The organism is Nostoc sp. (assembly GCF_036916735.1).
Taxonomy (GTDB): Bacteria; Cyanobacteriota; Cyanobacteriia; order Cyanobacteriales; family Nostocaceae; genus Nostoc.
The window spans coordinates 1-57,671 of sequence record NZ_JBALFV010000101.1 but is presented as its reverse complement, the minus strand read 5'-3'; the positions used below and the strand labels follow the sequence as shown (position 1 = coordinate 57,671).

Sequence of the window (57,671 nt, the reverse complement as noted above, 5' to 3'; positions counted from 1 at the left end):
CGGTTACAAAGCGCAGCTACACAGAGAACAGTCAAAGTGTCGTGCTGACTGACATCCCGCCAAGAACTTAAGTTCTGTGGTTCATAGTTCAAGTCCACTTAAGTGGACTGAAATTTTCGCTTTGATCTAGGATAATCATATACATCGTTTAAAATTCTGTATTTAGTCCTCTTGAGAGGACTTTCGCTATTATCCTTAGAATAAATTCCAAGGCAGAATAGCAACGAAGCAGAAGATTTACAAGTATGTTAGTAATTACAAGGAATTTGACCCCTTGTTAAAAGTAAATAAACTTTCCTTACAGTATACTCGTGTATTTTTAGATATGCGTTGACGGCTCGCACCAAAGGTATCGTTCATGCTTTTAATTACTATAAAGAAAGCTGATAATAATGTCTAATAGTACACAAACTTGCTAACCATAATTTGTTAGTAATATAAAATCTACTTAATAACGAGCTATCTTTTGATATTCAATTAGTAAGTAAATAATTATTAATGAGTAAATTTCTTCAGTCTCTAATTTTACTGGGATGGAATATTATAGTTATAAAATCAGGACTTCTACAAAATTATTCAGTTGACAAAATTCGATTTTTCTGCCATTGTTAATAACAAGTTCATCTGAAATTTTAGTTCATTTTCATAAGCGCTTCGTTGTTATTGAAAGCTAAGTTTCCCGGTTAGCGCTATTGTATTTGACGCTACTGGATTAGATGCAAAATTAGGATATAACTTAGGAAGCTTTGAAGTAACACCACCATTAATTTCCACGCCACAATAGTGAGTTTGGGCGGCAAAAGCGTACAACAATTCATATAAAACCAATTTAGAGCCATCCACTTGATTAAGGTAGAACTTTAGAGGAAAAGCCCCTTGATAATTTGCGGATGAGTCAATATCTAATCGACTAAATATAACCAGGCTATCCCCTAGAAAACAGAATAGGAATGAAAATATGGCAGTAAATAAAGAAAGCCGATTATTCACAAAACCCGTAGGGCGATCGCAAGTAATTTTAGCAGCTTCTCTGACTTTGGCGGCGGGATTAATAGCTTTTTATAGTTTGGTACCGTTTTGGTCTAAACCTAAAGTTGTGACACCACAAGCAAATCCTCCAAAAGCTGCTACTCCTGTGAAAGTTGCTGTGACAGCCTTGGGACGTTTAGAACCAGAAGGCGAAGTTACTTCTTTAACTGCTCCCGCTTCCAGTAACGGGGTGCGAGTAGAAAGACTGTTGGTAAAAGAAGGCGATACGGTTAAAGCAGGGCAAGTACTGGCATATCTAGAAAATTATGGTCGTTCTAGAACCGCATTGCAACAAGCTTTAGACCAACTGCAAGTTGCCAAAGCTAAACTAGCGCAGGTTAAATCTGGAGCGAAAACCGGAGATATCGATGCTCAAAAGGCAGCGATCGCAGGTTTAGAGCCAAAATATAAAGGAGACGTTGCTACCCAAGAGGCAACAATCGACCGTATCCAGGCTGAAGTAGACAATGCTCAAGCCGAGAATAATCGTTATCAGCAATTATATAAACAAGGTGCGATCGCGGCTTCTGTAGCAGATACCAAAGCTTTGCAACTAAAGACTACACAACAGCAGCTAACAGAAGCACAAGCTACTCTCAAGCGGACTCAAGACACATACCAAGAACAACGCAAGCAAGCACAAGCGCAACTCACCAGTATTAGCGAAGTGCGTAGTGTAGATGTTCAGGTAGCACAAACCGAAGTCAACAGTGCAACAACTTCTGTTCAACAAGCAAAAGCCGACTTGGATTTAAGTTATATTAAATCTCCCATAAATGGCAAAATTTTGAAAATTCACGCCAAAACCGGAGAAGTCATCAGCACCAGCCGAGGATTTGCTGAAATAGGTAAGACATCTCAAATGTATGTGATTGCAGAGGTGTATCAAACCGATGTTCAAAAAGTGCGTGTAGGACAAAAAACCACAATTACCAGCACTGCATTTACTGGAACAATCAAAGGAACTGTAAAAGAAATTGGTTGGCAAGTTGACAAGCAAAACATCTTCAGCCTAAACCCTGGCTCAGATACAGACCGCAGAATAATTGAAGTGAAAATATCGATCGATAGTCCCGCAGATAGTGAGCGGGTAGCTCGTTTAACCAACTTACAAGTGGATGTCGCCATTCATATTTAGTCATAGGGCATGGGGCATAGAGCATTGGTCATTCACAAATGACAAATGACAAATGACAAATGACAAATAAATCCATGATTTTCAAAATTCCTTTAGGATGGCTACAGCTAGCCCAGCAAAAAGTTCGTTTACTAGTAGCTGTAGCTGGGATTGGTTTTATTGTGCTGTTAATGTTTGTGCAACTTGGTTTTCAAGATGCTCTTTATTCAAGTGCGACCGCAGTACATCAGAATCTCAAAGGAGATTTATTTTTAGTTAGTTCTCAATATAAATCTTTGACCTCAAATCAAAGTTTTTCGCGGACTCGTTTGTACGAATCTCTGGGGTTTAATGGCGTAGAGTCAGTTAGCCCGATGTATTTGCAATTTGCCAAACTGAAGAATCCAGCAACTGGTGAGAAATATTCAATATACGTTATTGGTTTCGATCCAGGTAGACCTGTGATAAACATCCCAGAAGTTGAGAAAAATTTAGATAAACTGAAAATTCCTGATGTCGTGCTTTTTGACCGGAGTTCTCGCCCAGAGTTTGGCCCAATAGCTAAAAAATTTGATGCGGGAGATACTGCACAGACAATTGAAATATTTCCCTTCAATTCATTAATTGGCTATAGAGTTAGAATTGCTGGCTTATTCAGCTTAGGGCCTTCCTTTGGGGTAGACGGTAATTTACTTGTCAGTGACTCAACTTTCTTGAGGATAAATCCCAATAGTCGTCCAGCAGATATGATAGATGTCGGTTTGATTTCCCTCAAACCTGGTACTAATGCAGAAACAGTACTGAAAAATTTGCAAGCAACTTTGCCTAATGATGTCCAAGTTTTTACACGCCAAGGCTTCATTGATTTTGAGAAAAAATATTGGGCTGTTAGAACACCTATTGGTTTTATACTTAACTTGATGTTGACAATGGCTGCGATTGTTGGTGTGGTTATTGTTTATCAAATTCTTTACAGCAATATTGCTACGCAGTTCGTTGCTTACGCTACTTTAAGAGCCATAGGTTATGCCAATAGATATTTATTAAATATGGTATTTCAGCAAGCTTTAATTTTGGCAATATTAGGTTATATTCCCGGATTTATAACTTCTGTTTTGGTATATAGTTTTGCAGCAGAAGCAACTAAATTACCAATATTGATGACCATTAATAATGCACTTCTTGTCTTAACTTCAACAGTTTTGATGTGTATAGCATCAGGAGCACTTGCTATCAACAAACTCCGCTCCGCAGATCCAGCAGATATTTTCTAGCTATTGTTAGCAGCAAAATAATTTAATGATTTTGTTCTGATATAGGTTTATCAATAAGCTTTGGTGCAGACTATCTATAGAAAAATTACTCTTTATACCTATTTTAAATTTTAGGTTAAAAGTCTTTACTTAAATAAAAATTAGGTATAAAGTTGAAATTTTTTATCTAACAACTCAAATTCATCTGTTTAACAATCATCCCGAATTTATGAACCTCAAAAACAAAACTCTCCTAATCACTGGGATTAATCAACTTGTCGGTTTGCGTACAGCCGAATTAGCTATAGCGCAAGGAATAAATGTTCGTGGACTGCAAAGTTCTACAGAACAAAACAAACAATTACAGAACTTAGGGATTGAAGTAATTATTGGTAGTATCACCGATTCTACCATAGCTCAAAAAGCTTGTCAGGGAGTAGATATCGTTTTACATACAGAGCAAATTGCCGAAGAAGCTGGCGCAATTAACCATTTTCGTGATGTGAATGTTGGCGGTACTGTCAATATAGCTAAAGCTGCTAAACAAGCTGGTGTCAAAACATTTGTGCATCTATCCAGTGTGATGGTTTACGGTTTCAACTATCCTAATGGTATTACAGAATCTGGGCCACTCTCTGGTGAAAATAATCCATACTGTCAAACGAAAATAGAAGCTGAAGAAGCACTCTTAGAACTCAATAATCCTTCAGATTTTGGTATCATCATTATTCGAGCCGGAGATGTTTACGGGCCAGGAAGTATTCCCTGGATAGTCAGACCAATTCTGATGATGCGTCAAAAATTATTTGCTTATGCCAACGATGGTAAAGGAGTAATCAATCATGTATATATAGATAACTTGATTGATGGTATCTTTCTTGCAATAGAAAAAGAAAGCTTTGGTGAAATATTTAATATCACCGATGGACAAGAAACTTCGTGGAAAGAGTATTTTATGCGTTTAGCAGCAATCGAAGGTTTATCAGCACCCCTTGCATTACCAAAAGATGAAATAAAGTTGTTTCTTAAGCTACGCGTTCAAGGACAAAAACTTTTCCGCAAAAAAGTTGATATTTTACCAGAGTCTATAGATTTTATGACTCGTCCCTATGCTTGTTCTATTGTCAAAGCACAAAATCTGTTAAATTATAAACCAACAATTGACTTAGAATCAGGAATGCAGCGAACACATGAATGGTTGCAAAAAACAGATATTCAAAGCTTGATTAAATAGTCTTTTGGGAGTAGGGAGAATAGAAGAATTAGAAGAGTAGGTTGGGTTAAGCATAAGTGAAACCCCACAAAGCCTTGATAATTAATGTTGGGTTTTGTTCCTCAACCCAACCTACTAAATTCTGACTTCTGGATTATTACGTTGCATCTGCCTAACAATTATCTGCAATTAAGCAATAATCCACAGGTTTTTAGAATCTTTGTTTTATATGAGTAGCAATCAGCCACGATTGAGCATCGGATTACCTGTATACAATGGTGAGAAATTTATCAAAGAAGCCATAGATTCACTCTTGGCTCAGACCTTTGAAGATTTTGAGCTAATTATTTCAGATAATGCATCTACAGATAAAACTGAAGAAATCTGTAGAGCTTATGCCGAGCAAGACCAACGTATTTGTTACTACCGCAATGATAGTAATATCGGTTGCGCTCGTAACTTCAATCAAGTTTTTAAATTGTCTTCGGGTGAGTACTTTAAGTGGGCAGCCTATGATGATCTACATGCTCCAGATTTTATCAAGAAGTGTATTGATGTGCTTGACCAAGATCCTACTATAATCTTGTGTCACTCCCAGACATATTTCATTGATGAAAAGGGCAGTTTTCTCCAAAATTACGATATCAAACTCAAGGCAGATGCATTAAAACCACATAAGCGTTTTCACGAATTGCTGACCAAGCATTTATGTTATCAATGTTACGGTGTAATTCGCGCCAGTGCCTTGAGAAGGATACCGCCTATGGGTGGTTACGGTAATGCAGATGGAATTCTCTTGTTAAGACTTGGTATTCTCGGTAGGTTTTATGAAATTCCTGAATACCTATTTTTTGCCAGAAGCCATCCACAACAATCAATGAGTATGTATTTCCCTAATTATTTGTCGTTTACTAACAACACTAAAAAACACTCATTGAGTATGCTGCCTGATTTCTATGCGTATGCAGTATGGTTTGATTCAGCAAAAAAAGGACAAATTTTATTGCCACATTGGAGAATACTTTGGGAGTATATACTCTCTATATGGCGTAGTCCCTTGAGTTTGTATGAGCGGCTGTGTTGTCATAGAAGTTTACATCAGCAGTTAAAAGGGGCAGAATATCTTCTGCTGAAAGATTTGCTAATGGTGGTGCAAAAACTTTGGAAAGGTTGGCAAGCAGCATCAATTAAAAAACAGCAAGTCACACTTTGAACAAATAAGTTAAAAAATAAAAGCTGGTAAATACAGCTTTTATCAACCCACAAATCACCTATTATTCGCTACAAAATTATGTTGAAACTATCTCAAGTTTGTCATGTTTTGCTTGCTACATTAGTAAGCTTCAGCTTTGCTAAAACAGTGAATGCAGAGCCAACTGCAACACTAAATGTTGTAGTAAATGGAATACATCACCAGAAAGGTGAGATTTGCTTGAGAGTTTACGCAAGTGAAAAAGGATTCCCAATGAGTAATTCTAGTGGCTCTCAAAGTGGCTGCGCTAAGATTACTGGCAATTCTGTAAAAAAACAATTTTTCGGTTTGAAGCCTGGAACTTATGCTGTCGCTGTAGTTGATGATCAAAATGGCGATCGCAAACTCAATAAAGACTTTTTCGGTATTCCCAAAGAAGGTTTTGGGATTTCCAAAAATCCAACTGTGTCCATACAAACAGGTACACCAAAGTTTCGTGATGCTAGTTTTGTTGTAAACAAAAATACAACTATCAATATCATCATGAAATATTCGCTGGATTCATAAAGGAGTGGGGACTGGGGACACTTCTCTTCTCTACGAGAGGCTGCGCCAACGAGACGCTTTGGGTAGCTTGCTTCCCCAAAGGGGTACCACAAGCGCTAGTTGAATCTCGACTTGGCTCGATTACCGCGTAGCCGAAACTCGATTTTTGCAAAGTCGAAACTCAGTGCATCGCTGGGGACTGGCTCTCTACAAGAAAGATATTTCTGATTTCCAATCCCTAATCCCCAGTCCCTAATCCCCAATCCCTTATTCTGTCGGAGACTAAAAACTTAATGGAAGATTTGGCTATATTTCTATCTAAGTCTTTAATGGGTTGGTTGGTTATTCAGGTATGTTTAACGCTTGTCTTTATATGGTATCTGCGCTCATCTAAAAAAAAATTATTACCAGATGATCAGTTACCCAAAACAGCAGTGATTCTTTGCTTACGCGGAGCCGATCCGTTTTTGCCTAGATGTTTGCGATCGCTCCTAAATCAAAACTATCCACAATATGATTTAAAATTGATCGTTGATAGTCAGGAAGACCCCGCTTGGAAAATTGCCAGTGAAACCATCACAGAGCAAGAAGCGACCAATGTTCAAATCAGCCCTTTGAGAATAGTACGCAATAATTGTAGTCTCAAATGCAGTTCTTTAATCCAAGCTGTGCGTGAGTTGGATGATTCTTACAAAGTGGTTGCTTTAGTAGATGCTGATACCATAGTCCATGTGAATTGGCTGCGAGAATTAGTCAGTCCTTTGGGGGATGCGAAAATAGGAGCAACAACAGGTAATCGTTGGTATGTACCTACAGGCAAATATTGGGGATCTTTAGTACGGTACGCTGGCAATGTATCCACAGTCGTGCAAATGTTTCTCTTCCAAATCCCTTGGGGTGGGACTTTGGCTGTGAAAACAGAAGTACTTCGCCAAACAGAACTGCTAGATAAGTGGGGACAAGCTTTAGGCGAAGATTTTATGATGCACAACATCCTTAAAAAACAGGGGTTGCAGGTAAAGTTTGTGCCTTCGCTGCTGATTGTAAATCGTGAAGAGACTAATTTATTCAACTTAATAGATTATCTCAAGCGCCTCATTCTTTGTTCTCGACTGTATCACCCACGTTGGTTAGCTTTAGTTAGTGAAGCTGTTTCTAGCATTTTGTTTCCTACTGCACTGATCATTTTAGTTCTTGAGTCGTTATTAGAGGCAAAATGGGAAGCTGCGGCTCTCTTGTTAGACTGCTATGGTGTCTATACTGTTGGGTTACTCTTGATAATGCTCGTGTTGGAATTAGAGATACAGCGAGTAGTTCGCTCTAATGACCAGGCGATGCCTATCAGCAAGCCCTTGCACGTCTATGCAAAATTATCAGTTGTTACAATCATCAAAATGTTGATTGCGATTCCCTTAACACAGTGGGTTTATGGGTTAGCGATGCTATCATCTCTCTGGGTTTCAACAATTACTTGGCGCGGTGTTTCCTATCGGGTTCAAGGGCCTTGGAATGTCCGGCTAATCGAATATCGCCCTTATCAATGGTTGGATCAGCCTATTGATAGTAAGGTTTCTCTTTAAACTAAATCGTTAAATACGAACTAGGGCATGAAAGTTATTACACTAAACATTCCCTAGTCTTAAAATTATATAATCTTATATTTAGTAGAACTATTTTAACTATAACTATTGTAAAAATACACGTTCTACTTGTTAATTATCAGGATGCATTTAGATTAATGGTAAGAATTTAGACAAATATATTAAGGGGTATTATGACTTAGTATTTTGGAGGTTTTGATAGTTTATAATTCAGGTTTATAAACATCCTCTTCACAATCAAAAACTTCAGCTAGTTGAAAATGTGTAAATACTTAGTCTAACTGTATTTGTGAGAATTTCTGAGCCAAATAATTAGGATTTTCATGAAACTTTTACTGCGTAAATCCTAAATTCAAAACCAGCATTCTCGTAAAATATTTCCCTTTTTATGACTAAAAAACCACTTCGCATTGCACTGTTTACAGGATTGTATGCTCCTTTCCTAACTGGAGTTTCCGTCGCAGTACACCAACGGGTTCGTTGGTTGCTAGAGCAGGGACATGAGGTTTTTTTAATCCATCCGCAAATCAACGATCGCTACCCCAAAAATGTTGGCGATCGCCCCATGCCAAGTTTAAATGAAATTCAGTCTTTTCCCAACTTCTCTGCTTACGCATTCCCCACACAACCACTAGTATTTTACAAGTCTCTTCCTCAACCGTTGAACTATCGACATTGGAGCGATACCAAGTTGCTGGAGAAATTCCAGCCCGATATTATCATAGTTGAAGAAGCCGCGCAAATGAGAGGATTATACTCATTTTTCTTGCAAGGTTATGGTCGCCCTATCGGTACGGAATACGCAAGACGAACAGGCACACCAACAATATCACTCTTCCATACAGATATCGTTGCATATATCAAATATTACTTTGGGAATAAATTCTTTAACTTGGTTCGTCCCATAATTCCCATTTTAGTCAAGCAATTTAGTGAGTCTTATGACTTCAATTACTTTTCTTCTAAAGAACAACTCACTAAATACGAACAACTGAAGTGCCAACGCGCCGAATACGTCCCTTATCAAGGCATCGATTGCGAAAAATTTCACCCGCGAAACATTTGTTATAACCCAATTCCTAACGACAACCGACCAACTCTTTTATTTGTCGGACGCATCACCCCGGAAAAGAATGTCAACCAACTGCTTGACATATTTCCGCTCATCGCTGCCAAAATCCCTGATGTTCATCTGGTGATTGTTGGTAGTGGCCCACTAGATGAGGAAATTCGTCAGCGTGCCGAAAAATTTGGATCGGGTATTACTATATGGGGCGAGTCTCACGGTACAGAACTTTTAGGTTGGTTTGCTAGAGCGGATGTTTTTGTCAATCCCTCCATTACGGAAAACTTCTGCACTACAAATAACGAAGCCCTAGCGTCTGGAACCCCTCTAGTTGCAGTTATTGCACCCTCAACCTCAGAACAGGTATTTCCTGGCCGTAACGGCTTTCTTGCCCAACCTAACAACCCCATTGACTTCGCCCAAAGGGTGATTGAGATTTTAGAAAATCCTAATTTGAAAGCAGAGATGACTCGGCAGGCTCGCCCCTCTATACTTGACTTTGATTGGTCGGCATGTATGCAAAAACTTGAAGATAAAATCTACCAAATCGTTGAAGAAGACAGGAGGAGCAAATCATCCAGTCAGGGAGAGGTTCATCGAACTCAGGTTAATTAGCGATCGCTTGAGTTTGACAAAGCCTCTTAGTTCAAGGGTGCGATCGTAGACTGCGTAGCATAGCCTTAGCGAGGCGGGGTTGTTCAAATTTAATAAGCTAATCAAGCGGACATGATATAAGTCCAGCCACCTAAAATTCAAACAAAGCCTGCATAAGCAGGCTTTGTTTATAACCCTAGACTAAATCTCTATGGGCGCTTTCATATTTTTACAGGTGATTGAACAACTAATTTCAATCAACTGCCCTCTTGACTGCGTTGCCTGCATCTTCAGCTGTGCGCTGAACATTTTTACCAGCATCTTCAGCCCCACGCTGAACATTTTTTGTCACATCTTCGGCTGCATTTTGGGTATTACCCTTGATATTTTCAATTCCTCGCTGAGTCCCTTTAACAAGACCTTTCCGAACTTCTTCAACTGAACTGCCGATATCTTCACCGAGATTTTTCCCTCTTTGACCCAAGGGTGTACCTTCCTTGAAATTGCGGACATATTCCCCTGGACTTTCAACCCCTTTCTCATCAATCCTCTTTTCAGCATTTCTTGCCATCGCATCAGCTTTGTCATTCGCTGCCTTTTCATCTGTCGCTCTAGGATCTACATCACTAAAGTTATTTATCCCACCAGCAGGAGAAGAGAGAGGATAATCTTTTGTAGGATCATATCGTTGCTGAGTATAACTTGATTGCTGCTTTTCAGGCTGTGGTGGTTGTGTTGCTACTCCTGGAGCACCACAAGCTTGTGTCATAAACAAGAATATTCCTGCAAAAAAAACAGTTAAAACTTTCAAGGGACGAATGCTTTTGAGCCAATTCATTGCTTTTTTCATACTTCTACTCCGTGCATTTTTGCGACTAAGTTAAACTTCAACCAAGATAGCATTTTGAATTAATTTTACATCCAAGAATTCAGACAAAATAAGAGTTCTATCTGCCTGCTGCTGGATTTGGCTGTAATTCCGGTCTAGCAGCACCTTCATCTGCCTTATTTTTCAAAAAACTAGAGGCTTCTTCAACATTCTCTTTTACAGCCTCAATCCGATCTTGAATCCGATCTCCTACCTTTGGTTCATTCTGAATCAAACCACCTGGTTCAGGTTCTCGGAAGTCCTTGTCTGTGATAATTGGTAATTCTGCTTCTTTCTCGATTCGACCTGCTGGTGTCTCAGCACCAGGATAAAGTATCTTGGATTCTCTATCTGTTGTAGCAATCAACAATTCCGAACTTGGTTGTAAGCTAGCTTGGTCGCGTCCCTGATTGGCTTTTGGGTTTGCTACTTTCGGATCAGTAGACATTCTGTAGTTGTTATAGTTGTCTCCACCATTCTTATAAGGATTGTTTGCTCCACCAGCTTGTACAGCAGGATTTTGTGGATTTGCACCTTGAGCATTTGCCCCACTACAAGCAGTGCTGACTATCAATAATAGTCCAGCTAAAAAGATAGTTACTATCTGGCGCAATCTTATTTTTTTCAAGAATAGTCTCACAGTGTTCACGTAGTCCTCCTTCCCAAAATATTAATAAGTTAAGAGTTTGCTGAATCTTTGGAATGGTCAGCAAGTTATTGTGCTTGTTTTGGTTCGCTCATTCGATAACGTATTTTAAGGATATGAATAAGAAAATGCACTTGACCTCTAGCGCAGGCTACATTTTAATTACCATATAAATAATATTTTTATCTAACTCTAGAGAGATATAAAATAAAGTAATATAGGTTTTCTAAAAAGAACTACATCAACCTGTTTGATACTTCAAAAGCTTTGAATAGATCCTTTATATACTGTAATAGTTGAGGCATTGGCCCCTTGTTGCTCTAACCGTTAAATTACTAAATTCATGAAGCAATTTTTACGTTGGATAATTTTGGGCGGAACGCTGTTTTTTTTAGCGAAAGCTCTGAAGGATAATTGGATTGGAGTAACTGCTATCCGCATTAATGGGGTAGGATGGGCAATTATAGCGATCGCTACAGGCGTTACTTTACTAGCACATACTTGGGCTGGCTGGATCTGGACTTGGATTCTGCAAGAATTAAATCAACCTGTATTTCCTCCCCAGTTCATTCAGGTTTACCTAAAAACGAACATAGCAAAGTATTTACCAGGTAATATCTGGCATTACTACGGGCGAATTATCGCCGCCAAAAATGCCAATGTTTCTACTGGTGCAGCTACCTTAAGCGTTTTGCTAGAACCCCTACTTATGCTAGCGGCTGCTTTAATCATTATTGTTTTATGTAGTAGCCAATTTGCGGCAGCTAATAGTACTTTTGTTCTGCAAATACTACAATTGCTGAGTTTAGCTGTAGTCCTTTGTGCGATTCATCCTTGGTTTTTAAACCCAGTTATTCGCTTTTTGTACAAATTGAAAGCAAAAAAGTCTGCTGCTACCACTCAGCCAACTGTTCCCTTCAGTCTTAAAAGCTATCCCTTACGGCCTTTGTTAGGAGAATTGGGCTTTATGGGATTACGCGCCACTGGGTTTATATTAACTATCTTCGCCTTAGGTTCGTTGAATGTGAATCAAATTCCTTTGTTATTAGGGGCTTTTAGCTGCGCTTGGTTGTTGGGGCTTGTTATTCCAGGTGCGCCTGGTGGGTTAGGTGTGTTTGAAGCGACTGCTTATGAACTTTTACGATATTACTTTCCCTCTGCCCTAGTATTTAGTGCGATCGCTCTATATCGCCTCATTAGTATTCTAGCTGAAGCTGCGGGTGCTGCTTTGGCTAGCTTAGACGAACGTCTTGCTAAATCATAAATCAGACAACATTCATTTTTGTTTATCTACCTTCATCTGTGAAAACACCCGATAAGCATCCAGATTTAACTGCGGATTACTGCTTTGGTCTTGTTCTATCTTAATCAAGTTGTATTCTACATTTTCTGTGTATATTGCAAACGTTATATTAAAAACTTCCATAAAATTGATTACCCACTTACACTCATCTTCAGGATATTTTTCGTAATAATGAATCAGATGAGCAATTTTAATTTCTAAATGCTTACGGGAATTTCTAGAAATCAAAATAGTCTTTAATAGTAGAATGACTAATGTTAAAGAGTGACCTTGGGTAAGCAATAATATAAATAATAACGAAGGTTCTTTACCGTTTTGTGTTGTAAAACAATCAATTACTCGATTACAGGTTCTAAGAAATAATTCTTTAGTGATAATTTCTTGATTATATTCTTCTTTCCATAAAGATAAAAGTTCTGCAAATTGCTGCTGCAAAGTCTTAACTAATTCTTGATTATCTACAGAAAAAAATAGATACTTTTCTATACTTAATTTAAACTGTTCAAGGGTTTGCCCTTGAGTTTGCTTAATAAATATATTGGCAATGTTCTCATAGCTAAACGCACCCTTTTTTAAAACAATTGCTTTTATTAAACGCAGAACATTATCTCCAAAGACACTGGGATTTTTGTAGCGTGTTGTGCTTGAGACAGTAGATTGAGAACGAGCAATATACATTGCTAGTTCAAACTTATATTTTTCTTTTATCTGTCTAGAAAGCTTTCTGGCAGCCTCTTGTTGCTCTCTTGGATTATTTTCATTAACAGATTGAGCTACTAATAAATAGGAAGTGTAGCGATTAGCCCAATGACCTTTATGTAATTCTTCGTGTTTAGCAGCAAATAGGCTTATTTCTTGATAGTCTTTGCTGTTTATAAAATTTTCTAGCCAACTTTTACAGATATTTACACCTGGAAAATAATTGGCTTTGACTTTTAGGTTTTTGCTAGCAAATAAATTAATTAATTCTTTAATATATTTATCTTTTCTATGAGTTTTCCAAGTATTAATTATTATATATATACAGCGTTTAATGGTATTACGAAATTCCTGTTCTTTATCATTTAAAAAAATCTTGTATATCTCAGGTATATAATGAGAATATTCTAAATCAAGACCGTCTATAAAAAAAGCTTTGAATTCACGTAAAACTTCATCTGGCGACATTGTATTAACAATTTTTATGAAGAAGGTATAAAGCTCTTCTTGTGCAATTTGCACATTTCCCTGTCTAGAGTTAGACGTAATACAATGCGGATATTCCTGACTAATTGATAAACTATTTGGGGTCATTTCAGTTATCAGGATAAAAATATTTTATGTTTCTATTATTACCAGCTTAACCTTGGTGAAAAATAGTATCAATCTATTTTTCAGATATTCAGCAATCTTTTTACACAAATTTGATAAACTTCGGCTATAAATAAAGTATTAAACATAAATTGTTAAATCCTTTATCAAATAATCCAGTGGAATTGCTTACTTTTATAGCGATTCTCATTTGAATAAACTACACGGGTTGGGACACGGTATTACCCATACGTGTCAACTAAAGCTTAACTGTTGGCTTCCTCACCTGCCTGCAATTAAAGTTCAAGGCTACAAGCTTAGTCTACTGAAGTAGACTAAAGATTCTTAAGTATATACCTATTTGATATTAGTAAGGAACTTCAGTTCGTTGCAGGACATGACTTTTAGGTTAAGTTGACACCAATGGGGATTACTGTGTCCCTATTCCTATTCATTTATATATTATGCAAACATTATGCAAAAAGACTTTTATACTTTGTATAGGAGTCTTTTCGCATGTGAAATGGGGGTGGAGGGACTTGAACCCACACGACCTTTTACGGTCAACGGATTTTCATTCTCCCGCAGTTTTCACTGCTACCTGATGGCTTTAGCAAAGTCAGGATTTTGAGAATTGGACTCTCCCTTTACCCTCGGCTTAACGTTAGGGTAGCTCCCGTCGGGTCTCTGCACCTTCCCTGAATTTTGGATTTTAGACTTCGGCTTCTCTACGAAACGCTGCGCGTAGCTTGCTTCCCCGTAGGGGTGCGCTCAGTCGAACGATTTTGAATTTTGGATTGTAGATTAATCGCAAATCTCAAATCGCAAATCTCAAATTTCTGGGCTTGGCTCAGGATTGCCATGTCTGTTACCAGGTTTAGGTTTCCCTGAGTTTGAGAGCTTCCACTTGAGGGATTTCTCCTTCAAGGCTCAGTTATCTAAGTCCGTAGCGTCTACCATTCCGCCACACCCCCGTAGGTGTTTTGCAACTAGTATAACTAGTTATTTCTTAGAGGCAGCAAATACCTCCTCATCTATTCCACCATCAATTGTGTCTTTTGTCCAACTAGATTAAAAATATTTTTTCCAGATTGAGTGATCGCTTTCTAGAGTTGCAAGTTTTCTTTGTTTCCTGGTAATCAATCTGGATGAGTTTTCGATCTTGTTTGACTATAACATTTGTTTGCTGGTAAGATTCTAGATCATACCATAAAAATACCTGTTGTCAATCAATCTTGACTATAGTTTCCTCAGTTTCGCTCTTCAGCCTATGATGGAAAACAGATGCTTAAGACTTGAAAGTTTATGATTGTCGCCCTGTTGTATCTGATTTTGGCTGGAGCTTACCTTCTGGTAATCCCAATTGCTATTTTGCTGTACTTGAAGCTGCGTTGGTATGTAGCTACCTCCATCGAGCGTACCTTTATGTACTTTTTGGTGTTTTTCTTCTTTCCAGGTTTATTGGTTCTATCGCCGTTTCTAAATTTTCGACCCCAACGGCGACAAATTGAAGTTTAACTAAATTAGGTAGGTCATCACTCTCATGCGACGGATTGACGCTATTGGAATTGGCTTGGGCGTTTTTATTGCTGGCGGCTTGGCTTATGTAGGATTGCAGCTAGTCGGTTTGGATAATCAGCAAGCTGGTATATGGAGCCAAGTCTTACTAATCAGTGGGTTAGTTGGCTGGTTAGCCACCTATTTTTTCCGTGCGGTGGGACAAAAAATGACCTACCACCAACAACGGGAACAGTATGAGCAAGACTTTCTGCAAAAGCGGTTAGATGAACTTACTCCTGAAGAACTAGCACGAATTCAAGCCCAAATAGAACAAGAAGAGCAATCTCAGGTGTAAATATCATTGGTCAGTTGTCGTTTGTCTTTGGTTTAGCTACAAATGACCAACGACTAATGACCAATAGCGCAAGACGGAAGTCAAAAGTCAAAAGAATTCTATTACAAGCTTTTGCACTATTTGAAATGGTATGTTTATTTACACCGTGCTGTATTAGTGACTAATGACTGCTATTACTGATTGCTTTGAAACCCTTGGGTACAATGGTGAGTGCGCTCTGATTCCGTTTATTACTGCTGGCGATCCAGATTTAGAAACAACAGCAAAAGCGTTGGAGGTTCTAGATCGTAGTGGAGCTGACATTATAGAACTGGGTATACCCTATTCTGATCCTCTGGCTGATGGGCCAGTAATTCAAGCTGCTGCTACTCGCGCCTTACAAAGGGGAACGAAATTAGAGCAGGTGCTAGAAATGTTGCAAGGGATTACTCCCAAATTGCGATCGCCTATTATCCTATTTATCTACTACAACCCAATTTTGCATCGGGGAATTGAAAAATTTCTCTCTTGTGTTGCGGCGGCGGGGGTTGCAGGATTGGTAGTACCAGATTTGCCCTTAGAAGAAGCAGCAGGCTTGCTCCAATCGGCTAGTGAGATGGGAATTGACGTAATTTTGTTAATCGCTCCCACCAGTTCTGCTCAACGCATAGAAGCGATCGCTCGTTCTTCCCAAGGATTTATTTATTTAGTCAGCGTCACAGGAGTTACAGGGGTGCGATCGCAACTGGAAAATCGCGTGTCTGATTTACTCCAACAAATTCGTAGTGTTACTGATAAACCTATCGGTGTAGGCTTTGGCATCTCCGAACCTGCTCAAGCCCTTCAGGTAAAGGAATGGGGCGCAGATGCAGCGATCGTGGGCAGCGCTGTTGTAAAACGATTAGCAGAAGGGACACCAGAGCAGGGACTTTCGGCGATCGCCCAATTTTGCCAAAGTCTCAAAGTTGCCATGAAGACCAATAGCACCAGCCCAAATACTCCTGTTGATTAGACGGAGAAAGTAGATTAAAAAAAGTATACCAGCGCAGTTTTTCTATGCTTGTTTGGTAGACAATTTGACCATTATGGTTTTGAATATTAACATCAGATATCATCATGTAAAAAAACTAGCTGATCCGGTCGCTTATAGTTTGAGTATTATGTGAAGTCAAGTAGGCATAATTTATGAGTGTGAGAGTGAATCAGTCACAAATAGTTATAATTAGGTCGCAATTGAGGAGCAAAGGCGATGAGTGAGAGTATGGCGTTTATCGGCGGGGTTGCCGTAGCTGGGCTGGCGGCTCTCGTATTGCTCAAAGGAACAAATCTACAGCCTAACTTTGCTGTTGCTCCGCAAATGCCAGGGACTGTAGTAGCGCCGGGAATGCAGCCACAAATGTATCCTTATGGGCCTTATGGGCAACCAATGTATCCCGGTCAGGTTCAGCCATCAACTGCTCCCAATACTGATCAGCGTCTGGAGATGGAAAAGCTAAACACACAGATGCAGTTGGAACGTTTAAAAAACGACAATGAACAGCTGAAGTTGCAAAATCAACAACTCCAAGGCCAAGTCCAAAATTTCAATACTCAGCAGCAGTGGCAATTAGCCCAGCAGAATAACCAACAAAAAGTAACAGCACTCCAGCCGCAAAATTCTTGGTGGTCTTCACCCGTGCTTTGGGCTGTAGGAGGCGCAACTCTCACTATTGGTGGTGGTGTTGTCGTCGCTGGGGTATTGGCTTTATTCTCACCACGGCAGCGCCCAGCCCGTACTGTACAAGTGATTCACCCTTACCAAGGAAATACACCACCCTTGGTTCCAGTGCGTCGCGCCGAGTTTTTGCCTGCTTCGCGGATGGAAGCAAGACGAGTTGAAGCCCCAGAATACGACGAAATGCAGTAATAACAAAAAATATCGCACAAAGCATCTAGGTAAGAGATATACAGGGTAACACTGTTAAAATACTGCCTAGATGCTTTTTTTGTACATGAGTGATTAATCAAGCTTAAAAAGCGGATGAAACTCAAAAAACTGGCAATGTCTTCTCTACGAGACGCTACGCGTAGCTTGCTTCTCCGTAGGAGTACGACGAACTGTGCTTACGTAGTATTATTAATCATCATATTTGGTGTAGCTTGTCAACCTGTGAATAAGGTTGCCATTTATGAGAAAAATAATGGTAAGCAACCCCTCCAGGCTGAACTTTTAGCTAAAATTGCTGTCGGATATGCAAAATTAGGACAACAGGATAAAGCCTCGAAGTTATTAGCCCCAGCTATTCAGACTCTCAAAATAAATGAGTTTATTTACAATAATAGACGCGACTTATTAGAGCAGTTGGGAATTGTTTACCTAGAAATGGGACAATACGACAAAGTACTTCAAGTAGCAAAATCTCTTAAAGTATACGAGCCAAGGTACAGTAATATTGGGTTAAAACATATTACTACTCGCTTAATACAAGTAGAGCAATACGAAAAAGCCCTTCAAATTGCTAAATTAATATCAATAGATGGTATTAAATATATCTTTGAAGACGTTAGCTTTTTATCTCAAGATACTACTAGCATTGCTTCTCAATCGATATTAATGTCTGAAGTTGCACTTAAGTATGCACAAGCAGGACAAAAGGCTCAAGCAGAACAGATATTAGTACAAGCACTTCAAAAAGCTAAAGCCAGTGATGAAATAGCTGAAATCGCACTCAAATATGTACAAATTGGGCAAAAGGCTCAAGCAGAACAGATATTAGTACAAGCACTTCAAAAAGCTAATACCACTGATGAGATGGCTGAAATTGCACTCAAATATGCACAAGTTGGACAAAAAGCAAAGGCATTGCAAGTGCTAGCGCAAGCCTCACAAAATGCACAATATCCAAGAGTTATCGCTAAAGTGGCTGTTAAGTATGCACAAGTTGGACAACAGGCTAAGGGAGAGCAGCTGTTAGCCCAAGCCCTTCAAAGTATTAAAAAGGAAAAAGATGGTGGAGCAAAAAATTTTGAATTGCCTGATATTGCTATTAGTTATGCAGAACTGAGGCAATGCAACCAAGCTATTGAGACTGCCAATTCTATAAAGGGTTTCCCTTCTGAAGCATTTTTTAAAGACGCTAATATCACTCATGATGGTTTAATTATGGGTTATACATCAGATGTGTTTGCTGAAATTGCTGAGAAGTGTGCAGCAGCAGGGCGATATGAGCAAGCTTTTCAAGCGATCCAGAAAATAAAGTTCTCTGATAATAAAAGCGAAGCCTTGCGTGTAGTTGCTGTTGAGTATGCAAAAAAGAGTCAATACAAGCAAGCTTTTCAAGTACTTAAAGAGAATCTTGAGTCTGACTATAACAAAGCTTTGCTTTCGTCAGAGCCTGACTATATCAAAGCCTTGCTTTTGTTAAATTCTGAATCTAACAAAGCCTTAGCTTTGCCTAAAATTGTTGAGCAAGCTACTCAAGTAGAACCACCTGCTAAAGCAGAGCAGGTATTATCTCAAGCACTTGAAGTTGCTAAAACTATCAAAAGCCGTGATGATAAAGTTAAGGTGATAACTGCGATCGCTATTGGGTACGCACAATTACAACAAAAAGATAAAAGCGAGCAATTATTAGCACAAGCCCTTCAAATCGCTGAAAATATACATCAATAAAAGAGAAATTAGTTCAACATTGATAGGTAAAGTAATAAGATTATCTATTACCTATTACCAATATATGCTGAAACATTATAATTAACAAACTTTGATTTCACAAACCGCTTTTAGGAGTTTCTGTAGCATTAGGACTCTCTCTAGTGGCAGGTTGCTTAGTATCAGGAAGTTTCTGTTGGGTACTCTTTTGATTACCTAGATTTTCTAGTTTAGGTAATGCCTGTTTTGCCAGATTTTCGGCTGCTTGTTTAAATAATGGTTCTATTCTATTTCGCCAATATTGAGTATTAGGCAACTTTTCTGGATGGTTTCTATAATCTAAAACTTTATCCCATTTACCATCATCTATTGCTTTATTGATCTCATTAGATAACGCCTCTGCCTTAGCCCAATCTTGCTGCCACTGGGCAATCATTTTGCCCGTTTCTTGGATACCAGAAGCAGCATTTGCCGGAACCGATTTTAAAAGTGCGATCGCTCTAACTATATCTCCTGATTCATACTTCTTTTTTGCTTGTTCTATAATATTGGCATTGTTATCAGTAGGCTGCGATTGCTCTGTTTTCCCAGCATCGTCAGTTGACCCCTTCAGCTTTTCTGGTAATGGAGTTACTACATCCCTAGATTTTGGTTTTGCCTTGGGAGTCGGTCGAGTCGCAATCAAGCTACTATCATCTACAATCTTAGTGGCAATGCCTTTTTCGCTCAGGCAAGAACCCCATTCTTGATTATTGGTTATCACATTCGAGCCAACCCAAGCCAAACGACCAGAGTTAAGTTTAACTTCTATCCAACCTCGTTTTGTCCGTTTGCCAGTCACCTCAAAACTGGTGTTATCGGCAACTGTTTGCACAATATCAGAATTTATTGAACTAGGTTCAGAACGAATATTAGAATTTTTGGCAATAATAGCCGAGCATTTGTTTGCTAAGGCGGTATCCTTACCTGTAAGATTAAAAGCTAAATTTTTCACACTTGGGGATATATTTGCTACCAAGGCAGCTGTACCACCCGCCAATAATATGCCAATTAATATCGGCCATGGGTCGAATTTGTCAGAGTCTTTAGGCGCAGGTTTATCTGGGACAGGATTTGCCGGTGCAACTGCAACCGTTTGCAGCCGAGAAACTTGAGGTTGGGATTTAGCTACTTGGTAACTAGAATTTTTGGCGGATTCTTGAGGTATGGAAAGTGCTGGTATTGGATTAATCGCCTCTTTACATGCTTGCAGCGCTTCTGTGGCATTTTGGTAGCGGTCTTTGAAGTGATAACGCACCATTTTAGACAACACTGCCGCCAGCCGATGGTTCACGGTTACTGATTGCTGCCAGATGATTTCGCCTGTGTCCGGGTCTTCTTGCAATTCTGTTGCCTGTAATCCTGTTAATGCTTGAATAGCAATGATACCAAGGGAATAGATATCGCTATTGGGACGGGGTTTACCTTGCCCTTGTTCTGTGGGCATATACCCAGGAGTGCCAATAACCACTGTAGCATAGGGTTGTCCGCCCACTGTTACCAGTTGTGTACGCAGTTGTTTCACTGCTCCAAAGTCTACTAAAACTAATTTATTATCTGAGGCACGACGGATAATATTATCCGGTTTAATATCGCGGTGAATCACGCCTTGACGGTGGACAAATTCGAGAATTTGCAAAACTTCTTGCAATAGTTGAATTACTTCGCTTTCACTCCAGCCCTTACCAGATATAAGTTCCTCAGCTAGGGTGTGTCCTTCAATATATTCTTGTACTAAATAAAATTCTTGGTTTTCGTCAAAGTATGCTAGCAGCCTGGGTATTTGGTCATGATTGCCCAGTTTTTCTAAAGTTTCGGCTTCGCTGTTGAACAGGCGTTTAGCAGTATCAAAAACTCTAGGGTCAGTTCCGGGTTTGAGGTGCTTGACAACGCAGAGGGGATTGCCTGGTCGCCTAGTATCCTGGGCAATGTAGGTTTGACCAAATCCTCCCATTGCAAGGACTCGAATTACTTGGTAACGATGGTCTAGTAGCTTGCCTATCATGTTCACTCCCCAGAGTTATTACCTAATTTTCCAGCTGGTAATAAATATCTCCAAATTTTCTTCAATGAAATCCGCTATCTTGAGAAAAGATTTAGATTAAAAACGCAGCTTTTTAATAAACGCAGACTGTTTATTTTTCTTTTAGTGCCCCTGTTTACTACCAATGCCACCTAAAATAACAAACTCAGTTGCATGGCAGCAGGCTGAAATCCTCATGCAACCTGCTTTCATTCGCGTTATCGACAATATCCGCAAGCAGCTTGATGAATCTTCTTGGACAGGAACTTACCACGATGTCTTGATTTGGCCGCCTAGCACCACTGATGAAATCAAAGCATTGGTGACTGAGTTGTTGCAAGCAATAGAAACTGCAACGCCCCAAGAAGCAGATGAAATCAAAGAGACTCTGGCTCGTCTGCCGATGCCCCATCCAGGATATCATCTACGTTTGCAGCGTCAACAGCAAGAAGCGAGTATCGATTTGTGGGAACTGTGTTACGAAGTGTGTTTTATTGAATACACCCCAGAGAAGGAAGTTGCTGATATTGATACTAGTTTAATTGATGAATTGGGTGAAGTCGATTGGCAGCGTTTGGATGCTAAGGCAAAGGAGTTAGTTGAGGAGGCGTTTGCTAAATTGCCAGAGAGTTAAAGCCCTCAAAATAGAATACACTAACAAAGCCCACCTGTGTGGGCTTATAAAGTAAGGCGATCGCTTTTTCAACCTATCTGGAATGTGGAAAGTGATGCTTTAAGAAATATATTAAGTTTAACTATTGTAAAATCATCAGTTGATATGTCTTTTATCGATGAAATTAATTCTGTTAACGCATTAATTGTGGGAGCCAGCCAAGGTATTGGTTTGGGTTTTGTAAAACAATTGCTACAAGATGACAGAATAGCTAAAGTTTATGCAACTTCTCGTCAACCGGAATCAACTTCTGATTTAATAGCTCTTGCAAGCGAAAATTTTGAGCGATTAATTTGTTTAAAGATGGATATTAATGATGAATTACAGATTGTTGAAGCTGTGAAAAAAATACATACCCAAGTTGATAAACTGCATTTGGTAGTCAACTGTGTAGGACTGTTGCATGAAGATACTTTGCAACCAGAAAAAAGCTTAAGACAGATAAATTCAGAAAATTTGCTGCGCTATTTTCAAGTAAATAGTATTGGTGCTGTTTTACTGGCTAAAAATCTATTGTCTTTGTTTCGTCATGGAGAACGCAGCGTGTTTGCCACTATTTCTGCTAAATTAGGCAGTATTGGCGATAACCAACTTGGTGGATGGTATGGCTATCGCGCTTCTAAAGCAGCACTCAATATGTTGATGCGAACTGCGGCAATTGAGTATAAAAGAAGTTGTCCTAAAGCATTAATAGTCACATTGCACCCTGGTACAACTGATACGCGCCTTTCCCGTCCTTTCCAGAGAAATGTACCTGCGGACAAATTATTCACAGTGGAACGCACCGTTACCCAATTACTGACTGTCATTGAACAGCTTCAAGAAGGCGATAGTGGACAGTTTTTCTCATGGGATGGGAGCAGATTGCCTTGGTAACTGCGTTACGTTGGTGTTAGTGAAATTTACGTTATTTATTAACTCCACGTCTAGTTATCACTTTCTGAGTTTTACCTTGTGGAGCAATTCGTCTTTAATGCGGTTGAGAATTGAAGTCTCATCCAGGTTTGCCAAAATCCGATTAATCACTGCTTTCGGTCCATCAGGCCCCCAAGTAGCGCCGTTGGCTAAATAAACTTTGGTAACTTGTCCAATCCCGTAAGAAGAAACACCAGCTACTCCCCCTTGGGTGATTGCTACCGATATATAAGGGCCTAGCGCAATGCCACCTGTAGCTGTTGCAGAGATACCAAGTAAAGTTTTTAATCCACTCAAGCCCAAGTTTGCTAACAATTCACTAGCACCAATTCCACCCATACTCAGGGCAATTTTTTGTAGCAATTGTACAGCCCCGGCTTCGGTCATGGAGAAGCCATAGAGTTTAGATAAACCCAAAATCAGAGCAATATCAATGACCACACTACTTAGAATATCTACCACAGTTACGGGATTAAGTGCGATCGCTAATGCCTTAGTCATCACAGCCTTCCAAATCAACTGATTGGCATTCACCTCCCGAATCATCAGTTTTCGTTCTATCAACTGCTCATTTACGATATCGGCATAAAGCATGGTATTGAGGGCAACCAAAGCTTTACCCTCACGATGCAGAATCTCCAATATTTTCAGCTTGAGTTCCTCAACTTGGGCATTACCTGTATGCAACTGTATGCTCCTAGTACCATCAGGGCGACGAATCGCCGTCTTCACCAAGGGCGATGCCGCAGCCATGACAATTTCCAAAGGTGTGAGCAATTCCCGCACCCTCTCATCCCGGATTTTGTGATAAATTGCCATCCGGTCTGCTTCTGGATACTGGTCTACTTTGTTAAATACCAAAATGATCGGTTTACCTGCTTCCCGCAACTGAGAAAGGGCAGTGTATTCTAGCTTTGTCATGTCACCAGATATTACAAATAGAATCAAATCCGCTTGTTTGGCAATCTGTTGAGCTAACGCAGCACGGGTTGCACCATCTACTTCGTCTAACCCAGGAGTGTCAATTAATTCCACCTGCGATTGACCTACACTAGGGAGAGTGACCCGAAGGGCACGTTCAGTTTCTCCAATGACTTCCTCACTAATACTCCAATTAACTCTTTGTGCAGCACGGGTGACACCGTGCAGCGGCCCAGTTTCAAATACTGTTTGCCCAACCAAAGCATTAAGTAGCGAAGACTTACCACGTCCCACCATGCCAAAAGCCGCAATCTGCACCACCATACGGTCTAACTTCCCCAGCATAATTTCCAAATCAGCAATTTCCGCCTCTAACCCAGTTTTTTCCTGGGGGGTGAGGTCGAGATTGGCTACCAAGTTTCGCAACGCCGTTTGTGCTTGTTTATAGTTCAGTTCCGTCTGAATATCTTCAAAACTGAAAATGGCACTATCCAGTTCTTCCTCCCAACTGAGAGAATTTGCATTAGTGTTGGCAGAATCACTCTGATCAGGTTCAGGCATGGGCAATATCGAAGTCATATTAATTTTAGATTTTAGATTTTAGATTTTAGATTTTAGATTTTAGATACACCCCATTTACTATGCTAGTTATTTTTAGGAGCGGTTTAGCAAGATGAGACAGAGGCAACAGAGAAAGAATAATTTTTACTGCCCAATGCCCCATCCCCCATGTCCAATGCCCAATGCCCAATGCCCAATGCCCAATGACTAACAAAAAGTCATAAACTGAAAAATGCATCTAAATAACTCGTTAGGATCTTGACTAAATTAACTGTGCGGAAAATCGTTATTGCCGGCAACTGGAAAATGTACAAAACCCAGGCAGAGACCCAGGAGTTTTTACAAGGATTTCTGCCCCACTTAGAGCAAACCCCTCAAGGGCGAGAAGTGATATTGTGCCCTCCGTTCACTGATTTAAGTGTTTTGTCTAAGAGTTTGCACGGTAGCCTCATCCAACTGGGGGCACAAAATGTCCATTGGGAAGAATATGGAGCCTACACGGGTGAGATTTCTGGCCCAATGCTGACAGAACTTGGTGTGCGCTTTGTGATTGTCGGTCATAGCGAACGACGGCAATTCTTTTGTGAAACGGACGCAACCGTTAATCTACGCCTCCGAACTGCTCAAAGGTTTGGTTTGACCCCTATTCTCTGTGTTGGCGAAACTAAACAACAACGAGATGCCGGAGAAACTGAATCACTGATTTCTCTCCAACTCGACAAAGGCTTGGTAGATATTGATCAGGATAATTTGGTGATTGCCTACGAACCGATTTGGGCGATTGGTACTGGTGATACTTGTGAAGTAACGGAGGCGAATCGGATAATTGGCTTAATTCGTAGCCAGTTGAGTAATCCAAATGTATCAATTCAATATGGTGGCTCAGTTAAGCCGAATAATATTGATGAGATCATGGCTCAACCAGAAATTGATGGTGTTTTAGTCGGAGGAGCAAGTCTGGAAGCTGAGAGTTTCGCTCGAATTGTGAATTTTCAGTCACTGTGATGTGCTTTCTTCTCGTTCCCATGCTCTGCATGGGAATGCCTAATAGTAGATTTATGCCAAGCAACTTGATAATTCGAGGACGCTGTTTCGAGTGGGGACAGTGGACTTATTTAATGGGGATTTTGAATGTAACGCCTGATAGCTTTAGTGATGGGGGTGAGTTTAACACTACCTCTGCTGCTTTAGTACAGGCGCAAGCAATGGTGGCTGCTGGTGCTGACATTATCGATGTAGGCGGTCAATCAACTCGACCAGGAGCAAAGCAAATAACTCTGGCAGAGGAACTTGACCGGGTGTTATCGGTGTTACAGGTGCTAAGACCAGAAATTTCAGTCCCGATTTCTATAGATACTACCCGTGCTACTGTAGCCAGGGCATCTGTAGAAGCTGGAGCGGATATTATCAATGATATTTCTGGCGGCACTTTTGACTCAGAAATGTTATCAACAGTTGCAGAGTTAGGTGTGCCGATTATTTTAATGCACATCCGGGGAACACCACAGACAATGCAGCAACAGACTGATTATCAAGATTTGCTCAAAGAAATTTATAGTTTTTTGGCAAGGCAAATTGAGGTAGCAACTTCTGTAGGCATTGATCGGGATAAAATTATTATTGATCCTGGTATTGGCTTTGCTAAGAACTATGAGCAAAATCTAGAGATTTTTCGCCGCTTGCGATCGCTCACAACACTCAACTGTCCTATCTTGGTAGGAGCATCTCGTAAAAGTTTCATTGGTCGCATTTTAAATCAACCAGATGCCAAAGCACGAGTTTGGGGAACGGCAGCAGCTTGTTGTGCTGCTATTTTTAATGGCGCTGATATCCTCCGAGTTCACGATGTTCAAGAAATGCGTGATGTTTCACTAGTAGCTGATGCCTTATTGAGACAAGCCGCACAGGGTGATTGTTAGGTATTACCGTTTTCGGATTTTTTGCCGTTACCTTCTGGATTTTCTGGGTGGCCGATCAACTCATGAAACATTTCACTTGAGTTGGCTGGGTCTATAAAGACAATTTTGGCATTGTTGCTCTCACCAAGTTTTTGGCTAGCATCTACGTAATCTTGAGCTACAAGATATCGCAAAATGTCCCTAGTATCTGGATTGGAACGGAGGGCTTGAGAAATGATTTGCACTGAAGCCATAGTTCCTTCTGCTTTTTTAATGGCAGCTTCCTTTTCTCCTTCTGCTTCAGTAATCAGCGCCCGTTTTTTGATTACAGCAGCTTGCTCCTCTTCCCTAGACTTTCGTACACTCTCAGGTAAGGTAATTCTCTGAAGGTCTAACCGAAGAATCTCAACTCCCCAATCTTTCGTTATATTATTCAACTCGAGTAACAGAGCTGTGTGCATCTCCACCCTAGAGACATTGGTCTGCTCCAGAGTGTTCTGGGCAATGATTTCCCGGAGCGTGGTTGTAGTCACCTGTGTCAATGCTGCTTGAAGATCCTCAATTTCATAAAAGCTTTTCACAATATCTTTAATGCGCCAGTATACAATAGCGTCCACTTCCACAGAAATATTATCTTGGGTAATCACATTCTGAGGCTTGATGTCTAAAATTTGCTCTCGCGTGGTATCTTCCATTACAACCTGATCTACCAAGGGAACAATAAAGTTCAGCCCAGGTTTAAGTTTCCGATGATACTGCCCCAGGCGTTCGACTAGGGCTTCATTACCTTGATTAATCAGTTTTGCAGAACCTAAGGCGTAACCTATAAGCACTAAAACTATAAAAATGATTGGCTCCATATATACTCCTATTCAGCTTTTGGGAGAATTTAGTGTCAAGGATATGCTAATCGCTTGTCATATCTTTGAGTTTAATGTTTTGAGTCGATAATTTTATGAACACCAGCAGCGATGTCTGATGTCGAATCGCTGCGCGTCTTGTACATATTCTGTAAGTAGGCTGTTTGCAGAATGCGATCGCTATTAAAGCACCTTGATAAAACGCTGGCAAGGACTATTTTATGTAATCAACATTACTTGTACTAACATCTTCAGACATCTGGGACTTTAACTCAGTATATTTACATAGATTAATTAAAGTAAATTTAGTAAAATTTAAAAACTTTAGTATAATCCGATTAAAATTGGCTTCACCGTTAAAAATATAAAAATTTTGTACAGAAGCTAGTAATTTTAGAGAGGTTTTGTTAGGGATTGGCAGAGTACTAATTTTATTCAATGGTAGAGTAATTTTCAGATCAACTAGCCTATGGAATTTATTTGTTGCTTTCGCTGGATTAGTAGCCTGATATGAATTGTTTAATCAAGGCATAATCAACTTTTAAAATATATATATATAATTATATTTTACCATATTTATTCGTAGCTAATACTACATTATTCGCCAGTTCATAGTACAGCCATCAAAATTTAGCATAATAATTTTCCCATCATCTCTACTGCTTCTAAGAGTGCATTAGGGCACTTAGATTAACTTTGAGTTAAGTACCGATTTCACGAGACAGAAGTACATGTAACCCCCCTCAACCGGACGCATAGCCTCTTAATCATGACTTTAGCTCAGGGGGATTTTACTAAGGTTGAGGGTAATATTAGAATGGAAACTATTGATGATGAGGAACAAGCAAGAATGACCCAGGTGGTTATAGGAGAGAACGAAGGAATAGACTCAGCTTTGCGTCGATTTAAACGTCAGGTTTCCAAAGCTGGGATATTAGCTGATGTGAAATATCATCGGCACTTTGAAACACCGATTGAAAAACGCAAACGTAAGGCAGTGGCAGCTAGACGCACAAGACGTTTTAAATAAACCTATTTGATGTGAAACTGGCGTTTCTTGAGGTTATGACCTCAACCTCAAACAGGTAACTGCACGTAGTCCTAGCCCGTCGTATACATCGCCATTATTCTTACAAAAATTAAGCAAACTATGCCGCACCTCCATTTAGAGTGCAGATGAGTCACTTTTGCTATGTACAGAAGGCATTAAGGCTTTATCTTAGTTGAATGGAAAAAGCTAAAATAGCTGTCCATCAACTAAAATAAGCGCCTTTGCCAAACTTACAAGGTAGTATTCATCTAACGCTAAGACTCAGAATTATTAATGGTACGGCTATTACAAACATTCATCGCCTTTTCTACCCCCTGCTTGAGGCTTAGTTCAATACACTCAATCACAAACTGAAGTACAAGAGACATCTGCTGATTTTCGGGCGCAGAAAATCGTCCTAGCACATGAGAAACAGCATCAGAATCATCGTTATTAGCTCCACCTTTAGGTTTACCAATGCCGATTCGCAAACGGGGAAAATTTTGGGTACTAAGATGTGCGATCGCACTTTTCATGCCGTTATGTCCCCCAGCCGAACCAGATAAGCGCAGACGAGTTTTTCCCAAGGGCAAATCCATCTCGTCATAAATTACTAGCACTGATTCAGGCGGCAATTTATACCAACTTGTTACCGCTTGTATTGCTTGTCCTGAGCGATTCATATAAGTTAACGGCTTTAGCAAGCGAATCTTACCTCCACCTGGGGCTATACCCTCGCCATACTCACCCTGAAACTTGCGGTTTTCTGATAAAGGAATGCGCCAAGAACGGGAAAGACTTTCTACAGCTACAAAGCCAATATTATGGCGTGTTTGGTCGTACTTGCTTTCTGGATTCCCTAACCCAACAATTAGCTGGGGAATCACCAAAGCTGGTTGCGTAACAGCTTCTGTCATCTTGCCTATAATCAATTGATATTTAGCATTCTCCTAGTAAAAGCGGAAATAAACCTACTATTTCATTACAGCCAAAAAGCCCACAATTAAAGCATTTGTGACTTTTGACTTTTGAGAGCCAGTTGCTTCTCCTAAAGAGAGACCTTGCGCAAACAACGCTCTTAACCCGCGCAACGCACTGGCTCCTTTTGACTTTTAAGTTTTGCGTAGCGGTACTAGCTAGGTTGGGAAGAACTCGCGGTATCCGGCTCAGATTTAGCAGCATGGATTTGCTTAGGTTCCAATTCAGCAGTAGTTTTTACAGCTTCTTCTAACTGTTCTGCTTCTTTTTGAAACTCGTTTTGAAAGTCCTTAGAAGCTTCTTGGAAACTACGAATTGTTTTGCCCACACTCCGACCAATCTCTGGTAGCTTCTTGGGGCCAAAGATTAATAGTGCTACTACCATAATTACAGCCATTTCCGGCAGACCGATACCAAATATATTCATTTTTTATCTCCTGTAACTTCTAAAATCACTACATAGACTCACATATTATTATTCGCCCTTTTGCTGTAATGTATTAAACCAAGTTTCTAAATCTGCACTCACCTGAAAATCTAACAAAGCTTCACCAAGATTTTCTAATTGCTCTAAGTCGAGAGTTTCAATTCGCTCACGCACCTCTTGGGGTAATTCTCCTACGCGCCGAGTTAGTAGACGAACAATGAGCGATCGTTCGCGTTGTTGCGCTCGTTGTTCTCCTTCAGCGAGAATTTCTTGATAAATCACTGATTCGCGCATTATACCCTCCCGAAACAATTGTCGAATCAAGTCCTTTTCGTATTTTAACCCCGCTAAGATTTGAGTGTAAGTAGAAATTTCTAGTCGTTCTCTTGGCTCAAGTTGATTCAGTTGTTGGACTACTTGTTGCAACAAAGCTTGGGGTTGGGTGGTTGCTGTTAGTGGTGCTAAGGGTAACAAAGCCTGGTTATTGAGGAATAGTTCAGGATTTTCTTGCCATAAGCAAATTACGCGATATTCGTGACGAGTGGTTTCAACATTGAAGACAGTTTCAATTATTGTCTCTGGTGTAGAAGGAAGCAATAATACGACAACTTGCGTGATTGGTAGACGATACAACCGATACAATCTGACCCAATAATCAAGCATCCGCAGAGGTAGGGGTGGTGTGGATTCCAGCTTAGTTTGAAATTCCAGGTGGAGAATGCGTTCTTGTAGTTGTAGGAATGTGACATAATCAGCGCGAATTGGTTCAATACTCAATTCGGTTTTGAGGACTGTAACTGCACTTTGCGGTGTACCTAATACTCAACTGGCAAAGGTAGCAGGATGTTTTTCGGATAAAAGTTTGCAGAGGTTGTCAAAAGACATAGAGCAAAATCATCAACGTAGCGAACATACTTTTTTGCTTTGAATTGTTCTTTAATAAAATCAATGCCAATGCATCGGGTAACAACGCTAATGCATCGAGTAACAATACCAATGCATTAGGTGACAATGCTAATGCATTGGGTGACAATACATTAGCATCGAGTAACAATGCTAATGCATCAGGAGACAATGCCAATGCATCCCCTTGGATTAAAAACGTTACGATTTTACGCAAAGCTGTACTTAGATTTTTTCGATAGGTCGCGGCGATAGCGCAGCGTAAAGCCTTCTCTTCGAGACGCTGCGCGAACGGCATAGCTTCTCTACCAGAGGCTGCGCCAACGCTTAGAGCGAGTCATCCAGCGTCGGAGTCCCCCACCATATATAAAAAGACTGAATTCTTGTCCAGTAGCAAATCGCAATTCATAAAAAAACCCGGAAGAACCGGGTGTAACATAACTTGTTATCCAAATTAGATAACTTTATGTATTCATTAGCGTCCTAAACTCCGCCAATCGACTAGTACATCCTGAACCAACAGTGTTTTATTGTAAAGTTGCAGAATAATTAGCAGAAACACGAAAAATAGCGCAATAAAAACAGCCATCACAGGGGTAGTACCCCAACCTGGAGCCACTTTACCATACTCAGAGTTAAGTGGTTTTAGGATATCTCCCAACCTAGTCCTTTGTGCCATAGTTCACCTAAGATTACTTGCCAAAGCTTTTTTTAATCTTCTGTAATATTCTATAAGAATAGCACTCATAATCAATCTCTCAATTATGGAACCCGCAATAGTTCTTAGCATTTCTGTGGCTGCGGTGGTGATTGCCATCACCGGAATTTCGATTTATACCTCTTTTGGCCCTCCTAGCAAGCAATTGAACGATCCGTTTGATGACCACGAAGATTAAAATAGTCATTTGTCAATGGTCTGTGGAAAACCAGAACTGACCACTGAGACAGCAATAGTGGCTCACTATAGCTTGGGATTAATCGCTGGTATCACCTTGAAACTGGCGATTTTCCAAGGCTGTATTGTCAAGATTTGTTGCCCAGATGAGAATTCATTAGTAGAGGAACGCTCTAATAGATCTACTCTATCTCCTAAATTTAAGCCTAAATCACTTTGCAAAGATAACTCGGCTGTTTCTCCGTGACATTCATAACACCGCAAAATTAACTGCTGTGGGTCATCCTCAGATGGCTTGAAGGCCATCAAGATTAAATTTTCAGCTGATAAATCTAGGAACCTCACACCCAACCCCTCTTTACTAACAAAGAGGGGAGAAGTTTTCTGTGGGTTTTGATTAACGGGATTTAATATCACTTGCAACGGTATATTCAATTCATAGCCACGCTGTACTGTATGGGCTGATTCCCAGCTACCAGCATGAGGATACAAGGTATATGTGAACTCGTGAAAACCTCTGTCAGCCTTTGAGTCTGGCCAATTAGGACTGCGTAGAAGTGTCAACCGGAGTTGATTGGGTTTGCTGTCGTAACCGTATTTACAATCATTTAGCAAACTAACGCCATAACGATTTTGGATTTTAGGTCGCACCTCTGGTGCGCTTCCAGCGCAACTGGGATTCTGGATTGTGTCTTCTGCTGTTAAATCAGCCCAACGTAAGGCGGGGACTTCCCATTTTGCTTGTTCTGCGGGGGTTTGCGGTTTAGTTGGACGGCGAATTGCGCCACAGGGAATTTCATAAGTAGCAAAGTCTGCTTCGATGTTCAAAGGAAAAGCAGCTTTCACTAATACATGATTTTCTTGCCAGTTGACAGTAGTAGCTATTTTCAGTAGAGGTGAACCAGCTTGCAGAATATAGTCTTGGCAAAATTCCGATTCACCCAACTGACGCACTACGCGCACACGGCTTTGCACAGGGCCTTGTTCTAACCACTGAATAGATAGAAGATTTGTTGAGGGTAAGGGATGTTGAGCGTAATTGGGGTCTATATTCCAAGCATCCCAATATTGACCACTGTCTTTAAAAGCTTGTAGTTGATTCCCCGCGCCACTCAAAACTTCTCGTTGATAAGTTTTATCAAAAACACTTGATAAATCTCCAGTATCAGGATCTATAACAACTTGCAGGAAATCATTTTCTAAAATCCAGTCTACAAGCAGTGGGGGGAATGAGGAAGATGAGGAGGATGTAGCTTTAGCTTCCCGCAGGGTCGAAGATGAGGGGGAAAGCCAAAATATGCGGTAGCCTATGGGTGGAATTTCGGTGGCGAGAAATTGTAGGGTTGATGGTTGAGATAATTGGGAGACAAGCTGGTTTCCAAAAGTATCGTAAATCTGCCATTCCTCTGGCTTGGGTAAGGCTACAGAGACTACCTCAGAGCGTTGCCAATTGAGAGAATTGAAAACGAAAATAGGCAAACTATCAGGTTTTGGTGGTTCTGATAGGGTAATGTGAGATGCGATCGCTAAAAGTGATTCCTGTAATATCTTCGTTCCCATTTGTTCCACTTGCTGCCACTGGGGCAACGCATCTGTGTAAACTTGGGTAATTGAAGAACCAGGTAAAATATCATGAAACTGTTGAAATAACACCTGCTTCCAAGCTGCTTCGATTTCTGCTTTAGGATATGTCACACCACATACAGTTGCTAAAGTAGCAAATAGTTCAGCTTCATACAATAAATTTTCACAACGACGATTCCAGCGTTTTTGATCTGCGTGTGTAGTATAGCAACCGCGATGGAATTCAAAGTATAGTTCATTATTCCAGGTGGGGAAGGAAGGGGGAGAATCATAATTACTAACAGACGCAATGAATCGCGTCTCTATGATTTGCTGTAAATACTTTTCAGCCGTTGTAAATTCTAAGTCTGGGAAGAAAGGTGACTTTTGCCAGCGTTGGGCGGTTTCTAACATATCACGAGTGGGGCCGCCGCCGTGGTCGCCGACACCGGGAAGCCAGAGAAATTCTGCTAAACCAGTTTGGGTTTGCCATTCCAAAGCGTAGGATGCCATTTTAACTGGGTCTATAGCTTCACCGATAGGTGCAGACATCAAACTAAAGATTTCGCTACCGTCAGGCGATCGCCACCAAAAAGCCCCATAATCAAATTTAGTAGTATCATTCCACCGCAATTTCTGGGTGACAAAATACTCAATTCCAGCATTAGCAAAAAACTGCGGTAAAGTGGCACAAAAACCAAAAGAATCTGGAACCCACACCACAGTTGAAAGCTTACCAAATTTTTCCTGGATGTAGCGTTGACCATACAATAGCTGACGGACTATTGATTCACCAGCAATCAAGTTGAGTTCCGGTTCCACCCACATTCCACCAACAACTTCCCAACGTCCTGCGACTACCTGTGCTTGAATTGCCCTAAATAAATCCGGGCGATGTTCCTCAATCCAAGCATAAAGTGCGGGAGTTGAATGACAGAAAATTAACTCAGGAAAATCTTCTTGCAACTTCAGAACCGACTCAAAAGTGTTTTGCGCCGTATTCCAAGTTTCACTCATAGGCCATAGCCATGCTAAATCTAAATGAGCATGACCCAACAGGAAAATTTTAGATTTTGGGTCAGAGCTTTGGTACGCTGGAAGGGCAACTTGGATTTTAGATTGAATTAAATTTTGACGTAGAGACAAAAACGACTTTACCAATCCCTTCTCTTCCTCCGTGTCCTTGGCGTCTTGGCGGTTCGTAACCTCCCCTACCATCGCCGCCAAAACATCTAACCTCTCCGGCGCAAATTTTTCCAAATAAAGTTGCATTACAGCTAACTCATCAGCCACAAAACCCGGATCAGGATTATTATCAACAGTAGACTCATAAACTAGGAGCGATCGCAATAAAGCACCATCACAATGTCCTGGACTGACTAACCGCAAAGCCACAATAAACTCTTCCCCTGGCGTCACCCCTTGACCCAGAAGCACTCTAGGCAAACAATCAAATAAATCACCCTCCAGCACTAACTCCCCATTCACATAAATCTCAGCAGAATCTGCCCACCAAACCAGCGCTAGCCGCAAAGATAACCCAGCTAAGGAATAGCCGTGTAAATCTTGGGGAACCACCAATCTTTGCACTAGCCATAGCACTTTTTTCCCGCCTGTCCAAGCGATATGCTCTTTAACATTCAACTGGACAGGTTGCCAATGAGACAAATCAGCAGCTACAACATCAGTAATAATCAGGTCAGATTCCTGGGATAACCAAGTAGACTGAAGATTAACTTGACAAAAAGAGCGCAGTTGCTCAATTGCTTGTGAGATGATTTTGGTCTGGGATTGAAAGGCAGTCGGGGTCATATATTCGCTAAGATGAGGTGTTGGTCGTTTTTATTGTTTGGCGCGAGTCTCACAACTTATACAAGACTTGAACTAAAAAATTACTACTATGTCTTCTGGTTCCTCTGGTCGTTATCAAAGCAGACTATTTAACTTTGTCCACCAGCAATCTCGGCGGGTGACACAACAGTGGGAACACACCTTCCGACATTTGCAAGTTGCTACTAAGTGGGGTGTGGAGGTACTACTTTACCCAGTGTATCTATTGTTTCATTCATCTGAATCATCTGGGAAAACGCTACAGAGCAAAGAACCACAAACTAAACTAAAGTTACAACCAAATGATACCGATTTCCAACCAGAAATTCCAAATGTTGATAGTCCCATTCAACATGTATTAGAGGCAGTCAATTATCTATCATCTAATCAAGCCGTTTCTACTCCTGCAAAAACAGTTGAACCTTTCAAACCCTTGGCTTTCTTAGAAGTTTTACGGCTGAAGTTCGCTAAGAATAAGTCTACAAATAATGGGAATATTACTCAATTATCAAATATTATTGATAATCAGACCATAAGTTTCAACCATTTACAGCTAGAAAATGCTCTCAATCAGCATATTCCAGCAGTGCAGGGAATTGCTACAAATTTGATGGATCGTCGTTTAGTACTTGTTACTGCTGACAATGAAATTCTAGATATTTTGACGCCCCAACAGCAGGCGAAATTAGAAGACCGAATTATTAATGAAGTTGCTAATTACTGGAAGTACTGGCGGTTGACTATAGCTAAAAAGGAAACGGAGCTATTACCACAAATTGACAGTTTATTAGCAAAACTTACTGATGGAAATACAGCTAACAATTTAGTTTTAGTCGAGGGAATACCAAAAAATTTACCCAATACAGATAGATTATTAGCATTTATAGATAGAACCTTTGCTAAGTTGGAATCAAATGCTTTATTACCTGTGCAAGAACGTAGCCAGGAAATTGTCAAAGTTACCCAAACTCAATTAAATATATTTCTTTATGGCAAAGAGCAATTAGCTGGTAGGGGAGAAATTACAGCTAATGCTGACGGTTTAGAAACTCATACACTCAATCTTCAGACTTTGATTGAGGCAGCGCTTAATTACTTTTTTGGTGTTGGGAATAGAAAAACACTTGAGTCGATAACCAGTGATGATAAATTACTAGGTAAACTATCATCATCAAGCCTGAGAAAGTCCTTGTCCAAAAACTTTCAGTCAGAGAACCAGGATTTAACAGATGATCCTTGGCTAACATGGAATGATTTATTTGGCGAAACCGAAACCATTGCCCAAAAGCCAGTTACACTTTGTGGGAGGATAAATCCTGCTTTAGCCTCAAGTTTATCAATAGCACATTTTCCACAAAATAATTTGACTGTAAAACAACCTAAAGTTGGATCTGGTTTAGTGCGAAGAAGTCAAAAAACATCTAGAATTGCTTCTGCAAAACAAACTCGAACTAGCATTTCCCAAAGTAAAAATGAGAGTTGTAAAGGGGAAATTTTACACCAACAATTTCACCAAAGCAGTCAAGTTGAGGCGCAGCCAGACTGGATAGAAACCAAAGCAACTTCAGCAGGTTACGAAAAGCACCCCTTAGAGCAACTTTTGGAATGGGTTGATTATGTTATGCTCTGGCTAGAAGAGAAATTTGTAAAGATTTTCCAGTCTTTACGGCAACTATGGCAGGGTAAATAATTCTTAATGACGCTTGTTCCTCTTTACAAGACGCACTCGCGTTCGCTAACGTAATTCGTAATTAAGATTCGTTATACCATTTCTTTGTGAGGCTGCGCCAAATTTTCTTTCTTCCTTTGTGTCCTTTGCGCCTTTGCGGTTCGTTCCTAATATAACTTGGCGTATCATTATACAGAATTGGTATTAGATTTAATCTGGGTTTACAGATTTACATATTTTAGCCGAGTTTTGGATAAATTGTATAAGTAGGTAGATATTTTTTAAAAAAATATTATAATATTTACAATTATTAAATTGAAGAATGATTTAGATTATCTATAATGTTATTGGTGATTATCTAAGTGAAAATTATTGTTTACTGTAAATATTTCAATTTCAAAAATCCACTAGATAAACCGAAAATTGAAACATTTGTGGTGAATGTACCTCAAATTCCTAAAATAGGTGAAACAATTGTAATCGAAAGAATTTCACCTAAAAGGCAGTTTATAATTATTTTTGAATACATTGTGACAGCAGTGCAATTTAACGCTTCTAAAGAATTGCCTGACTCAGCAGATGCTCAGGTAAGCGCATTTTTAAATCACTGTTGGGAAGGAACATCAAATTTCAAAGTTACAAATTTTTTAGAGCAATAAACCCTAATCACAACATTTGATTGAGGAAATAACGTAACAATTTGGCTTCTGTTGGTTATTAATAATTAATTGACATGTTAGTAGCTTACTGGGAAAATACGTAAAAAACTAACCAGATGATTGACCATAGCGATCGCATCGTGTCTCGTAGAGAAGGCAGATTTCAGGGTGTTGGAGGACTTGACCTATATTATCAAAGCTGGTATCCAAAGGGTAAAGTACGGGCAATATTAACCATTGTGCATGGACTCGGAGGGCACAGCGATCGCTACAATAATATAGTTGAGCATTTAATACCCAAACAATATGCTGTCTACGGCTTAGATTTGCGTGGTCATGGACGCTCATCAGGTCAGCGAGGCTATATCAACGCTTGGACTGAGTTTTGCGGAGATTTGGCAGCCTTTTTACAGTTAATTCAGACTCAGAATCCTGGATGCCCAATTTTTGTTTTGGGTCATAGTTTAGGTGGGGTAATTGTCTTAGATTATATTCTGCACCATCCTCAACAAGCATCAGTTTTGCAAGGTGCGATCGCTCTAGCGCCTTGCTTGGGGAAAGTTGGGGTTTCACCTATTCGGCTACTTTTAGGAAAAATGCTCTCACGGGTATGGCCGCGTTTTAGCCTGAATACAGGCATTGACCTGAGTACTGGTTCACGAGATCAGCAGGTTTTAGCCGCATCCGCTCAGGATACACTGCGACATACCCTTGCTACTGCCCGTCTGGCTACAGAATTTTTTACAGCACTTGATTGGATTAATGCTCATGCAGGTGATTGGCAATTACCATTGTTGATTCTCCACGGTGGTGCAGACCGAGTGGCTTTACCTGCGGGAAGTGACATCTTTTACCAACGGGTAAACTGCAAAGATAAGCTGAGAATCGAGTATCCAGGAGCCTATCACGAAATTCAATGTGACCTAAACTACCGCGAGGTACTGGCTGATTTAGAAGATTGGTTGGAGCGACATCTAAGCTGTTAAGCATTTAAGCAAGCACATTCAGGCCACAGGAGGGTAGTTATTGCTGAGAGCAAGGGAGAGGGTTTGCAGCTTTTTTTGACAATTAAATAAAATGCCAAACTTCTTCTGTATCTAGCTTACTTCTGCTTTATAAGGCTACGGTGTACACACAAGTTAAAAAAAGCTTGATGCAACAAAGGTGCAGTTTAATGCAATAAAAGTGTAGTTTGATGCAACAAAGGTGCAAGTCAATACAACAAAGGTGCAGGTTAATACAATAAAAATGCAGTTCGATGCAACAAAGGTGCAAGTCAATACAACAAAGGTGTAGCTTGATGCAACAAGGGTGCAGGTCAAGAGACTTGTGTGTACACCGTAGGATTTAAGTAAGTCGGTACAATAAAACCAAACTGTCTGAAGAAAAGTAAACAAGGCTTAAACTCTTTTTCCCCCTGCCCCCTGCCTTATTCCAACGATAATTCGCCAACCTACTTAGTGGTGGGAGATGTCACAAAGGAATTAGTTTCTACCCTTGAAAGAGTTTAGCCATTCTTGAACTTGCTCACGGGCAATATCGCGCCCCCCAAGACCAAAGGCTAGGGCAATAGCAACTGCGATCGCACCTAGTAAAAGTCCAAAAGCTAAATTCACAATATCACTGGCAACTCCAATCTGTTGCAGTGCCATTGCCGAGACTAAGGTAATAATGGCAATCCGCGCCACTTGTCCCAAAATCTGGGCTTGACGGTCGCCAGAACTGGTAATGATGTTAAAAGCCAGATTTGCCAAGAATAAACCAATAGCAAATATCACCAATCCTGCCAAAATCCGCCCGAATATGATTACAATCCCAGACACTAATGCTGTCAGGGCTGGAATATTCAAGATATTCACCGCCGCCACCGTTGCAAACAGCATGATACCCACTAAGGCAACAATACCTACAATTTCCGATGGTGTGCGGGTTGGAATCGGGGGGGTTGTTGATTCTGTTGAAACGAGGATTCGTCTGTTAGGTGTTGTCAGACCCAAAATAGTGAAAATGTTATTAAATCCTAAATTGGTGAGGATACTTGTAACCAAGTCCGCAATAAACCGCCCCACGAAATAGGCAACAATCAAAATTGCCACGGCTGTAAAGATGGCAGGGAGGGCGTTGAGAACCTGTTGCAGCATTGCGATCGCAGGCACAGATATTGCATCAATTCGCAAAGCATTCAGTGCTGCGATCGCCACAGGAATCAAAATCAAAACATAGATAATTGTACCGATAATATTCGATAGAGGTTGCACCCCCGCAGCCGCAGATAATCCCAAACGACTACCTAAATGGTCGATACCAGTTGTCGCCAGCAAGTTTGTTACAATCCGCCGCACCACATTAGCTATGAACCAACCAACTACAGCAATTAGCACCGCCGCTAGAATGTTCGGCAGAATTAGCAGAACTTCTGTAATGAGAGCTTGTACTGGTTGTAGAGCCTGCCTGAGTTCAAGAGTATCCAAAACTGGGGCGAGAAACAGTAAAAATATAAACCAATACAGAGCATTGCCAATCGTCTCACTCAGAGACAGCTGATTAAGGCTGGGTGTCCTGTCTTCTGGTTCTGGATTCAAACGCTCATCTAGATTAAATGCCTGTAATGAACGCACAGTGATAATCTTCACAATGGTCGCCAAAAACCAGGCAGTTACTAAAAGGATTCCCGCACCAACCAACTTTGGCAAAAAGCCAATAAGTTGATTGAGAAAATTATTCAGGGGTCGAGACGCTACCTCCAGATCCAATGCCTGTAAAACAGCTACTGCCGTCAACAGAATAATGCTCCAAAAGACTAAACTAGAGATTAATTTCTCCACTTGCGGAACATCTTGACGACCCGTTACCCCGGCAGCAATGCGGTTATCTATATTTGTGCGATTGAGGATTCCTCGCGTCAGTGCGGCTACGCCGAAGGCAATTAGCAAACCTACTAATAAAATTGCCACTGCCCCCAGCAGACGGGGTATGAACAGAATCAACTGTTGAACAATACCTTGCACATCAAAGATTCCTTGATTCACTGCTGGTTGTGTCAGTTGCAGGTTGGGCGATTGTGCCAAAAATTGCTGCACCCTCGTGGACAAAGCAACTCCTATCACCTGGGTTATTCCTTGCCAAGTTGTGTTCATGGTTGTTGGGAATTAAGCTTAAGTATTCGCCGCAAACACTGAGTAAGTGTTTTGCATATCAATTTACCAGTAAAAACATACATTTATGCCATTGATATCAAGAGTAGTTTTTGACTTTGTTACTAATATTTGATTTAATCTACTGACAGTGCTGAATTTTGCGTTACTCTAATTGCAGCAACAGCATCAGAGATATAAAATGTCTCAAGTTTTGGAACAATCGATTCAAATTAATGCCACAGCTACGGTAGTGGAGCGCTGTATTAGCGATTTAGCTCTCATGCATCGCTGGCTCAACCCTGTTCTCCGTTGCGAACCTGTGGGTGAAACTTGGAGTACTGATGTTGGTAGTGAAAGTCGTTTTATCATTCAAATTCCTCTACTGAAACCCACGTTGAATAGCGTAGTTGTAGAACGACAACCGGGTTTGGTAGTTTGGGAATTTCAGGGATTTTTTCATGGGCGCGATCGCTGGGAATGTCAACCCATAGAAAAAGGAACACTTCTACTCAACCGCTTTGAGTACGATATCCCTAACCCCTTAATTAGTTGGGGTTTCAACACCTTTGCCGCATCTTGGACAAAAGAAGATATGCAATCCCAGCTACGCCGCCTCAAACGAGTAGCAGAAGAACAAAATAATTCGTAATGGGCTACGCCTTGCTACGCTAAGTAATTCGTAATTCACGCGGTGTGCAACTTTCTCTCTAACCTAACCCCCAGCCCCTTAAGAGCTAACGTTGGGGAGCAAGACTTAAAGCCTCCCCCCGAAGCGGGGAGAGCAATGGAAATGGGGTTTTAAGAATAAGTTGCACATCGCGCTAATCTGTAATTGGACATTGGGCACTTGTACTGAGTTTACGGTGAGCGCAGTCGAACTGCGACTTGCCTTGAGCGTACCCCTACGGGGAAGCAAGCTACGCGTAGCGTCTCGTAGAGAAGTCGAAAGGAGTCGAAGTATTGGGCACAAAAGGCAGAGGTGCAAAGTAGTAGAGAGGAAAGAACTTGTACAATAACTCTCCCCTGCTCCCCCGGTTACTGAGCTTGTCCTCTTGGTAGCCGTAAAGCCTGCGGCATAGCTACGCTTAAGGCGCAGCCTTTCCAAGAGTTGGGCGCAGTCGAAGTATGCTCCCCTGCTCCCTATTCCCTACCCATCCCCACCCAATTCGATAAGTAGCCGCCGAATCACAGATGCATCCTGGGCATCAGGAACTTTTGCTAAATAATTTTGTAGGTCGTCTATGGCTTGGGGATAGTAACCGAGTTGATAGTAGATCAAACCGCGATCGCGTAACTCTAAAGTTAAACTAGGAAACAGCAACAAAATTCGTTCAACTGCTGCCAGCGTTTTTTCTAATTCTTGCTCTTTGAGGTAAATAAATTTTAAATTTGTCAGCATCCGTGCCAAAAATTGCCGATTACTGACTACAGCTAAAAATTCTGGTTGTAGCGTCACAGGTTGCTGATAAAGTTGAGACAGGCGTTCCTCACAATCTTGGGCAAATATTATTTCACCACCATTGAAGGCATCTACAAAAATCTCTATATCTGGAATATCTGGGCGGATCAGGAAATGTCCTGGCATTCCCACACCTACCATCGGAAAATCAATCCGTCTGGCAACTTCCAGATAAACCAACGCTAAGGTAATAGGAATACCTAGCCGACGGTCAATTACATCATTGAAAAAGCTGTTACGCGGATCGTAATAGTCAACTTTGTTACCAGAAAAATTTAAATCTTCGTAAAGATACTGGTTAATGCTTTGAACTATCCGCAAAGGATATCGTGAATCAGGCAGACGTTCTTGAACCTCCCATGCCATTGTATCAAGGGCGTTGAGATATTCCTCTGGGTCTAGATTGGAATATTCTTCCTGTGCAATATACAAAGCTGCCTTTGCTAGGTCAATGTGTTCGTCAGACTGTTGAATCTCCTGATAAAAATATTGTCGTGCTGACGAGAAATTCATAAGCTGCTGCTTGGTGGAAGTTTGAGGATGAAGCGAGAGCGGTCTGGCTGGACTGAAAATAGTTTTTTGTACCTCTTTTTATATTAAGGATATTCAGAAGATTTGGAAATCTAGTTTGTACATAAGTTTCATGGCATTAATCTATCCAGGGAACAAAAATAGGTTAAGGCAGCTTTTTTTATTGATTAAAATACAGTTATATGATACATACAAGCTAAATTTGTTTTGAGCAATGAAAGATGTATGGAATCAAAGTACGAATTAATGATTATTAATTACTCAGATTCCGAAATAGCGTTGAAAGGATGTGTATTAACTTCTTGAATAAATGGTATAACGCTGCTCTTTCTGTGATCGCACAAAGAGCAGATTTTTTATCTAAGCTTTCTTAACGTAGTATAAGTTTGTGCTAAATCTGTTTTAAGCAATGTAAAGATGTATGGAATCAAAGTACAAATTAGTGATTATTAAATTACTCAGATTCCGAAATAGCGTTGAGAAGGTGTGTATTAACTACTTGAATAAATGGTATAACGCTGCTGTTTGTGCGATCGCACAAACAGCAGATTTTTTATGTAAGCTTTCCTAATACCATTTCTTTGTGAGGCTGCGCCAAATTTTCTTTCTTCCTTTGTGACGGCAGTCGCTCATAGGGGAAACCCCCAAGACCGCGCTGCCTCTCCTTTGCGCCCTTTGCGGTTCGTTCCTTATATAATTTGGCGCATCTTTATACAGAATTGGTATAAGGTAATTTAGCAAGCGATCGCGTTGATGTTTCTGGAAGCGTAGATTGGGCAAAGTACAAGCTCCCTCCAAGCCTTCCTCTTTGCTCCCCTGCCAAAGGCAAGTGACACTTATAACGTTTGTATCGCTACTTAAGCGGCTTCAACCAAAGCGAACGCAACTGAAAAATGAGCTTGGTGAAAAACTAGTACAGCACGGCGGAAATAAACATACCATTTCAAATGGCGCAAGAGCTTAAAATACAATTCTTTTGACTTTTGCTCCTTCGACTACTTCGACTACGCCCAACTCTACCAAAGGCTGCCCCCTAAGCGTAGCTATGCCGAAGGGCAAAGCCGAGGTAAGTCGAAGTAGCCGAGGTAAGCGAAGCCTTGACTTTTGAATGCGTGACTTTTGCCTTGCAGTACTAGGGTGTTAACTGGATAAAGAAAAAGCATCCCTTTGTCTAGGTAAGCTTTTCAAAATGAGGGTTGCAGCTAAAACAGCAAAGCTACTTTTTAAGGAATTACTAAGGGAGTTATGTCCCCGTCCGATGCTACAGTGAAAGGTGACATTGCTTAATCTTATGTCTTGTCCGACCGTATCTGAAATATAGCTTCAATCATTAGGCGCAGCATGGTCACAACCGCAGAAAAAACAAACATTGGCTACATTACCCAAATCATTGGCCCAGTTGTAGACGTTAAATTTCCCGGCGGGAAATTGCCACAAATCTACAACGCCTTGAAAATCGTTGGCACCAACGAAGGTGGACAAGAAATCAACATCACCGTTGAAGTACAGCAACTGCTGGGCGACAACCAAGTGCGGACTGTTGCGATGAGTTCCACCGAAGGCTTGGTGCGCGGTTTTGAAGTCACCGATACAGGCGCTCCCATCAACGTACCAGTTGGTAAAGCTACTTTGGGTCGAATTTTCAACGTCCTTGGCGAACCTGTGGACAACAAAGGCCCTGTAAATGCTGAGGCAAGTTTACCCATCCACCGCTCTGCTCCCAAATTCACCGACCTGGAAACCAAACCTTCCGTGTTCGAGACTGGGATTAAAGTTGTTGACCTTCTGACTCCCTATCGACGCGGCGGTAAGATTGGTCTATTCGGCGGTGCTGGTGTTGGTAAGACCGTAATCATGATGGAGTTGATTAACAACATCGCTACCCAGCATGGTGGAGTATCCGTATTTGCTGGGGTGGGTGAACGCACCCGTGAAGGTAATGACCTCTACAACGAAATGATTGAATCTGGGGTTATCAACAAAGACAACCTCAACGAATCAAAAATTGCTTTAGTTTACGGTCAAATGAACGAGCCACCCGGAGCCAGAATGCGGGTTGGTCTATCGGGATTGACAGTAGCAGAATACTTCCGGGATGTAAACAAGCAGGATGTGCTGCTGTTTATTGACAACATTTTCCGGTTTGTACAAGCAGGTTCAGAAGTATCCGCGCTACTCGGTCGGATGCCTTCTGCGGTAGGATATCAGCCCACATTGGGAACCGACGTAGGTGAACTGCAAGAGCGGATTACCTCGACTACCGAGGGTTCGATTACATCCATTCAGGCAGTATACGTACCTGCAGATGACCTCACCGACCCCGCACCTGCTACCACCTTTGCCCACTTGGACGGAACCACAGTATTGTCTCGCGGTTTGGCAGCTAAGGGAATTTACCCCGCAGTTGACCCCCTTGGCTCAACTTCCACCATGCTTCAACCAAATATTGTTGGTGACGAACACTACAATACTGCGCGGGCGGTGCAATCAACTCTGCAACGTTATAAAGAACTCCAAGACATTATCGCCATTCTCGGTTTAGATGAATTGTCTGAAGAAGACCGTCTGATCGTAGCGCGGGCGCGGAAAGTTGAGCGTTTCTTGTCTCAGCCGTTCTTTGTAGCAGAAGTATTCACCGGTTCTCCTGGTAAGTATGTGAAGTTGGAAGATACCATTAAAGGCTTCCAAAAAATTCTGTCTGGTGAGTTGGATGCTCTGCCAGAACAGGCTTTCTACTTGGTTGGCGATATTAACGAAGCGATCGCTAAAGCTGACAAAATCAAAGGTTAGTCATTAGTCATTAGTCATTAGTCATTGGTCATTAGTCATTAGTCATTAGTTCAACTGCTAATGACTAATGGCAATTACAAAAGACAAATGACATAGACGCGCCAGCGGCTTCCCGCAGGGTAAGACAAAGGACAAAAGATAAAGGACAAAAGACAAATGACATTAACCGTTCGTGTAATTTCCCCAGATAAAACAGTCTGGGATGCTCCAGCTGAAGAAGTTGTTTTGCCTAGCACTACTGGTCAACTAGGTATCCTCACTGGACACGCACCACTTTTAACCGCCCTGGATACTGGTGTCATGCGAGTTCGCGGCGCTAAAAATCAGAATTGGGAGGCGATCGCCCTTTTGGGTGGCTTTGCCGAAGTCGAAGAAAATGAAGTGACAATTCTGGTTAACGGCGCTGAACGTGGCGACAAAATTAACCTTGATGAAGCTCGTACTGCTTACAACCAAGCAGAAACACGTCTGAATCAAATTTCTGCAGACGATCGCCAAGCCCAAATTCAGGCAAATCAAGCCTTCAAACGCGCCCGCGCTCGGTTTCAAGCTGCTGGCGGTTCAGTCTAATTTAACTTTATATTTCCACTTTGTAGGTTGGGCAATTTCTAACCTACAAAATATTTATTAAATTTTAAAAAAATTACATCAAGTTTAAGAAATCGAGGCAAGCTCTAGTGAAGTGTTAACTTAGCTAATTAGTTGCCCAGATGGGCACAGATTATGAAAAGGTTTTCATCTTTACTTGGTACTCGTAAACAAAATAAAGTAGCTCGCTTTGTAGCATCTGTAGTAGCAACCTTAGCGGTCGCTACGCCAGTGTCTTTGACGAACGCTAGAAGTATTCACTCTGCCAATGCAGTTCCTGTAAAAACTACTTCTGCATCAGTCCAGCTAAATCAGACCAAACCAAATATTTCCCAGTTACAAATTAGCAGGACTCAATATCAAGCTGCCGGAATTGATCCTTTTGTATTAATCCCCATCGTTATTGTTGGGGGTTTAGTTATATTTGTCCCCCTATTCTTTGGTGGACTTGTAGTAATTGGCGAGCGTGAAGTCGGTATTATAGTTAGGAAATTTACCCTTTCTGGGCGCGGACTCCCGGCGGGGAGTTTGATTGCCCTCAACGGCGAAGCTGGCTTGCAGGCAGATACTTTAGCTCCTGGCTGGCATTGGGGCTATTGGCCTTGGCAGTATTCTGTAAAAAAAGAGCCTGTAGTTGTCGTTCCCCAAGGGGAAATCGCTTTGATTGTGGCAGCAGATGGTCAACCCAACCCCCCAGAGCGGATTTTGGGTAAAATTGTCAGTTGTGACAACTTCCAAGATGCTCGGAAATTCCTTGCCCAAGGCGGGGAAAAAGGGCGGCAAATGGGTTTTCTTACAGCTGGTACGTACCGGATTAATACTGCCTTGTTTAAAGTGATCATGGCAGCAAATGCCAGCGCTCATGGCATGACTCCAGAACAGTTGCGGGTGTACAGTCTGGCATCTGACAAAGTTGGCATTGTCACAACCTTAGATGGTTTGCCAATTTCCGCCGGTGAACTTGCAGGCCCCATAATTGACGGACACGACAACTTCCAAAATGGTCACAAATTTATTGATGGCGGTGGACGGCGAGGTTTACAAGAACAGATATTGCTTTCGGGTTCTTGGAATTTGAATCCTTGGTTTGTCCAGGTTGAGCAAGTGCCGATGACGGAAATTCCGATTGGGTATGTGGGTGTAGTAATTTCTTTTGTGGGTAAAGCACATCAAGATGTCAGTGGTGCAGCTTTCACCCACGGTAACTTGGTGAATCAGGGACATAAGGGTGTATGGGTTGAACCGCTATATCCCGGTAAGCACCCGATTAACTCCCGGATTATGAAGATTGAACTCGTACCAACGACCAACATTGTTTTAAACTGGTCAGGTCGGACTGAACGCCACAGCTATGATGCTAAACTGGCTTCTTTAACAGTGCGATCGCGTGATGGGTTTGCCTTTGATTTGGAAGTAGCGCAAATTATCCATGTGGGTGCTTTAGATGCTCCAAAGGTAATTTCTCGCGTTGGTGCAATGCAAAATCTGGTAGACCATGTATTAGAACCAACTATTGGTAATTATTTCCGCAACTCAGCCCAAGATTATACTGTACTAGACTTTCTCACCGCTCGCAGCGAACGACAATCTGAGGCTGCTGAGTATATTAAAACAGCATTACGGGCTTATGACGTGCAAGCGATCGACACCCTGATTGGTGATATTCAGCCACCAGCGTCACTAATGCAGACACAGACAGACCGGAAAATTGCCGAAGAAGAACGCAAGACTTATGAAGTCCAGCAGATGGCGCAAACTCAACGGCAGCAGCTTGTCCGGGAAACGGCACTCGCTGATATTCAGCAAGAAATGGTAAAATCAGAGCAGAGTGTACATATTGCTGACCTCAAAGCTCAAGCTCAAATTAAGCAGGCCACAGGTGAAGCTGAGGGTACAAAACTCCGGGCAATTGCTGAGGCTGAAGGTATTCGTGCCACAGGTAACGCCAAAGCTGAAACCTATCGGACAGGTGTGGAAGCTTTGGGGCCACAAGGTTATACAGCAATGCAACTGATGCAGATTATTGGCGATCGCAATGTCCGCTTGATTCCAGATATCTTAGTTGGCAGTAATGGTAACAATAATGGCTTAGTAGATGGGCTACTATCCTTGATTTTATGGAATCAAACTGGTAAGGGTGAATTGACACCAACACCTTTGCATCCACAACCAGTAGTTAACAAAGCACAACCAACCACAGAAAATGGTCTTCCACCGATAGTTGTGAATTTTCCTGTAGATAAGTAACATCAGGAACATCACTTAGGGGCATAACATTGTTGTGCCCTGACAAAAAACAAATGATAGTATCTTCTTGTGGGCAAAATGCCCACCTTGTAGGTAGAGAAATTTTGCTTTTACAAGAACGTTATCGTTTAATCAAGCAGATTGGTAAAGGGGGATTCTGTAAAACCTTCCTCGCTGTCGATGAGGGTGAGTTTCCTCCACTTCCTTGTGTCGTTCAAGAATTATCGCAAGAATACGAGACTTCTATTACTTTTCAGCAGAAGGCACAACTGCTAGAAAAATTAGGAAAGCATCTACAAATTCCCGCATTATTGACTTATTTTCAGCAGTACGAGCATTTTTATTTAGTGCAGGAGTTTATTGCAGGCACTAATTTAGCTCAGGTGGTTGAGGAAGAAGGTGCTTTTAATGAAACTCAGATTTGGCAACTTTTAGAAGATGTGTTGCCAGTTTTTCAGTTTATGAGCGATCGCCACATCATCCACCGCGATATTAAACCCCACAATATCATCCGTAGATCCCCAATTGGCAAGAAGGAAGATTTCGTTATAGTCGATTTTACCATTGCGAAAATTGTCACAGAAATCGATTGGCTAACATTTGAAACCAGTATCGGCAGTCCAGAATATGCAGCACCAGAACAAACGAAGGGAAAAGCCGTTTTTGCGAGTGATTTATATAGCTTGGGTGTAACTTGTATTTACTTACTTACTCAGATTCCTCCCTTTGATTTATTCGATATTGCTAACGATTGTTGGGTTTGGCAACAATATCTTACTACTAAGGTAGGCGATGTCTGGCGACAAGACTCAAAGAGTCTACGCTTAGTACAAATCCTCGACAAGCTGCTGCAAAATGCTGTTAACCGTCGCTTTCAATTGGCTGATGAAGTTATGCAAGCAATGGGTATGGAATGTAAAACTCAAAATTTTAAATTACCAAGTCCTCCTTGGCGATGCTTGCATACTTTAACTGAGCATTCTGGGACATTAAGTAGTGTGAATGCTCTTGCCATTAGTCCTGACGGTTATACTTTAGCAAGTGCTAGCGATCACAAAAACATCAAATTGTGGGATTTAAATACCAAAAAAGTCCTAGCTAGCTTATCAGGCCATTCCCAAGCTGTAAAATCAGTTACCTTCAGTCCAAATGGTCAAATTCTGGCAACTGCTAGCAATGATAAAACTATCAAATTGTGGCAGGTTGAAACATTAGAGCAAATCTGCACCCTCTTGGGACACGCACACGCTGTCAAATCAGTTGCTTTCAGTCCAGATGGGCAGATTCTCGCTAGTGGTAGCTGGGATAAGACAATCAAACTCTGGGATGTCAATACTGGCAAAGAAATTTGTACTATAGCTGGACACCAATTAAAAGTAAATTCAGTGGCATTTACTCCCCAAGGACAGATTTTAGCCAGCGCTAGTTATGACAGAACAATTCGTTTGTGGCAGATACCTGCATTAGGAAGAGGCAGGGGAGCAGGGAGTAGGGAGCAGGGGGATATAAATAGTGCTGAGTTAAAAAACCATTCAAAAGGAGTGGAGGACATTCCCCCTGCCCCGTTGCCTCTTGTTCAAAACCGCCCATATAGCTTGTTAGGCACCCTTTCGGGTCATACATGGGCGGTTTTGACAGTCGCTTTTAGTCCTGATGGTCAAATTTTAGCGACGGGTAGTGATGATAACACTATTAAATTGTGGGAAGTAAACACTGGTCAGCTAATTTGCACACTTGTAGGCCATTCTTGGTCTGTGGTGGCTGTGGCTTTTACTGCCGATGGCGAAACCCTCCTAAGTGCAAGTTGCGACAAAACAGTTAAACTTTGGAGGGTAAGCACAGCAGAAGAGATTGTTACTCTCTCTGGTCATGTAGACTCAGTATCTGCTGTTGCTGTAAGCAAAGTTACACAATTAATTGCAAGTGGTAGCCGGGACAAGACGATCAAACTGTGGCAGCTTGTAGAACAAGACAATAGCTAATGTAATATCAAGCGCTACCTGTGAAGGCAACTTCTGGAAATTTCAACTGAGCTTCTGCCATTGGACGGTTTCTGCCTTCCTCTTGCCAGTAGTTAATCACTTCTGTCGCTTTATTAAGCAACTCGACACGATCCACGTCAGTAATCCAATGTTTGGACTCTAATTCCTTTTTTAACTCTTCCCAGGCATCATTTCTGGGCCAAAAAAAGTACTTAGTCAAGGGACTTGTGCCTTTGCCGACAATTTGATCGACTGCTAGAGCAACGTTTTCGTCTAACCACAGAATTTTCAAAATAAACTTGGTCAATCACACCTCCGGGAATTTCCGGGCATTACTTAACTAGGATAGCGATCGCTTATTTTAACGCAATACCCTATCAAATGACCAAACAGTGATTGGATTGGGCTACCATAAAGTCTAGTCGGCGTTAACGAAAAATGCTTCTTACCGAAACAGACTTATGATATAAGAGCAAGTAAATTTGTTTATGGGAATTAAAAATTATTGAATTTTGAATTTTGAATTCGGAGGGAAGCGACGTGACTGCCCAACTGCCCCAATCTCAAACAACATCTGGTTCAGATTTGTATGAGCAAGACTTCTACCTATGGATTCAAACCACAGCAGAACTGCTCAAACAAGGTAGGCTCACAGACCTGGACTTAAAGAATTTGATTGATGAAATTGAAACAATGGGCAGGAGTGAAAAAAAAGCACTGAGAAGCAATTTGGAAGTGGTGCTAATCCATCTATTGAAGTATAAATATCAAGCCGAGAAGCGCTCTGGTAGTTGGCGAGCAACAATTCGGGAACACCGCAAACGCCTCAGACAAGCTCTGGAAGAAAGTCCTAGCCTTAAACCCTATTTTGGTGAGGTTTTCGGGCAGTGTTATGACGATGCTAGACTCTTGGCTGCTGATGAAACTGAATTGGATGTGGCTATCTTCCCCGAACAATCTCCCTTCACCCCAGAACAAGCCCTCAACCCCGATTTTTTACCTGAGTCATGATCTCACGTTTTATGATCATGTAAAACTCTTTTACTTCCTACCCCATGACTCCACAAACTTCTAGAAAAGTGATCGTTGTTTTCGATATTGATGGCGTTGTGCGCGATGTTAGCGGTTCCTATCGCCGAGCGATCGCAGATACCGTAGAACATTTTACTACCCAAGCATATCGGCCAACCCCACTAGATATTGACCAACTAAAATCTGAAGGCGTGTGGAATAACGATTGGGAAGCATCGCAAGAATTAATTTACCGCTACTTTGAAACCAAAGGACAGAGCCGTGAGCAACTGCAACTAGATTACAGTGCGATCATTGCTTTTTTTCAATCCCGCTACCGCGGTCCAGACCCAAATAATTTTACTGGGTATATCTGTAATGAACCCTTATTATTACAACCTAGCTATTTAGAACAACTTACCCAAGCTGGAATTGCTTGGGGATTTTTTAGCGGTGCGACTCGTGCTTCTGCTAATTATGTATTGGAAAAACGGCTTGGTTTGGAATCTCCAGTGTTGATTGCAATGGAAGATGCGCCAGGTAAACCAGACCCCACTGGACTTTTCGCCACAGTTCGTGAGTTAGAAAATGGAATTGAGCAAAAATTAGCGATCGTGTATGTGGGAGATACGGTAGCAGATATGTATACTATAGAGAAAGCACGAAGTCTAGATTCTTCTCGCACTTGGCTTAGTGTAGGGGTTTTACCGCCCCATGTGCAGGAAACAGCAGCGCGTAGTGATGCATACAGTAAGACACTAATAGCAGCAGGGGCAGCAGTAGTTTTGCGTAATATGCAAGAATTGACTCCAAGGCAGATTCAAGAATTGGTAAGTTCATTTGCTTGATCTGTGTCTAAGATAAATCAAGCTATGCGTGGATGAATGACTAGCTGATAACAATCTTGCTCCAATAGATTGGGAGATAAATAAAAATGTCTGCACTTAAACTGCCTAATGGCCCTCAAACTCACCCTTGGGTACAGACGTATCAATGGCTGACTAACCCATTGGAATATATGGAAGACTGTGCTAAAAGCTATGGTGATATCTTCACTCTCCGAATTGGCCCAGTTTTTACGCCTCAAGTATTCATTAGCAATCCTCAAGCGATTCAGCAGATTTTTACCACAGATCCCAAACAGTTAGATTCTGGTGCAGCAGCAGGTTCAGGAACGCCTTTATTAGGACCAAATTCTCTACTATCCTTAGAAGGAAAACCTCACCAGCGCCAGCGTAAACTGCTGACACCTCCTCTACATGGGGAAAGAATGCAGGCTTATGGTGATTTAATTTGTGAAATCACCAAGCAAGTAACTAGCGAGTGGCCAATTGGGGAAACCTTCACAGTCTTGTCATCCATGCAAGAAATCTCCTTTCAGGTGATTTTGAAGGCTGTATTTGGTCTAAAGGAAGGACTTCGTTATGAAAAACTCAAAGAAATCCTGATTGCTATCCTGAATCCAAAAAGACCTATTATGCGAGCAATACTGCTCATGTTCCCATTATTACGACAGGATTTAGGGCCTCGTAGTCCTTGGGGAAGTTATCTACGTTTGCGGCAGGAAATGGATCATCTCATCTATGCTGAAATTCAAGAAAGGCGATCGCTTGCTGACCAGTTTGGAAATGATATTCTGTCTTTGATGATGGCGGCTCGTGATGAAGCAGGGGAGCCGATGACAGACTTGGAATTACGTGATGAATTGATGACTTTGTTGATTGCAGGTCATGAAACTACGGCTAGTTCTTTGGCATGGGCGCTGTACTGGATTCATCATCAGCCTGAAGTCCGTGAAAAACTAGTGCAAGAACTGGATAGCCTCGGTGACAACAAAGACCCAAACACCATTTTCCGATTACCTTATTTGAATGCAGTTTGTTCGGAAACAATGCGCCTGTATCCGGTGGCAATGTTGGGATTAAATCGATTGGTTAAATCCTCTTTGGAAATTGCAGGCTACAAATTTGACCCTGGTATTATATTGGTTCCTTGTATTTATTTGAGCCATCATCGAGAAGATTTATACCCTAATTCAAAGCAGTTTCAGCCAGATCGTTTTCTAGAACGCCAATTTACTCCAGCTGAATATTTGCCTTTTGGTGGTGGGAATCGTCGCTGTATTGGCATGGCATTTGCCCTGTTTGAAATGAAACTGGTATTGGCAACTGTACTATCTAATTGGCAAATGAAACTAGCTGATACAAAGCCAGTACTGCCAGTTCGGAAAAGCTTCCTGTTAGCACCAGGCGGTGGTGTACCAATGGTGGTAACTGGAAAGCGCCAGCAAAATCAGCGAGTTCTTGAGACTAACTTAGTGTAGAAAGTCTCAGAATCAGTGGGAGCGATTGCTTCGCTTCCCCTTTGATTTACTTGCTAATTACTGGATTTTCAAGAACTTATCCAAAGCTGTAACTAGGCTGGGAGGCCAACGACGGATATTTTTTACCCAGTCGATATCTTTATAGCGGCTATCAAGTCCATAAGCTGCTACCCAGTTGCTTTCGGCTTCGCCTTGTTCTCCATTTACCCAATATGCAGCTGTGAGGGCTGCACGCACATCAGCAAATTTGGAGTATTTACGGGCGATATTTCGCATTTCACGGATTGCTTGCTCTTTTTGACCTGTTTCATAAAGAGCAAGGGCATAGTTAGCACGGGCAAAGGCAAAATTTGGGGCTATCTGATTAGATTTTTTGTAGTCTGCGATCGCATCTTCCCATCTTCCTAAACCTGTTTTGGCATTTCCCCGATTGTTATACGCCATCGCATCGTTAGGATCGAGTTTTAAGACATGATTATAATCTGCGATCGCCAAATCCCATTTTCCCATCCCTTCCAACGCCGCCCCCCGATTCAAATAAGGATCGGTAACATTCGGCGCTAGTTCTATAGCTTTGTTATAATCTGCCAGCGCCTCTTGTAACTTATTCTGACTCACCCGCGAATTTCCCCGGTTACTCCACGCCCCCGCATTTGTTGGAAATTGTTCAATAATCTTTGTCCAGTAAGTTTCAGCCGTCGCAAAATCACCTTGGTTCGTTGCTGCAAAGGCTTGATTTGCCCACTCATCACCCTGTTTTAACTGTTGTTGAGTAATGGGCGGTTGAGATTGTGCCATGACTGGAGTACCCCAGCCAAACACAAGTAACAGACTGAAAAAAATACCAATCAACTTAATCATCTAGGTTTACCTGTGTCTATCTTGAACATTGGGCATGGGGCACTTGTACTCTCGCACTTGTGCTGACTTGTGCCGAGCGAAGCCGAGGTAGCGACTTGTACTGAGCTTAGTCGAAGTAAGCCGAGGTAAGTCAAAGTATTGGGTATGGGGCACAGGAGTGGAGTTCAAAGACTCATTAACGGAGTTCAAAGATTCATTCACAAGTATTAAAGACTCGTCAACGAGTATCAAAGACTGATTCATGAGTATCAAAGACTCATTCACGAGTATTAAAGACTCATTAACGGAGTTCAAAGACTCATTCACTAGTATTAAAGACTCATCCCCTATTCCCAATACCCACTTGCCCTGAGCGACTTGTACTGAGCTTGTCCTGAGCGTAGTCGAAGCGCGTGGTCGAAGTAAGCCGAAGGGATGCCTAATGCCCATAACTACAATAATGACAACTGTTCATTAGGCGGCGTGAATCCCAAATGCTTATATGCTGCCTTAGTCGCCATCCTTCCACGATGAGTCCGAGTTAAATACCCAATTTGCATGAGATAAGGTTCGTACACCTCTTCAATTGTTTGGGTATCTTCACCCGTCGCGGCTGCCATTGTTTCTAACCCCACTGGCCCGCCGTTAAATTGTTCAATTATTACACTCAGCATCTGACGGTCTGTCCAATCTAAACCGCAGGGATCTACTTGGAATAGTTGCAATGCTTCAGATGCAATGCTTTCATTAATCTCTCCAGATATCTTTACCTCCGCATAATCACGAACCCTTTTCAGTAGCCTATTAGCAATACGTGGCGTTCCGCGTGAACGACGAGCAATTTCTGTTGCACCATCTTCTGTAACGGGGGTTTTGAGTAATTGAGCGGTTCGCAGTACAATTTTAGTCAATTCGTCAACTTCGTAAAATCGCAGTTTTTGAATCAAACCGAAGCGATCGCGCAGTGGTGAAGTTAAAGCACCCACACGGGTTGTAGCACCCACTAGGGTAAACTTTGATAGCGGCAAACTTCTGATTCGAGCGCTGGAACCCTTACCGATAGTAATATCTAAGCGATAATCTTCCATTGCGGGATAGAGAATTTCCTCCGTCATCCGCGAGAGGCGATGAATTTCATCCACAAATAAGATATCCCCTGGTTTCATGTTCACCAGTAGCCCGACAATATCCCGTGGACGTTCTAGGGCTGGCGCACTGGTAATTTTGTAATTTACCCCCATTTCCGATGCTAAAATCATTGCCATTGTGGTTTTGCCCAATCCCGGCGGCCCATATAGCAGCAAGTGATCCAGCACTTCACTACGAGACTTGGCTGCTTTGATGGCAATATCTAGTACATCCTTTAAATCTTTTTGCCCAATGTAATCAGCAAATCGGTGCGGTCGAATACCTTCTTCCTGCTGTTCTTGCTCATCAATAGCAGCTTCAGGCTTCAAAATATTTTCTGTCAATGGTGCTTTCGCCGACTCTCGATACTGCTTTGATTCTCCGTTGGGTTCTGGAGGCTGTTTTTTCGAGGAGATTATCGCCATAATTCAGCTATCTACTTTTAAGGGACTAGGGAGTGGGGAGCAGGGGTAGGGGAAGCAGGGGGAGCAGAGGAGACAAGGGGACAAGGAGGACAAAGGGGAATTATTGAACAAGTCTCTCCCTTGTCTTTCCCCTCTTCTTGGTCTACCTTGTCTCTTCTCCATGCCCCATGTCCGTGAAAATTTTCGTTTGAGAATACCCGCACCAATTTAAAATTTAAATTCCGGTCAATTACCAAAAGTACAAAAATTATTATGTTATCTAAAAGAATCTTACCGTGCTTAGATGTGAAGGCGGGACGGGTTGTAAAAGGAGTTAACTTTGTAAATCTTCAAGATGCAGGCGATCCGGTAGAACTGGCCAAGGTTTACAATGAAGCCGGTGCTGATGAGTTAGTGTTTCTGGATATTACAGCTACTCATGAAGACCGAGCTACTATTTTAGATGTGGTCTACCGGACTGCTGAACAGGTCTTTATTCCATTGACTGTGGGTGGTGGCATTCAATCCTTAGAAAATGTTAAAGCTTTGTTACGAGCAGGCGCAGATAAGGTTAGTATTAATTCTGCGGCAGTGCGCGATCCAGACTTGATTAATCGGGCAAGCGATCGCTTTGGTAATCAGTGCATAGTTGTTGCAATTGATGCCAGACGCAGAAATAACCTGGAGAACCCAGGTTGGGATGTGTATGTGCGGGGTGGCAGAGAAAATACAGGCTTAGATGCTCTACTGTGGGCACAAGATGTTGAAAAACGGGGGGCCGGAGAACTGCTAGTTACTAGTATGGATGCTGATGGAACCCAAGCTGGGTATGACATTGAGATTACACGGGCGATCGCCGATGCTGTAGAAATTCCTGTCATTGCTTCTGGTGGTGCAGGTAATTGTCAACATATTTACACTGCCCTAACTGAAGGCAAAGCTGAAGCCGCATTACTCGCGTCACTGTTACATTACGGACATTTAAGCGTAGCTGAAATTAAAAATTACTTGCGCGATCGCAACGTGCCAGTCAGAACGTTCTCTTGATTCCTTATTTCCTGTTTAATGACATCTATCTAAGGTTAGACACACTTATCTGAAAGGGTGTTAATATTATTTTACAAGTATTAACAAATATTAAAAAATATGTTGCTTCCTATTTTACTTTTTGATGTCGCTTTGGTGGCTTGGTCACTGCACTTGATGGAAAGAGCCTATGAGAGCAAAGAATTTTCTCTCATGTTAGCTGGTACATTGGTTGCTTTAGCTGCTGCTGCCATGTTAGTAGTTTACTTTTTGATGGGGCACTGTATGACTTATTTGTTGCAAGTGTCGTTGTGAGTGCCCAGTGGTAGAGGAGATATTAAAAATTTATTCTCCACAAAAAGCTTGACAAAGTAGTAATAATCAAGCGAATATATATAATGGATTTTAAGGGGTTATAGCGCAGTTGGTAGCGCACCTCAATGGCATTGAGGGGGTCAGCGGTTCGAATCCGCTTAACTCCATTCTTAAATCTCTAAACCTTTTCATTAACGGAGAGCATTAGGAAAATTTTTCAAAAGGTTTTATTTGCTGTTTACCTAGCCAGTATCGAAAGCTGGAATGATAGAGACTGTAATAAGCTTCTAAGGCAACTGGTTTTAGCTGTAAGAACTCTAGCCAATTTTTTAGCACTTCTTCAACTTCGTACTCATCAGTATTAATGATTTATGCCATAGTTTCCACTGATATTGCTTTTTGCTGCTGGATTAAGACATTTAACACATCTATGCTTTACTCCCTGCCTTGCTCGGGTGGAAACATTTTGTGTAAATGCTGCTGATAATATGCTTCTAAACCAGGCGGGAGTTGATTGTACCAGAAAGATTCCGGGTAGAAATTTTCTGCGTTAGCGTACCCCTACGGGGAAGCAAGCTACGCAAAGCGTCTCGTAGAGAAGGTATCGCACTTATTACCTGATTGAGATACATAAAATTATTTTTGCTCAAAGTGGTGAGGCGATGCCTAACGGCAAGCTGCTTTGCATCTACGCAGAATTCTTGTTCACTAATCTGGTGATTACTCAACCAAGATTTAAAATTCCCCCTTAACCAAGGAGAAATATTGCCCCCCTTGGAAAGCAGGGCTAATTTATTGTGATGAGAGAAAAATTAGGGTAGCCAGAAATTAGATACACTAAATCTTTATAGCGGCTGATTTGA

The 57,671-nt window shown here is 41.3% G+C and carries 50 protein-coding genes, 1 tRNA gene and 1 pseudogene; 33 read left to right on the top strand and 19 right to left on the bottom strand.

Annotated features, from left to right (window positions below):
- The first annotated feature begins 958 nt into the window (after positions 1-958).
- The 7 genes from V7L20_RS23775 (at position 959) to V7L20_RS23745 (ending at position 9,632) form a co-directional block, all read left to right on the top strand.
- Complete coding sequence (locus tag V7L20_RS23775) at positions 959-2,167, top strand: ABC exporter membrane fusion protein (RefSeq protein WP_334746445.1); 1,209 nt, start codon at positions 959-961, stop codon at positions 2,165-2,167.
- A gap of 74 nt (positions 2,168-2,241) precedes the next feature.
- Positions 2,242-3,420 carry an ABC transporter permease DevC gene (gene devC, locus V7L20_RS23770; protein ID WP_334746656.1) on the top strand — a complete coding sequence of 393 codons (1,179 nt, stop codon included), beginning with the start codon at positions 2,242-2,244 and terminating at the stop codon, positions 3,418-3,420.
- A 208-nt stretch (positions 3,421-3,628) separates the two neighbouring features.
- Positions 3,629-4,633 carry an NAD-dependent epimerase/dehydratase family protein gene (locus tag V7L20_RS23765; RefSeq protein ID WP_334746444.1) on the top strand — a complete coding sequence of 335 codons (1,005 nt, stop codon included), beginning with the start codon at positions 3,629-3,631 and terminating at the stop codon, positions 4,631-4,633.
- A gap of 208 nt (positions 4,634-4,841) precedes the next feature.
- A complete protein-coding gene (locus V7L20_RS23760; protein WP_334746443.1) occupies positions 4,842-5,825 on the top strand; it encodes a glycosyltransferase family 2 protein in 984 nt (327 codons plus the stop codon).
- 78 nt (positions 5,826-5,903) lie between these two features.
- Complete coding sequence (locus V7L20_RS23755; protein ID WP_334746442.1) at positions 5,904-6,371, top strand: DUF2141 domain-containing protein; 468 nt, start codon at positions 5,904-5,906, stop codon at positions 6,369-6,371.
- A 272-nt stretch (positions 6,372-6,643) separates the two neighbouring features.
- Positions 6,644-7,930, top strand: a complete 1,287-nt coding sequence (locus tag V7L20_RS23750; protein WP_334746441.1) for a glycosyltransferase — start codon at positions 6,644-6,646, stop codon at positions 7,928-7,930.
- Positions 7,931-8,339: 409 nt separating this feature from the next.
- Positions 8,340-9,632, top strand: a complete 1,293-nt coding sequence (locus V7L20_RS23745; protein ID WP_334746440.1) for a glycosyltransferase — start codon at positions 8,340-8,342, stop codon at positions 9,630-9,632.
- A 232-nt stretch (positions 9,633-9,864) separates the two neighbouring features.
- Here the strand turns inward: V7L20_RS23745 and V7L20_RS23740 are convergent, their stop codons facing one another.
- Positions 9,865-10,461 (bottom strand): hypothetical protein, encoded by a 597-nt coding sequence (locus tag V7L20_RS23740; RefSeq protein WP_334746439.1) that lies wholly within the window; start codon positions 10,459-10,461, stop codon positions 9,865-9,867.
- Between the two features lie 97 nt (positions 10,462-10,558).
- Complete coding sequence (locus V7L20_RS23735) at positions 10,559-11,128, bottom strand: DUF6658 family protein (protein ID WP_334746438.1); 570 nt, start codon at positions 11,126-11,128, stop codon at positions 10,559-10,561.
- A 340-nt stretch (positions 11,129-11,468) separates the two neighbouring features.
- On the opposite strand from V7L20_RS23735, the gene V7L20_RS23730 reads away from it, so the two are divergent.
- Positions 11,469-12,389: a lysylphosphatidylglycerol synthase domain-containing protein gene (locus V7L20_RS23730; protein WP_334746437.1), complete on the top strand. Its 921-nt coding sequence runs from the start codon at positions 11,469-11,471 to the stop codon at positions 12,387-12,389.
- 12 nt (positions 12,390-12,401) lie between these two features.
- Here the strand turns inward: V7L20_RS23730 and V7L20_RS23725 are convergent, their stop codons facing one another.
- Positions 12,402-13,721, bottom strand: coding sequence for a hypothetical protein (locus V7L20_RS23725; protein WP_442943619.1), 1,320 nt, complete (start codon positions 13,719-13,721; stop codon positions 12,402-12,404).
- Positions 13,722-15,023: 1,302 nt separating this feature from the next.
- Here V7L20_RS23725 and ndhL point away from each other — a divergent pair.
- The 5 genes from ndhL to V7L20_RS23700 all read left to right on the top strand — a co-directional run bounded on the left by ndhL (position 15,024) and on the right by V7L20_RS23700 (position 19,204).
- Positions 15,024-15,236 (top strand): NAD(P)H-quinone oxidoreductase subunit L, encoded by a 213-nt coding sequence (gene ndhL, locus V7L20_RS23720; RefSeq protein ID WP_334746435.1) that lies wholly within the window; start codon positions 15,024-15,026, stop codon positions 15,234-15,236.
- 25 nt (positions 15,237-15,261) lie between these two features.
- On the top strand, positions 15,262-15,573 hold the full coding sequence (locus tag V7L20_RS23715) for a DUF3007 family protein (RefSeq protein ID WP_190891582.1): 312 nt from the start codon (positions 15,262-15,264) through the stop codon (positions 15,571-15,573).
- 163 nt (positions 15,574-15,736) lie between these two features.
- The gene (gene trpA, locus V7L20_RS23710) at positions 15,737-16,564 is read left to right on the top strand and encodes a tryptophan synthase subunit alpha (RefSeq protein WP_334746434.1); all 828 of its coding nucleotides are present in this window, start codon (positions 15,737-15,739) and stop codon (positions 16,562-16,564) included.
- A 237-nt stretch (positions 16,565-16,801) separates the two neighbouring features.
- Positions 16,802-17,458 carry a heterocyst differentiation related protein gene (locus V7L20_RS23705; protein ID WP_334746433.1) on the top strand — a complete coding sequence of 219 codons (657 nt, stop codon included), beginning with the start codon at positions 16,802-16,804 and terminating at the stop codon, positions 17,456-17,458.
- 435 nt (positions 17,459-17,893) lie between these two features.
- Complete coding sequence (locus tag V7L20_RS23700; RefSeq protein ID WP_334746432.1) at positions 17,894-19,204, top strand: tetratricopeptide repeat protein; 1,311 nt, start codon at positions 17,894-17,896, stop codon at positions 19,202-19,204.
- Positions 19,205-19,301: 97 nt separating this feature from the next.
- Here the strand turns inward: V7L20_RS23700 and V7L20_RS23695 are convergent, their stop codons facing one another.
- Positions 19,302-21,227: a protein kinase domain-containing protein gene (locus V7L20_RS23695; protein WP_334746431.1), complete on the bottom strand. Its 1,926-nt coding sequence runs from the start codon at positions 21,225-21,227 to the stop codon at positions 19,302-19,304.
- A 163-nt stretch (positions 21,228-21,390) separates the two neighbouring features.
- On the opposite strand from V7L20_RS23695, the gene V7L20_RS23690 reads away from it, so the two are divergent.
- Together V7L20_RS23690 and V7L20_RS23685 are read left to right on the top strand one after the other, a co-directional pair.
- Positions 21,391-21,879, top strand: coding sequence for a hypothetical protein (locus V7L20_RS23690; protein ID WP_334746430.1), 489 nt, complete (start codon positions 21,391-21,393; stop codon positions 21,877-21,879).
- A 144-nt stretch (positions 21,880-22,023) separates the two neighbouring features.
- Entirely contained in the window at positions 22,024-22,794 is a 771-nt protein-coding gene (locus tag V7L20_RS23685) for an SDR family NAD(P)-dependent oxidoreductase (RefSeq protein WP_334746655.1), read from the top strand.
- A gap of 57 nt (positions 22,795-22,851) precedes the next feature.
- Here V7L20_RS23685 and V7L20_RS23680 read toward each other — a convergent pair whose 3' ends face one another.
- Positions 22,852-24,333, bottom strand: a complete 1,482-nt coding sequence (locus V7L20_RS23680) for a GTP-binding protein (RefSeq protein WP_334746429.1) — start codon at positions 24,331-24,333, stop codon at positions 22,852-22,854.
- A gap of 255 nt (positions 24,334-24,588) precedes the next feature.
- On the opposite strand from V7L20_RS23680, the gene tpiA reads away from it, so the two are divergent.
- The gene (gene tpiA, locus V7L20_RS23675) at positions 24,589-25,320 is read left to right on the top strand and encodes a triose-phosphate isomerase (protein WP_334746654.1); all 732 of its coding nucleotides are present in this window, start codon (positions 24,589-24,591) and stop codon (positions 25,318-25,320) included.
- Positions 25,321-25,373: 53 nt separating this feature from the next.
- Positions 25,374-26,234 (top strand): dihydropteroate synthase, encoded by an 861-nt coding sequence (gene folP / locus V7L20_RS23670; protein WP_334746428.1) that lies wholly within the window; start codon positions 25,374-25,376, stop codon positions 26,232-26,234.
- Here folP and V7L20_RS23665 read toward each other — a convergent pair.
- Positions 26,231-27,073: an SPFH domain-containing protein gene (locus V7L20_RS23665; protein WP_334746427.1), complete on the bottom strand. Its 843-nt coding sequence runs from the start codon at positions 27,071-27,073 to the stop codon at positions 26,231-26,233. The two genes, folP and V7L20_RS23665, sit on opposite strands and share 4 nt — an antisense overlap.
- A gap of 850 nt (positions 27,074-27,923) precedes the next feature.
- Between V7L20_RS23665 and rpsU the strand changes: the two genes are divergently transcribed.
- Positions 27,924-28,103 carry a 30S ribosomal protein S21 gene (rpsU, locus tag V7L20_RS23660; protein WP_334746653.1) on the top strand — a complete coding sequence of 60 codons (180 nt, stop codon included), beginning with the start codon at positions 27,924-27,926 and terminating at the stop codon, positions 28,101-28,103.
- Positions 28,104-28,378: 275 nt separating this feature from the next.
- On the opposite strand, the gene pth is transcribed toward rpsU, so the two are convergent.
- The 5 genes and pseudogenes from pth to psbH form a co-directional block, all read right to left on the bottom strand.
- Positions 28,379-29,020, bottom strand: coding sequence for an aminoacyl-tRNA hydrolase (gene pth / locus V7L20_RS23655; RefSeq protein WP_334746426.1), 642 nt, complete (start codon positions 29,018-29,020; stop codon positions 28,379-28,381).
- 215 nt (positions 29,021-29,235) lie between these two features.
- Entirely contained in the window at positions 29,236-29,508 is a 273-nt protein-coding gene (locus V7L20_RS23650; protein WP_334746425.1) for a TatA/E family twin arginine-targeting protein translocase, read from the bottom strand.
- A 48-nt stretch (positions 29,509-29,556) separates the two neighbouring features.
- Positions 29,557-30,393 (bottom strand): annotated as a pseudogene (locus V7L20_RS23645) (Rpn family recombination-promoting nuclease/putative transposase).
- Positions 30,383-30,709, bottom strand: a complete 327-nt coding sequence (locus V7L20_RS23640) for a hypothetical protein (protein WP_334746424.1) — start codon at positions 30,707-30,709, stop codon at positions 30,383-30,385. The pseudogene V7L20_RS23645 and the gene V7L20_RS23640 overlap by 11 nt, the downstream one beginning before the upstream one ends.
- Positions 30,710-30,886: 177 nt before the next feature.
- Positions 30,887-31,090, bottom strand: coding sequence for a photosystem II reaction center phosphoprotein PsbH (gene psbH / locus V7L20_RS23635; protein ID WP_334746423.1), 204 nt, complete (start codon positions 31,088-31,090; stop codon positions 30,887-30,889).
- An 85-nt stretch (positions 31,091-31,175) separates the two neighbouring features.
- Between psbH and psbN the strand changes: the two genes are divergently transcribed.
- Positions 31,176-31,307, top strand: coding sequence for a photosystem II reaction center protein PsbN (gene psbN, locus V7L20_RS23630; protein ID WP_109011889.1), 132 nt, complete (start codon positions 31,176-31,178; stop codon positions 31,305-31,307).
- Between the two features lie 65 nt (positions 31,308-31,372).
- On the opposite strand, the gene V7L20_RS23625 is transcribed toward psbN, so the two are convergent.
- On the bottom strand, positions 31,373-34,681 hold the full coding sequence (locus tag V7L20_RS23625) for an alpha-mannosidase (RefSeq protein ID WP_334746422.1): 3,309 nt from the start codon (positions 34,679-34,681) through the stop codon (positions 31,373-31,375).
- Between the two features lie 88 nt (positions 34,682-34,769).
- Here V7L20_RS23625 and V7L20_RS23620 point away from each other — a divergent pair, with 88 nt between their 5' ends.
- The 3 genes from V7L20_RS23620 to V7L20_RS23610 all read left to right on the top strand — a co-directional run bounded on the left by V7L20_RS23620 (position 34,770) and on the right by V7L20_RS23610 (position 38,013).
- A complete protein-coding gene (locus tag V7L20_RS23620; protein WP_334746421.1) occupies positions 34,770-36,389 on the top strand; it encodes a hypothetical protein in 1,620 nt (539 codons plus the stop codon).
- 341 nt (positions 36,390-36,730) lie between these two features.
- The gene (locus V7L20_RS23615) at positions 36,731-37,027 is read left to right on the top strand and encodes a hypothetical protein (RefSeq protein ID WP_334746420.1); all 297 of its coding nucleotides are present in this window, start codon (positions 36,731-36,733) and stop codon (positions 37,025-37,027) included.
- Between the two features lie 116 nt (positions 37,028-37,143).
- Positions 37,144-38,013, top strand: a complete 870-nt coding sequence (locus tag V7L20_RS23610; protein WP_334746419.1) for an alpha/beta hydrolase — start codon at positions 37,144-37,146, stop codon at positions 38,011-38,013.
- Between the two features lie 498 nt (positions 38,014-38,511).
- On the opposite strand, the gene V7L20_RS23605 is transcribed toward V7L20_RS23610, so the two are convergent.
- The gene (locus V7L20_RS23605; RefSeq protein ID WP_334746418.1) at positions 38,512-40,164 is read right to left on the bottom strand and encodes a mechanosensitive ion channel; all 1,653 of its coding nucleotides are present in this window, start codon (positions 40,162-40,164) and stop codon (positions 38,512-38,514) included.
- A 199-nt stretch (positions 40,165-40,363) separates the two neighbouring features.
- Here V7L20_RS23605 and V7L20_RS23600 point away from each other — a divergent pair, with 199 nt between their 5' ends.
- Positions 40,364-40,813, top strand: a complete 450-nt coding sequence (locus tag V7L20_RS23600; RefSeq protein WP_334746417.1) for an SRPBCC family protein — start codon at positions 40,364-40,366, stop codon at positions 40,811-40,813.
- A gap of 498 nt (positions 40,814-41,311) precedes the next feature.
- On the opposite strand, the gene V7L20_RS23595 is transcribed toward V7L20_RS23600, so the two are convergent.
- Entirely contained in the window at positions 41,312-42,136 is an 825-nt protein-coding gene (locus V7L20_RS23595; protein WP_334746416.1) for a SirB1 family protein, read from the bottom strand.
- 1,359 nt (positions 42,137-43,495) lie between these two features.
- Here V7L20_RS23595 and atpD point away from each other — a divergent pair.
- The 4 genes from atpD to V7L20_RS23575 all read left to right on the top strand — a co-directional run bounded on the left by atpD (position 43,496) and on the right by V7L20_RS23575 (position 49,761).
- Positions 43,496-44,944: a F0F1 ATP synthase subunit beta gene (gene atpD, locus V7L20_RS23590; RefSeq protein ID WP_229458291.1), complete on the top strand. Its 1,449-nt coding sequence runs from the start codon at positions 43,496-43,498 to the stop codon at positions 44,942-44,944.
- 156 nt (positions 44,945-45,100) lie between these two features.
- Positions 45,101-45,514, top strand: a complete 414-nt coding sequence (gene atpC / locus V7L20_RS23585; protein WP_334746415.1) for an ATP synthase F1 subunit epsilon — start codon at positions 45,101-45,103, stop codon at positions 45,512-45,514.
- A 153-nt stretch (positions 45,515-45,667) separates the two neighbouring features.
- Positions 45,668-47,779 (top strand): SPFH domain-containing protein, encoded by a 2,112-nt coding sequence (locus tag V7L20_RS23580; RefSeq protein WP_334746414.1) that lies wholly within the window; start codon positions 45,668-45,670, stop codon positions 47,777-47,779.
- Positions 47,780-47,832: 53 nt separating this feature from the next.
- On the top strand, positions 47,833-49,761 hold the full coding sequence (locus tag V7L20_RS23575) for a serine/threonine-protein kinase (protein WP_334746413.1): 1,929 nt from the start codon (positions 47,833-47,835) through the stop codon (positions 49,759-49,761).
- Between the two features lie 7 nt (positions 49,762-49,768).
- Here V7L20_RS23575 and V7L20_RS23570 read toward each other — a convergent pair whose 3' ends face one another.
- Positions 49,769-50,068, bottom strand: a complete 300-nt coding sequence (locus tag V7L20_RS23570; RefSeq protein ID WP_069071048.1) for a 30S ribosomal protein PSRP-3 — start codon at positions 50,066-50,068, stop codon at positions 49,769-49,771.
- Between the two features lie 233 nt (positions 50,069-50,301).
- Here V7L20_RS23570 and V7L20_RS23565 point away from each other — a divergent pair, with 233 nt between their 5' ends.
- The 3 genes from V7L20_RS23565 (at position 50,302) to V7L20_RS23555 (ending at position 53,095) form a co-directional block, all read left to right on the top strand.
- On the top strand, positions 50,302-50,772 hold the full coding sequence (locus V7L20_RS23565; protein ID WP_334746412.1) for a DUF29 domain-containing protein: 471 nt from the start codon (positions 50,302-50,304) through the stop codon (positions 50,770-50,772).
- Positions 50,773-50,816: 44 nt separating this feature from the next.
- Positions 50,817-51,620, top strand: a complete 804-nt coding sequence (locus tag V7L20_RS23560) for a TIGR01548 family HAD-type hydrolase (RefSeq protein WP_334746411.1) — start codon at positions 50,817-50,819, stop codon at positions 51,618-51,620.
- A gap of 86 nt (positions 51,621-51,706) precedes the next feature.
- On the top strand, positions 51,707-53,095 hold the full coding sequence (locus V7L20_RS23555) for a cytochrome P450 (RefSeq protein ID WP_334746410.1): 1,389 nt from the start codon (positions 51,707-51,709) through the stop codon (positions 53,093-53,095).
- A 57-nt stretch (positions 53,096-53,152) separates the two neighbouring features.
- Here the strand turns inward: V7L20_RS23555 and V7L20_RS23550 are convergent, their stop codons facing one another.
- Genes V7L20_RS23550 through ruvB form a run of 3 tightly spaced genes read right to left on the bottom strand, consistent with a single transcriptional unit; the run spans position 53,153 to position 55,488 of the window.
- Complete coding sequence (locus tag V7L20_RS23550) at positions 53,153-53,956, bottom strand: tetratricopeptide repeat protein (RefSeq protein WP_334746409.1); 804 nt, start codon at positions 53,954-53,956, stop codon at positions 53,153-53,155.
- 6 nt (positions 53,957-53,962) lie between these two features.
- On the bottom strand, positions 53,963-54,385 hold the full coding sequence (locus tag V7L20_RS23545; RefSeq protein ID WP_334746408.1) for a hypothetical protein: 423 nt from the start codon (positions 54,383-54,385) through the stop codon (positions 53,963-53,965).
- A 2-nt stretch (positions 54,386-54,387) separates the two neighbouring features.
- Positions 54,388-55,488, bottom strand: a complete 1,101-nt coding sequence (ruvB, locus tag V7L20_RS23540; RefSeq protein ID WP_334746407.1) for a Holliday junction branch migration DNA helicase RuvB — start codon at positions 55,486-55,488, stop codon at positions 54,388-54,390.
- Between the two features lie 252 nt (positions 55,489-55,740).
- Here ruvB and hisF point away from each other — a divergent pair, with 252 nt between their 5' ends.
- From hisF to V7L20_RS23525, 3 genes are all read left to right on the top strand, one after another.
- The gene (gene hisF / locus V7L20_RS23535) at positions 55,741-56,514 is read left to right on the top strand and encodes an imidazole glycerol phosphate synthase subunit HisF (protein WP_334746406.1); all 774 of its coding nucleotides are present in this window, start codon (positions 55,741-55,743) and stop codon (positions 56,512-56,514) included.
- A gap of 99 nt (positions 56,515-56,613) precedes the next feature.
- Positions 56,614-56,808 (top strand): hypothetical protein, encoded by a 195-nt coding sequence (locus V7L20_RS23530; protein ID WP_100901219.1) that lies wholly within the window; start codon positions 56,614-56,616, stop codon positions 56,806-56,808.
- A 94-nt stretch (positions 56,809-56,902) separates the two neighbouring features.
- Positions 56,903-56,975: transfer RNA gene (locus V7L20_RS23525), tRNA-Ala, on the top strand.
- Positions 56,976-57,302: 327 nt separating this feature from the next.
- On the opposite strand, the gene V7L20_RS23520 is transcribed toward V7L20_RS23525, so the two are convergent.
- Positions 57,303-57,536, bottom strand: coding sequence for a hypothetical protein (locus tag V7L20_RS23520; protein WP_334746405.1), 234 nt, complete (start codon positions 57,534-57,536; stop codon positions 57,303-57,305).
- Between the last annotated feature and the right edge of the window lie 135 nt (positions 57,537-57,671).

Bases quoted from the DNA above. Each gene is read 5' to 3' on its own strand.
- V7L20_RS23750 (WP_334746441.1), top strand. From the start codon at position 6,644: ATGGAAGATTTGGCTATATTTCTATCTAAGTCTTTAATGGGTTGGTTG.
- psbH (WP_334746423.1), bottom strand. From the start codon at position 31,090: ATGGCACAAAGGACTAGGTTGGGAGATATCCTAAAACCACTTAACTCT.
- V7L20_RS23650 (WP_334746425.1), bottom strand. From the start codon at position 29,508: ATGAATATATTTGGTATCGGTCTGCCGGAAATGGCTGTAATTATGGTA.
- V7L20_RS23765 (WP_334746444.1), top strand. From the start codon at position 3,629: ATGAACCTCAAAAACAAAACTCTCCTAATCACTGGGATTAATCAACTT.
- V7L20_RS23600 (WP_334746417.1), top strand. From the start codon at position 40,364: ATGTCTCAAGTTTTGGAACAATCGATTCAAATTAATGCCACAGCTACG.
- V7L20_RS23550 (WP_334746409.1), bottom strand. From the start codon at position 53,956: ATGATTAAGTTGATTGGTATTTTTTTCAGTCTGTTACTTGTGTTTGGC.
- folP (WP_334746428.1), top strand. From the start codon at position 25,374: ATGCCAAGCAACTTGATAATTCGAGGACGCTGTTTCGAGTGGGGACAG.
- pth (WP_334746426.1), bottom strand. From the start codon at position 29,020: ATGACAGAAGCTGTTACGCAACCAGCTTTGGTGATTCCCCAGCTAATT.
- ruvB (WP_334746407.1), bottom strand. From the start codon at position 55,488: ATGGCGATAATCTCCTCGAAAAAACAGCCTCCAGAACCCAACGGAGAA.
- trpA (WP_334746434.1), top strand. From the start codon at position 15,737: ATGACTGCTATTACTGATTGCTTTGAAACCCTTGGGTACAATGGTGAG.
- V7L20_RS23530 (WP_100901219.1), top strand. From the start codon at position 56,614: ATGTTGCTTCCTATTTTACTTTTTGATGTCGCTTTGGTGGCTTGGTCA.
- V7L20_RS23605 (WP_334746418.1), bottom strand. From the start codon at position 40,164: ATGAACACAACTTGGCAAGGAATAACCCAGGTGATAGGAGTTGCTTTG.
- V7L20_RS23665 (WP_334746427.1), bottom strand. From the start codon at position 27,073: ATGGAGCCAATCATTTTTATAGTTTTAGTGCTTATAGGTTACGCCTTA.
- V7L20_RS23680 (WP_334746429.1), bottom strand. From the start codon at position 24,333: ATGACTTCGATATTGCCCATGCCTGAACCTGATCAGAGTGATTCTGCC.
- devC (WP_334746656.1), top strand. From the start codon at position 2,242: ATGATTTTCAAAATTCCTTTAGGATGGCTACAGCTAGCCCAGCAAAAA.
- V7L20_RS23760 (WP_334746443.1), top strand. From the start codon at position 4,842: ATGAGTAGCAATCAGCCACGATTGAGCATCGGATTACCTGTATACAAT.
- ndhL (WP_334746435.1), top strand. From the start codon at position 15,024: ATGATTGTCGCCCTGTTGTATCTGATTTTGGCTGGAGCTTACCTTCTG.
- V7L20_RS23690 (WP_334746430.1), top strand. From the start codon at position 21,391: ATGCCACCTAAAATAACAAACTCAGTTGCATGGCAGCAGGCTGAAATC.
- V7L20_RS23545 (WP_334746408.1), bottom strand. From the start codon at position 54,385: ATGGGCATTAGGCATCCCTTCGGCTTACTTCGACCACGCGCTTCGACT.
- V7L20_RS23580 (WP_334746414.1), top strand. From the start codon at position 45,668: ATGAAAAGGTTTTCATCTTTACTTGGTACTCGTAAACAAAATAAAGTA.
- V7L20_RS23705 (WP_334746433.1), top strand. From the start codon at position 16,802: ATGAGTGAGAGTATGGCGTTTATCGGCGGGGTTGCCGTAGCTGGGCTG.
- V7L20_RS23560 (WP_334746411.1), top strand. From the start codon at position 50,817: ATGACTCCACAAACTTCTAGAAAAGTGATCGTTGTTTTCGATATTGAT.
- V7L20_RS23595 (WP_334746416.1), bottom strand. From the start codon at position 42,136: ATGAATTTCTCGTCAGCACGACAATATTTTTATCAGGAGATTCAACAG.
- V7L20_RS23740 (WP_334746439.1), bottom strand. From the start codon at position 10,461: ATGAAAAAAGCAATGAATTGGCTCAAAAGCATTCGTCCCTTGAAAGTT.
- V7L20_RS23775 (WP_334746445.1), top strand. From the start codon at position 959: ATGGCAGTAAATAAAGAAAGCCGATTATTCACAAAACCCGTAGGGCGA.
- V7L20_RS23730 (WP_334746437.1), top strand. From the start codon at position 11,469: ATGAAGCAATTTTTACGTTGGATAATTTTGGGCGGAACGCTGTTTTTT.
- V7L20_RS23640 (WP_334746424.1), bottom strand. From the start codon at position 30,709: ATGCCGTTCGCGCAGCGTCTCGAAGAGAAGGCTTTACGCTGCGCTATC.
- V7L20_RS23625 (WP_334746422.1), bottom strand. From the start codon at position 34,681: ATGACCCCGACTGCCTTTCAATCCCAGACCAAAATCATCTCACAAGCA.
- V7L20_RS23685 (WP_334746655.1), top strand. From the start codon at position 22,024: ATGTCTTTTATCGATGAAATTAATTCTGTTAACGCATTAATTGTGGGA.
- V7L20_RS23620 (WP_334746421.1), top strand. From the start codon at position 34,770: ATGTCTTCTGGTTCCTCTGGTCGTTATCAAAGCAGACTATTTAACTTT.
- psbN (WP_109011889.1), top strand. From the start codon at position 31,176: ATGGAACCCGCAATAGTTCTTAGCATTTCTGTGGCTGCGGTGGTGATT.
- V7L20_RS23575 (WP_334746413.1), top strand. From the start codon at position 47,833: ATGATAGTATCTTCTTGTGGGCAAAATGCCCACCTTGTAGGTAGAGAA.
- V7L20_RS23745 (WP_334746440.1), top strand. From the start codon at position 8,340: ATGACTAAAAAACCACTTCGCATTGCACTGTTTACAGGATTGTATGCT.
- V7L20_RS23555 (WP_334746410.1), top strand. From the start codon at position 51,707: ATGTCTGCACTTAAACTGCCTAATGGCCCTCAAACTCACCCTTGGGTA.
- rpsU (WP_334746653.1), top strand. From the start codon at position 27,924: ATGACCCAGGTGGTTATAGGAGAGAACGAAGGAATAGACTCAGCTTTG.
- atpC (WP_334746415.1), top strand. From the start codon at position 45,101: ATGACATTAACCGTTCGTGTAATTTCCCCAGATAAAACAGTCTGGGAT.
- atpD (WP_229458291.1), top strand. From the start codon at position 43,496: ATGGTCACAACCGCAGAAAAAACAAACATTGGCTACATTACCCAAATC.
- hisF (WP_334746406.1), top strand. From the start codon at position 55,741: ATGTTATCTAAAAGAATCTTACCGTGCTTAGATGTGAAGGCGGGACGG.
- V7L20_RS23755 (WP_334746442.1), top strand. From the start codon at position 5,904: ATGTTGAAACTATCTCAAGTTTGTCATGTTTTGCTTGCTACATTAGTA.
- V7L20_RS23715 (WP_190891582.1), top strand. From the start codon at position 15,262: ATGCGACGGATTGACGCTATTGGAATTGGCTTGGGCGTTTTTATTGCT.
- V7L20_RS23725 (WP_442943619.1), bottom strand. From the start codon at position 13,721: ATGACCCCAAATAGTTTATCAATTAGTCAGGAATATCCGCATTGTATT.
- V7L20_RS23695 (WP_334746431.1), bottom strand. From the start codon at position 21,227: ATGATAGGCAAGCTACTAGACCATCGTTACCAAGTAATTCGAGTCCTT.
- V7L20_RS23610 (WP_334746419.1), top strand. From the start codon at position 37,144: ATGATTGACCATAGCGATCGCATCGTGTCTCGTAGAGAAGGCAGATTT.